This is a genomic window from Kordia aestuariivivens (assembly GCF_014397005.1).
Classification (GTDB): domain Bacteria; phylum Bacteroidota; class Bacteroidia; order Flavobacteriales; family Flavobacteriaceae; genus Kordia; species Kordia aestuariivivens.
The window spans coordinates 230,687-288,357 of record NZ_JACGWS010000002.1 but is presented as its reverse complement, the minus strand read 5'-3'; the positions used below and the strand labels follow the sequence as shown (position 1 = coordinate 288,357).

The 57,671-nt window shown below is 32.7% G+C and carries 47 protein-coding genes and 1 CRISPR repeat array (2 of these 48 running past the window's edge); of the genes, 8 read left to right on the top strand and 39 right to left on the bottom strand.

The features are described 5' to 3' along the window. The 18 genes from H2O64_RS04605 to H2O64_RS04520 all read right to left on the bottom strand — a co-directional run. Positions 1-418, bottom strand: the 5' portion of a protein-coding gene (locus tag H2O64_RS04605; protein WP_187560973.1) for a TIGR04423 family type III CRISPR-associated protein. Its footprint begins 26 nt before the window's first position; the window shows 418 of its 444 coding nt (coding positions 1-418); its start codon is at positions 416-418; its stop codon lies off the left edge, out of view. Continuing rightward, positions 408-1,718 (bottom strand): RAMP superfamily CRISPR-associated protein, encoded by a 1,311-nt coding sequence (locus H2O64_RS04600; protein WP_187560972.1) that lies wholly within the window; start codon positions 1,716-1,718, stop codon positions 408-410. Before H2O64_RS04600 ends, H2O64_RS04605 begins: the two co-directional genes overlap by 11 nt. Then, complete coding sequence (locus H2O64_RS04595; protein WP_187560971.1) at positions 1,715-3,118, bottom strand: hypothetical protein; 1,404 nt, start codon at positions 3,116-3,118, stop codon at positions 1,715-1,717. The genes H2O64_RS04600 and H2O64_RS04595 overlap by 4 nt, the downstream gene beginning before the upstream one ends. After that, on the bottom strand, positions 3,115-3,666 hold the full coding sequence (locus H2O64_RS04590) for an RAMP superfamily CRISPR-associated protein (RefSeq protein WP_187560970.1): 552 nt from the start codon (positions 3,664-3,666) through the stop codon (positions 3,115-3,117). The genes H2O64_RS04595 and H2O64_RS04590 overlap by 4 nt, the downstream gene beginning before the upstream one ends. Next, positions 3,663-5,057: a Cas10/Cmr2 second palm domain-containing protein gene (locus H2O64_RS04585; RefSeq protein WP_187560969.1), complete on the bottom strand. Its 1,395-nt coding sequence runs from the start codon at positions 5,055-5,057 to the stop codon at positions 3,663-3,665. Before H2O64_RS04585 ends, H2O64_RS04590 begins: the two co-directional genes overlap by 4 nt. A gap of 872 nt (positions 5,058-5,929) precedes the next feature. Beyond that, entirely contained in the window at positions 5,930-6,919 is a 990-nt protein-coding gene (locus H2O64_RS04580; protein WP_187560968.1) for an SMODS domain-containing nucleotidyltransferase, read from the bottom strand. After that, entirely contained in the window at positions 6,906-7,856 is a 951-nt protein-coding gene (locus H2O64_RS04575; RefSeq protein ID WP_187560967.1) for an AAA family ATPase, read from the bottom strand. Before H2O64_RS04575 ends, H2O64_RS04580 begins: the two co-directional genes overlap by 14 nt. A gap of 2 nt (positions 7,857-7,858) precedes the next feature. Then, a complete protein-coding gene (locus H2O64_RS04570) occupies positions 7,859-8,371 on the bottom strand; it encodes an HORMA-1 domain-containing protein (RefSeq protein ID WP_187560966.1) in 513 nt (170 codons plus the stop codon). Between the two features lie 10 nt (positions 8,372-8,381). Continuing rightward, complete coding sequence (locus H2O64_RS04565) at positions 8,382-9,347, bottom strand: CBASS oligonucleotide cyclase (protein WP_187560965.1); 966 nt, start codon at positions 9,345-9,347, stop codon at positions 8,382-8,384. A 352-nt stretch (positions 9,348-9,699) separates the two neighbouring features. Continuing rightward, the gene (locus H2O64_RS04560; protein ID WP_187560964.1) at positions 9,700-10,596 is read right to left on the bottom strand and encodes a hypothetical protein; all 897 of its coding nucleotides are present in this window, start codon (positions 10,594-10,596) and stop codon (positions 9,700-9,702) included. Between the two features lie 23 nt (positions 10,597-10,619). After that, positions 10,620-11,768: a S1 family peptidase gene (locus tag H2O64_RS04555; protein ID WP_187560963.1), complete on the bottom strand. Its 1,149-nt coding sequence runs from the start codon at positions 11,766-11,768 to the stop codon at positions 10,620-10,622. Positions 11,769-11,952: 184 nt separating this feature from the next. Next, positions 11,953-12,479: direct repeats of the CRISPR family, unit length 36 nt; unit sequence GTTTTCACGGCGTCAAATGCCAAGTACTTTCAAAAC. Between the two features lie 176 nt (positions 12,480-12,655). Next, positions 12,656-13,288 carry a response regulator gene (locus H2O64_RS04550; RefSeq protein ID WP_187560962.1) on the bottom strand — a complete coding sequence of 211 codons (633 nt, stop codon included), beginning with the start codon at positions 13,286-13,288 and terminating at the stop codon, positions 12,656-12,658. After that, the gene (locus H2O64_RS04545; RefSeq protein ID WP_187560961.1) at positions 13,285-15,108 is read right to left on the bottom strand and encodes a sensor histidine kinase; all 1,824 of its coding nucleotides are present in this window, start codon (positions 15,106-15,108) and stop codon (positions 13,285-13,287) included. The genes H2O64_RS04550 and H2O64_RS04545 overlap by 4 nt, the downstream gene beginning before the upstream one ends. 23 nt (positions 15,109-15,131) lie before the next feature. After that, positions 15,132-15,656 (bottom strand): hypothetical protein, encoded by a 525-nt coding sequence (locus H2O64_RS04540; protein WP_187560960.1) that lies wholly within the window; start codon positions 15,654-15,656, stop codon positions 15,132-15,134. A gap of 965 nt (positions 15,657-16,621) precedes the next feature. After that, positions 16,622-17,449 carry a DUF1963 domain-containing protein gene (locus H2O64_RS04535; RefSeq protein WP_187560959.1) on the bottom strand — a complete coding sequence of 276 codons (828 nt, stop codon included), beginning with the start codon at positions 17,447-17,449 and terminating at the stop codon, positions 16,622-16,624. 125 nt (positions 17,450-17,574) lie between these two features. Continuing rightward, positions 17,575-18,273, bottom strand: a complete 699-nt coding sequence (locus H2O64_RS04530) for a hypothetical protein (protein ID WP_187560958.1) — start codon at positions 18,271-18,273, stop codon at positions 17,575-17,577. Positions 18,274-18,320: 47 nt separating this feature from the next. After that, positions 18,321-19,097: a PoNe immunity protein domain-containing protein gene (locus H2O64_RS04525; protein ID WP_187560957.1), complete on the bottom strand. Its 777-nt coding sequence runs from the start codon at positions 19,095-19,097 to the stop codon at positions 18,321-18,323. Between the two features lie 12 nt (positions 19,098-19,109). Further along, on the bottom strand, positions 19,110-21,149 hold the full coding sequence (locus tag H2O64_RS04520; protein WP_187560956.1) for a hypothetical protein: 2,040 nt from the start codon (positions 21,147-21,149) through the stop codon (positions 19,110-19,112). Between the two features lie 313 nt (positions 21,150-21,462). Here H2O64_RS04520 and H2O64_RS04515 point away from each other — a divergent pair, with 313 nt between their 5' ends. After that, positions 21,463-21,861 (top strand): hypothetical protein, encoded by a 399-nt coding sequence (locus H2O64_RS04515; protein ID WP_187560955.1) that lies wholly within the window; start codon positions 21,463-21,465, stop codon positions 21,859-21,861. On the opposite strand, the gene H2O64_RS04510 is transcribed toward H2O64_RS04515, so the two are convergent. The 16 genes from H2O64_RS04510 to H2O64_RS04435 all read right to left on the bottom strand — a co-directional run bounded on the left by H2O64_RS04510 (position 21,856) and on the right by H2O64_RS04435 (position 46,671). Then, entirely contained in the window at positions 21,856-22,101 is a 246-nt protein-coding gene (locus H2O64_RS04510) for a hypothetical protein (protein ID WP_187560954.1), read from the bottom strand. The two genes, H2O64_RS04515 and H2O64_RS04510, sit on opposite strands and share 6 nt — an antisense overlap. Then, positions 22,088-22,906 (bottom strand): hypothetical protein, encoded by an 819-nt coding sequence (locus tag H2O64_RS04505; protein WP_187560953.1) that lies wholly within the window; start codon positions 22,904-22,906, stop codon positions 22,088-22,090. Before H2O64_RS04505 ends, H2O64_RS04510 begins: the two co-directional genes overlap by 14 nt. Next, on the bottom strand, positions 22,875-23,042 hold the full coding sequence (locus H2O64_RS04500; protein ID WP_187560952.1) for a hypothetical protein: 168 nt from the start codon (positions 23,040-23,042) through the stop codon (positions 22,875-22,877). The genes H2O64_RS04505 and H2O64_RS04500 overlap by 32 nt, the downstream gene beginning before the upstream one ends. A 1,081-nt stretch (positions 23,043-24,123) precedes the next feature. Beyond that, entirely contained in the window at positions 24,124-24,663 is a 540-nt protein-coding gene (locus tag H2O64_RS04495) for a MauE/DoxX family redox-associated membrane protein (protein WP_187560951.1), read from the bottom strand. 142 nt (positions 24,664-24,805) lie between these two features. Beyond that, positions 24,806-25,243 carry a hypothetical protein gene (locus tag H2O64_RS04490; protein WP_187560950.1) on the bottom strand — a complete coding sequence of 146 codons (438 nt, stop codon included), beginning with the start codon at positions 25,241-25,243 and terminating at the stop codon, positions 24,806-24,808. A 155-nt stretch (positions 25,244-25,398) separates the two neighbouring features. Beyond that, complete coding sequence (locus tag H2O64_RS04485; RefSeq protein ID WP_187560949.1) at positions 25,399-27,681, bottom strand: T9SS type A sorting domain-containing protein; 2,283 nt, start codon at positions 27,679-27,681, stop codon at positions 25,399-25,401. 92 nt (positions 27,682-27,773) lie between these two features. Further along, complete coding sequence (locus H2O64_RS04480) at positions 27,774-28,886, bottom strand: T9SS type A sorting domain-containing protein (RefSeq protein WP_187560948.1); 1,113 nt, start codon at positions 28,884-28,886, stop codon at positions 27,774-27,776. A 287-nt stretch (positions 28,887-29,173) separates the two neighbouring features. Next, complete coding sequence (locus H2O64_RS04475; protein ID WP_187560947.1) at positions 29,174-30,160, bottom strand: hypothetical protein; 987 nt, start codon at positions 30,158-30,160, stop codon at positions 29,174-29,176. An 89-nt stretch (positions 30,161-30,249) separates the two neighbouring features. Beyond that, positions 30,250-31,008, bottom strand: coding sequence for a LytR/AlgR family response regulator transcription factor (locus tag H2O64_RS04470; RefSeq protein ID WP_187560946.1), 759 nt, complete (start codon positions 31,006-31,008; stop codon positions 30,250-30,252). A gap of 6 nt (positions 31,009-31,014) precedes the next feature. Continuing rightward, a complete protein-coding gene (locus H2O64_RS04465; RefSeq protein WP_187560945.1) occupies positions 31,015-33,918 on the bottom strand; it encodes a sensor histidine kinase in 2,904 nt (967 codons plus the stop codon). Between the two features lie 744 nt (positions 33,919-34,662). Then, entirely contained in the window at positions 34,663-38,385 is a 3,723-nt protein-coding gene (locus H2O64_RS04460; protein WP_187560944.1) for an amino acid adenylation domain-containing protein, read from the bottom strand. Between the two features lie 398 nt (positions 38,386-38,783). Continuing rightward, complete coding sequence (locus H2O64_RS04455; RefSeq protein ID WP_187560943.1) at positions 38,784-43,619, bottom strand: RecQ family ATP-dependent DNA helicase; 4,836 nt, start codon at positions 43,617-43,619, stop codon at positions 38,784-38,786. A 326-nt stretch (positions 43,620-43,945) separates the two neighbouring features. After that, a complete protein-coding gene (locus tag H2O64_RS04450; protein ID WP_187560942.1) occupies positions 43,946-45,328 on the bottom strand; it encodes a hypothetical protein in 1,383 nt (460 codons plus the stop codon). A gap of 2 nt (positions 45,329-45,330) precedes the next feature. Further along, positions 45,331-45,558, bottom strand: coding sequence for a hypothetical protein (locus H2O64_RS04445; protein ID WP_187560941.1), 228 nt, complete (start codon positions 45,556-45,558; stop codon positions 45,331-45,333). A gap of 163 nt (positions 45,559-45,721) precedes the next feature. Beyond that, on the bottom strand, positions 45,722-45,913 hold the full coding sequence (locus tag H2O64_RS04440; protein WP_187560940.1) for a hypothetical protein: 192 nt from the start codon (positions 45,911-45,913) through the stop codon (positions 45,722-45,724). 536 nt (positions 45,914-46,449) lie between these two features. Then, positions 46,450-46,671, bottom strand: a complete 222-nt coding sequence (locus H2O64_RS04435) for a class I lanthipeptide (protein WP_187560939.1) — start codon at positions 46,669-46,671, stop codon at positions 46,450-46,452. A 214-nt stretch (positions 46,672-46,885) separates the two neighbouring features. Between H2O64_RS04435 and H2O64_RS04430 the strand changes: the two genes are divergently transcribed. Beyond that, positions 46,886-47,278: a hypothetical protein gene (locus H2O64_RS04430; RefSeq protein ID WP_187560938.1), complete on the top strand. Its 393-nt coding sequence runs from the start codon at positions 46,886-46,888 to the stop codon at positions 47,276-47,278. A 343-nt stretch (positions 47,279-47,621) separates the two neighbouring features. Here the strand turns inward: H2O64_RS04430 and H2O64_RS04425 are convergent, their stop codons facing one another. Further along, complete coding sequence (locus H2O64_RS04425) at positions 47,622-49,259, bottom strand: ABC-F family ATP-binding cassette domain-containing protein (RefSeq protein ID WP_187560937.1); 1,638 nt, start codon at positions 49,257-49,259, stop codon at positions 47,622-47,624. A 194-nt stretch (positions 49,260-49,453) separates the two neighbouring features. Here H2O64_RS04425 and H2O64_RS04420 point away from each other — a divergent pair, with 194 nt between their 5' ends. Beyond that, positions 49,454-50,047, top strand: coding sequence for a Crp/Fnr family transcriptional regulator (locus H2O64_RS04420; protein WP_187560936.1), 594 nt, complete (start codon positions 49,454-49,456; stop codon positions 50,045-50,047). Positions 50,048-50,218: 171 nt separating this feature from the next. Further along, the gene (locus H2O64_RS04415) at positions 50,219-50,899 is read left to right on the top strand and encodes a type 1 glutamine amidotransferase domain-containing protein (protein WP_394368165.1); all 681 of its coding nucleotides are present in this window, start codon (positions 50,219-50,221) and stop codon (positions 50,897-50,899) included. An 80-nt stretch (positions 50,900-50,979) separates the two neighbouring features. On the opposite strand, the gene H2O64_RS04410 is transcribed toward H2O64_RS04415, so the two are convergent. Next, complete coding sequence (locus H2O64_RS04410) at positions 50,980-51,144, bottom strand: hypothetical protein (RefSeq protein ID WP_187560934.1); 165 nt, start codon at positions 51,142-51,144, stop codon at positions 50,980-50,982. A 105-nt stretch (positions 51,145-51,249) separates the two neighbouring features. Then, positions 51,250-52,284, bottom strand: coding sequence for a hypothetical protein (locus tag H2O64_RS04405; protein ID WP_187560933.1), 1,035 nt, complete (start codon positions 52,282-52,284; stop codon positions 51,250-51,252). 159 nt (positions 52,285-52,443) lie between these two features. Between H2O64_RS04405 and fumC the strand changes: the two genes are divergently transcribed. Then, complete coding sequence (fumC, locus tag H2O64_RS04400) at positions 52,444-53,841, top strand: class II fumarate hydratase (protein WP_187560932.1); 1,398 nt, start codon at positions 52,444-52,446, stop codon at positions 53,839-53,841. Positions 53,842-53,964: 123 nt separating this feature from the next. Here fumC and H2O64_RS04395 read toward each other — a convergent pair whose 3' ends face one another. Both H2O64_RS04395 and H2O64_RS04390 read right to left on the bottom strand, forming a co-directional pair. Beyond that, entirely contained in the window at positions 53,965-54,627 is a 663-nt protein-coding gene (locus H2O64_RS04395; RefSeq protein ID WP_235982767.1) for a carbonic anhydrase, read from the bottom strand. A 23-nt stretch (positions 54,628-54,650) separates the two neighbouring features. Further along, a complete protein-coding gene (locus H2O64_RS04390; protein ID WP_187560931.1) occupies positions 54,651-55,760 on the bottom strand; it encodes a bestrophin family protein in 1,110 nt (369 codons plus the stop codon). A 108-nt stretch (positions 55,761-55,868) separates the two neighbouring features. On the opposite strand from H2O64_RS04390, the gene H2O64_RS04385 reads away from it, so the two are divergent. The 3 genes from H2O64_RS04385 to purL all read left to right on the top strand — a co-directional run. Beyond that, the gene (locus tag H2O64_RS04385) at positions 55,869-56,411 is read left to right on the top strand and encodes a DUF4287 domain-containing protein (RefSeq protein WP_187560930.1); all 543 of its coding nucleotides are present in this window, start codon (positions 55,869-55,871) and stop codon (positions 56,409-56,411) included. Positions 56,412-56,518: 107 nt separating this feature from the next. Beyond that, a complete protein-coding gene (locus tag H2O64_RS04380; protein ID WP_187560929.1) occupies positions 56,519-56,923 on the top strand; it encodes a DUF1842 domain-containing protein in 405 nt (134 codons plus the stop codon). Between the two features lie 160 nt (positions 56,924-57,083). Further along, a protein-coding gene (purL, locus tag H2O64_RS04375; RefSeq protein WP_187560928.1) for a phosphoribosylformylglycinamidine synthase crosses the window boundary here: on the top strand, positions 57,084-57,671 show its 5' end (the start). It continues 3,156 nt past the right edge of the window; only the first 588 of its 3,744 coding nucleotides appear in the window; it begins with the start codon at positions 57,084-57,086; the stop codon falls past the right edge of the window.

The following is a 57,671-nucleotide window of genomic DNA, read 5'->3' as shown; positions in this document are numbered from 1 at the left end:
GATGACTATATACATATTCTGAAAAATCAGGCGAGCATGTATCTGCTACCTGCTTAAATACTGGAACGAAGTGAAGCGTTTTAATTCCTTTTCCTTCTTTACCTTCTAATGCTTTGACCGCAGGAACTGTTTCTGTGGCTTCCAATGCATTGAAGTTTTCACTTTTGTAACAATAATAGATTCCGTCAATATGTTTGATGGTCAGACTGATCGTTTCTTCAGTATTTACCAATAAACCTTCTATAATAAATGGAATGTTTGTGGTAAAATATTCTCTAAAAACAACTGCTTTTTTATTGAAAATAAAAGGCGCACTTTGATCGTCTTGCCATAGGTAACCGCTCCAAGACAATTCAGTATCATCAAGCAAGTCCCATAATTCTTCTGTTGTTATCTGTTGTGTACTATTAGTTTCCATGTGCTGTTACTTTTAAAAATCCGTTTCCGTTTGTGGTGTTTCCGCCTAATGCCAATTGACCGTATTTTAAATCTGCAATGGCTTTCTTGAATGCTTCCAAGGTTTCTGGTGCGATGTTTTCTTTTGGATGCAGCCAAATTTTTAGACAGACAAGTTCGTTGATGGCATATACTTTTTCAGAAAAGAGCATTTTATCGAGTGTTCCGCCTGTAAAGCGATCTATACTATTATGTTGAAAGATCGTTTCGGCAATAGCCGTTTCCGGAATGCACACATCTTCTATGATTACACTTCCAATATGTCCATCTTCGTTTTCAGAAGCACTTCCAAATAAGGTTTCTAATTGTGCTTGTGCGATTGTTTGCTGTTTTGCATAATCACTTAAACTAGCTGATTCAGTAGCCCAATTATACGCAGGACATAAATAATAGAAGGTTCGATGTCGTAAGACTCCTTTTATGGATGCACCAGGAATTATATACTGATCTTCCACTTTGACACCTTCATGATTGCTTTTCCAAAGGATTGCTTTTTCGATCACATTCGCCATATTTACCTCATCATCACCATAACCTGCGCCAGTGTGAATGGCATCCGTGGTAAACATAAATTCTTCATGTAGTGTAAAAGCAGTTTTTGTTGCTGTCGGAATAAATTCTTTTCCATGAATAGCCGCATAAGGTGTCAACTCAATGAAAGCTTTTAAATCTTCTGGTTGCTTTAAATTAAATTTATGCTGCATGACTGTTATGGGTTTCACGCGACCTAATCCGTTGGTGACCTGACTTCCTATTAAGAAATCAGCCGTATACAATAGGTTTAGCATTTCTTCCCAAACCGTATCAATTGCTTTTGAAGCTTCTAACTTTAGTTGCAATTGAAAACGACTTCCTGAATGTACAATCGCATTGGTAAACTTTCCTTTATCTACTGCAACTCCCAAATGATTGATGCGAACATGTTCTCTATTCGGAAGTATTTGATATTGTTTTAATAGATGATCTTCAAAAACCGAATTGTCTATCTGCGTATGTATCTTTCCTTGACTATTTACCAAAAGTGCATCACTTACAACTAAGGAAGAACCCAGATTTCCGTTATCAGCATCTTTTCCTAAATATTCTTTAGCTTCTTTGGAAGCCAACGATTTGATCAATCCTTTTAAAGAAGTTCCTGGAATAACAGGTAAATTATTAAAATCTCTGCGTACTTGTGTATCGCTGTAACTGCTTTCCAAACCACTCGCAATACAGAGCGGACTTTGCAATTCGAGGGTAATATGTGCTACGTATTTGATCATGTTTGTAAGGTTTTAGGAAGTTCAACAGTTATTTTTAGTAAGAGTTCCATACAATTTTCTTGTTCAAGAAGTTCTTCAATTAGCGCTACTTGTTTTACATTCCAATTGGCATTGGCTTTCTGTCGTAAGTATCCTGTTGTTGATTTTGAGTCTAACAACGCTTTCAATGTTGCTTTTGGTGTTTCTGAAGCAATGGCTTGTAAGATGTAATGTCGAATCGTTCCCCATTGACTTTGTGAAGTGTTTTTGAATACTGTTTTATGCTTATTGATAAAATCCAGCGTTTCGTCATACGTATCATGATCTTTTACAACGTTCTCGTGTTTTTTGGCTAGCAATTTTCCAAATTCAGTAACAACCGTTGAACTTAGATCGACAACTTTATAATCGCTTTCAACGATCGTTTCAGAGTTAAGAAATGAAGGATTTACTAATATCTGTCCAAAACCTTCCGTTTTGTGTACGCCTACTCCATCTTTTATGGTATGCGCCGTCATTTCTATTTCTTGACCTTCATTACTACTTTTAAAGACAAGAATACTTCCTTTGGCAACTGCCAAACGATCTGCATCGGGCGTTCTTCTTTTGGAATTGTAAGTGTTAAATTGTTTGAATCGTATGTGTGAAGCTTTTACATCCAATTGCGCATTTTCAATTCCAAACATTTTGGCTGTAAGCTTAGTTGTGTAGTTACCAACTTCATTTAAGAATATCAAATCGCTTACGGCATATACTTTTAATTGGAAATTTTTTTCTAAAACTAGGATCGGGTTTACAGTTGGCTCTGAAATTTTAATTTCTATCCGTCCAAATTCTCCTTTGGAAGTTCCGATATAGTGTTGTCCTTGTAATTTTAGAATCGCTTCTCTTATAGAACCAGTCGGTTCATTTACTGTAATGGTACTTTGGAATACAATTCCTCTTTCTAGGTAACTATAGAGATACATGCTTTCATCTTTTGATCTTCTTTTTTCCAAATCTGGATCTCTAGCCGATTTCAATCGTTCGCCCATTGGAAGCGTAAAAAGTGATACGTTACCATCTGAAATAGTGATGTATCCAGCTTTTTGTTGTTTCTTTTTATGTGTTACAGGAGAAAAAGTGAGTTTGGCTTTTTCGGTATCATTTTTTTCTTTGTATAGTGAAAAAGGAACAGGCATTCCAAGTGTGTTTTCATTTACAGGATAGGCATTTCCGTAACGGACATTTCCTGAATGAAATAATTGATATAAGGTATCTTGATCATCTGCTTTTAAGTCTTTGTAGCATTCTTTGGCTAATAATCCCAATAGTTTAGCACCAGAAATATAGTCCACTACATCCGAGCGCGTTTCTGAACCAGATTGCGTTCTTAGTACTAAAGGTTCTTTTGCTGTTATAGTTACGATGTATTGTTTCATTTGTCTGCTTTTATTTTAATTACACAACTTCCCAATCCTTTGTATCGATCTTTCCCTACTTCTTTTATCAATCCTGCCATCATTATTAGATCTTGTTCTAAGTCTTCTTTCGTAGTTGCTTCGGGAAGTGTATCAATGGTTATCGTTCCTTGTAATTCCATTGGAATAACTACTTTGGAAGTTCGCAATGAACGCTGCTTTGCTTGTTTCGTTTCTTCTTCAATCGCAGTATTGGTGATGGTATGATATAGCAAGTATTGATGTTCCTTTGGAATTGCTCCATTGAATCTTGCCGTATTGAATTTTATCTTTCCTTCCTTGGTTTCACTACCAAATAATCGATTCCAGATTTGATATGATGTTGTAAGTGCATTACAGCTATGTAATATTTCCAATTGTTCTCTAAAAAGTCCTTTCACTGCTGTTCCTCCAAATATGGGCAATCCACTTTCTTCTATCGGACTGTTGTTCACACCAATACTTTGTCCTTCTTTATCTTGATGAAGCCAATACGAATGAAACGTGATGTTGTATGCGAGTGTTCTCATGAGTCTATAAATTTTTGAAGGTTCGTCAATGCATATAAATAAGGTAAATCAAGCGGTTCGTTCTCCATATTTTTTATGAATGCTGATTCTGATTTGGGAAGTTTGGCGAGCATTCGCCTTTTCATGAATGCTGCTTGTGGATTTCCATTGATTCGTTGTGATAGATAGTTTTCAACATCAGCGCGTGGAAACTTGTCCGCTTTTGTTTCCGCTACATCTTTTTGGAATTGAATGAGTTCTTCAATTGAAAACGGTTTTTCATTGTAAAATGCTGATTCTCCGTTTAAAGAAAGTTCTGTTTCTATGATACGATCATAATCGCGTGCATAGGTATTTCGAACTCTGTGCATCCGAATAGCACTGTATTTTCGATTACTTCCTTCTTTCGCCGATTTGCATAAGTTTTCTACCAAATCTGCCGTGTAATGCAATGGAAACTTTTGTTTGGTAAATGCAATGCCTGCACAAGCCGTTAAGCCGATATCTTTGAGCTGCTTTATTTTTTCAGTTTCCGCTTCAAAAGTCGTTAGATATACTTCTGTAAATTTTAACGCTTTCTCTGCTTTGATGATGATGGTAATGTCATCGCCGCCAATAATCACAGGACGAAATGGAATACTTTTATTCTCCGCAGTTGCGGCGGTTTCGATCGGAAATGTTTCTTTGATCGCAGTTTTTAGAGCATTGATCGTTGCCGCTTCTAATGCCAATGAAAATGATTTCAGTACTGAACTTCCATTGTTTTCTTTTAGCATTGCATTGACAATGTTTCCAAGTCCGTTCGCATCTATGTGAATTAGTGCCATGTAACTTTGCTCGGAAGCAATGTCGTCAAGCTCTTTGGGAAAATCAACTTGGAGATCTTCCAACTTTTTCAGCAATAGCTTTCCATCTTTATAGCTATCCTTCTCAGTTGTGGCTAAGTCATAATGGGTATTAGTGTTAGATTGAATTTTTCCTGTGCGTTGATTTCGTTTCACGCCCATGAATGCCAATCGATTATAAAAAAAAGGCTGTTGTTTTTTGGAAACAATCGTTGCGTTTAGAGCAGTTACTTCTTTTTGTGTAATTTCTTTAGTTGGTAAACTATGTATGGCTTGACAGAATTTGAGTTCAGGATATGCAAGCGTGAGTTTTTTTGTAAACTTCGCATAGCATTCTTTGAATTCAGGAAGGTCATTATCTGTTATTGAGAAGATACAACGCACATTTCCTGCTGCTTGTAAGAGAATAACAGCATCTGTAAGATAGGCTTTGAAATGCTGTTGAAATTGTGTTTTGCACACCGTTTCTACGATTTCGCTTGCGCCTACGATTTCTCTAAGCTTGTTGGTTTCAAAAATAAATTCTTGAATGCTGTATATCGATATTCCGTAGTAGTAGTTATTCATGATTTTTGTATTGAGTGTTCATCGTTGTGTTGTTTGAATATTAGACAGTTACAAGAAACTGCTAATATCAAAACGATTCCATACCGTGAGGAAGGTATTTTTTTGGGAGGAGATTTTCAATATTCTCATTGTAAAGAAAATTAAACCGACCCCGACGAAGATACGGATGACTAGTTTTCACGGCGTCGAATGCCAATAGTTCACAAGAAACTTTTTTAATCCTAATTCCAACGCGCCAGCTGGCTACTTCGCTAAATAGGTCTACAAGACCTATTTTTTACGCTCGTCCCCAACGTCAAGTGCCAAGTACTTTCAAAACAGTCTTTAGCCAACGCTTCGCATTAATATCAAAGTTTTCACGGCGTCAAGTGCCAAGTACTTTCAAAACAATGACGATCTTCCTATCTTGTTCGGAAGTAAAGTTTTCACGGCGTCAAATGCCAATAATTCACAAGAAACTTCTTTACTCCAAACTCCAACGTGCCAGCTGGCTACTTCGCTAAATAGGTCTACAAGACCTATTCTTTACGCTCGTCCCTGACGTCAAATGCCACTTACTTTTAAAACGATGTTATTATTTTTGAAAATGATAATGGTACGAGTTTTCACGGCGTCAAGTGCCAAGTACTTTCAAAACTCGACGCTCAAAACAGTACAGAAAAAATTATAGAGTTTTCACGGCGTCAAGTGCCAAGTACTTTCAAAACAGGTCACGAAGAACATGCATTCACGTGTTTTCACGGCGTCAAGTGCCAAGTACTTTCAAAACCCGTAAATTTTCAACCTCAATAATAGCAAGGGTTTCAAAGCATTTTTTTATTTCTATTTTGCCCATATTATGCAAAGGGTTAAATTATCATAGATCGTTTTTATTACTTTTTCGGGAAATATTCAGTCCAAGCATTTCTGTCTTCTTTAAGGTTATGTAAAACATCTTCCAAGGTATTTTTAATTTGTTTTTTTTCTGAATTAGAAAGTTGGTCTGTTAAACAGAAATTATCATTATCTGAAGCATTGATTTTTATCTTTAAAATGTTATCTACCATAAATTTTAATACTTTAATCAAGTGTAGATTTAACTTTTTAGGCATTTTCGATTTTTGAAATGCTTTTTTGGTAAATTCATTAACCAGAATAGATTTTAAAGGTAATTCTTGTGTCTTTACCAATAATTTTATCAGTGTAATAACCTTTATTATTTCATACGGATAATCTCCAAAATCTCTTTGTATATGAGGATATATTTTTAGTTTCTCTCCATTCCTTGAAGGATTATAATTTTCATGTAAATAATATTCATTTTTCCCTTTTACATAATCAGTTCGTCTTGCAGGCACTATATCAATAGTTTCTTTTTTATCATTAATATTATAAATCAAACCAATAGAGACTCTTTGTTTTCTTACAATCACATTTGAGTTAGAATATTTATGTTTCAAATAATTATACACAGCATAGTACATGTCTTTTTCATTTTTATAACTATCTGTTTTAAATTGAATTAAAATATCTAAATCGGAATATCCATTTAGAGAAGTTCCATGATCAAAAGAGCCTTGATACCTTATATTTCCTAATATAGCATACCAAAACTTTTTACCCAAAAATTCCTTTATTCGTTTTCCTTTTTCTAGTACTTTGTCATATACATCATCAGGTTCATAATAATCTAATACAGATTCTAAATATTTATTTAAATCATCTTCATTTAATACTTTTTTACCTGTAAAAATGTAAGCTAAAAATTTGATGAGTTTATAAATAGCTGCCCCTACAATTGCTACTAAAAATAAAAATATCAGTAGTGCTTTAAGATCAATACTTCTTTTTGGAATTTCCTCTTGTTTTTTAGATTGCTGCATTGCTCGCGTTATCTTGAAATGGAGGTGTTGGAATTATTTCCCTAGCAATTTCTTTAGCATTCTTAGGATTTACAGCCTCATTTGGATATGCGTCTAAAACTAAAGAAGGTAATAGTCGTTGCGTTAAATCAGAGAATGTAAATCCATACGCTCTTTTATCAGTTTCGCCTGTGATTTCCACAATATCATTGATGTCATTATCAGTGAAACCAAGTTCAGTTAATGGTTCTTTTAATACAGATAGTCTTTGTTCTTTATTTGGTCTGCCAAATTTTAAGATATCAGCGGCTCTTCTTTTTATTGCAGGGTCTAAAGAGTTCAAGCGATTCGTACACATTATAACTGCTGCTGGTAATTTGCCATTAGCAATTCTATCAATTCCACGTATAAAAGCATTTACTCCAGCTTTATCTTCATGGTGCATTTGGTTACTTTCGCGCGATTGAGTCAAAGCATCTGCTTCGTCTACTAGAAAAATTACAGCACCCCTAGATTTACCCGATGGATTGTTAAGTTTTTTAGCTTTTTCAATGGCATGATCAAATGCCGTTGATATGAGTTTTGTCATTTCGCCAACATGACCTTGCCCTCTAGCTGATAAACTTAAAGGCAATAAAGTAATATCTATTTTCTCTTGTCTCGCAACAGCGTCACCAATACATGTTGCTAATTCTGATTTACCAGATCCAACATCTCCTTCTAAAATAACCAATGGTGGTCTTCTTAAAACAATATTGGATATACGTTTTGCATTAGGATGATATTTTTTTATCCAAGATTTAATTCCTTCAGGATTTATTAAAAGGCTTAGGATTTTAGTCATACGACTCTTATGATTATCTAATCCAACCAATGCGTTGAGTCTATCTTGAAATTCAAAATCTGGATATATAATTGCTTGTTCAAACAAGCTTTCTGTTGATGGTCTTGTACTCATATTTAATATTTTTTAATAGTGAAACGATTTAATGATTTACTTCCTGAAGTGTATGTTTTGTCTTGCGACATATAACCATCTACACCTGGTTCAGCGGCTCCCGTTCTTCTAAAGGGTAAATTATCCTGATAATTATTTATTTGATCTGAACTTAAATTATACCATGCTGATGATGGGACTAGATAACTGTGAAAAGATGCTCCATCTACATTGGCATTAGGAATTATTCTTCCTGGATCATCGTCATCACCTGATGAATTTGCTAAGTCTTGGGCTGTATATCTGATTGTTGGTTCAATCCAATCTCCATTTCTTTGAAATCCATAGGTGACAGTATCTAAATAACCATCTTTTAGAAGTTGTGTTATTTCTTCTTCTAAATCGGAAATATGACTATCTGATGGTTGACCACCGTGAAACCTTTGCATTCTTTTTAAATCTGTTGCTACTTTAGCTGCTAATTTTTTAGCATGGGTAATTGTGAAATTATTACTAAACGAATTACTAAAACTCATAATTTATTTGTTAAATGTGAAATGATGGACCAAATACTTTTTTCCAGTAGTAAATAGTATTTTCTTTTGTAGTAGCCGCTAATGCAGCATCGATAGCATCGCCTGCATCTATTGCAGCATCAACGACTAAATCTGCCTGAGCGTCTGTATACAATTTTGCTGCATTGTTTTCTTCATTGACTGGATCAATCATTTGAACTGGTTCTGAAAATGAGCCAATATCACTGTACGGATAGTAATCATTAAATGAAATTTGTTCTCTAAAGTCTTTGGTTGCTATATAGGTGAAAAAGCTTTGTAAGGCTTCTGGATAATCCGAAAAGTCTTGACCATTATCTGCAAGTTTTGCAAAAATGAGTTCAATCATAAATGACTTGAACTTGAAATCAGGGTTTTCACTTTTTATATTTTTCGCCCAGTATTTTGCAAGTCTTATCACCTGAGCAAAATGAGTGTTATTTTTTGATTTCCGCGCTCTAATAAACTTTATATGTAATGGTATATTAGTTTTTAAAAACGAACCATCATCTTGACTAACAAGATTTCCATACCAATCAGGATCATCATAATAAAGTATTGGAACTATATCTACATCTAACCCAGTTCCTCTAAAAGAAACTTGAACAGAATATGTTTGTGGAACTACTTGATCTGGACTAAAATTAGGAAATGCTTTTCGTAGCTTTTCTGCCAAAAAATCTAATAATTCTTCTATACTAGCTGGAGCATCATCTGCCTTGATATAACAACCAATATCAATATCACTAGTTGATTTTAAAGCAGTGCCTTTTGCAAGACTTCCAGAAATAAGCATTCTTTTTAAGACAAAATCTGGATGTTCATTTAAGTAATTCTTAAGCTTTTCTCTTAGTCCATTTGCCTGTGCCCGATATTTTTTGGCTTTTTCACTTGGTAAATTAATTGTATTTACCGCCCAATTTGCTATGTCTCTATGTGAAACGTGTTCTCTTCCCATAATTTTAATGTATTATTTTTATGAGGACAAGAACGTCACATTTGGAAGGGTTTTCAATACCTTGATGAAGGTATATTGAGTAGAAGACTTATTCCTGTGTAGGCAGGAATCTCTTAGGCATTTTTTATTTTGGAATCAGTTTCTTGTAAAGTTTTCAAGTTCAAGTTCAGCTTCAATTTCAATTTCAAAATCCAACGCGCCAACTGGCTACTTCGCTAAAAAGGTCTACTAGACCTTTTCTTTACGCTCGTTCCCAACGTCAAATGCCAAGTACTTTTAAAACCCGTACTTTTCGAAAACTCAATAAAATCAACACTTTCAAAAGATTTTAACATTAGATTCCTAACTATTTTTACAACGTTGTTACATCTTTATATAAATTTTGAAGTTTCAAAACAGTCATAGCATTGTTATATAAATTTGGAACAGCTTTGGCATACGTTAATAAGTGTTTGTTTGTTATACTTTTGAAATCAGACTGCCATGACGGAAAGTTCAAATCATTAGAATAATATAAAACAGCAATTCCTTTACTTACCAACTCTTTGGTTAATGGTATCAAATAATCTTCCAAATATGGCTGATCCCATTTTCTACCATCTGCACTTGAGTTATCAAATATGACAAGCTTAAATTTTGTAGGATGCAATCCGCCTTTATTTACCAATTCTTTTCTTATTTCCTCATACGTTAATTCCCTAACATTTACTTCCGTACAATTGAATTGTACTTTTGAGGAACCTTTCATAAAAATTCGTTCTAAATCTTCATTGACAGGTGTCGTAACTTCGTTGATTAACAATATTTGAGACTGACCTCTTAATTTTTTATTATCTTGTTCAGAGTTTTTGATATGCTGTATGGTTCTAATTTCTGCTTCTCTTACATTATCAATTGATTTTTGAAATTTCTTATTCAATGCTTTGGTTTTCTTGTCTATTTTTCTCTTTATGATTTGATCGATTCCGAAAATGCTTAAAAAAGTCAAAAGCAATGTTAGTAAAAATCCCTGTAATCCCACTTTAGTAATAAATAAATCATTAATTCTATTCTCATTATCCATTGTCCTTTTAGTATTCTCAAGAATGTCTTTATTTATAGAGTTTACTTCTTTGTCTATTCTTTGTTGCACTATAATTTCAGAAGTAGTATTGGTTTTTGGTAAAACTTCTTGAGTTTGGTTTGTGTCATGTTGCGCAGTTAGTAACATTACAAAACTTACAGTAATGATGAATATTGTTTTTTTCATTAGATGATATATTTGGGTGAAATTTATTTTTTGTCTGGATGAATTCTATAATTATACTTTTCCCCTAATTCTTCTAGTAGCTCAATAAGAAATAATACACTAACTGCGTAATTTTTTCTATATTCCGTGCGTTCTTCAGAAGTTCCTGCATAGTGAATTCCCAATACTTTTCCCGTTGTAAAGTCTAATAATGGGGAACCTGAATTTCCTCCCCAAGTCGTGCAATCATGGTAATAGATATATTTCGAAATACAAGTTCCAAAGAGAGCTCCTGGCGCAAATTGTTTTACCTCAGATACACCATTGAAAAATGTAGTTCTTAATTCTTCATTATCGCTACATGCTGGATAACCTACTACATAGATATTTTTTTTTATATTTTCTTTTTCCTCTTCAGACTCATCTTCTATGTCCTCTTTTAAAATTGATAAATCATAGGAAATTTCCAATCCTTCTGGCAACTTCTGTCCTTTATAATTTCGCTTTTGAACTCGTAATAAAGCGATATCCAATTCGGAATTTTTAGCAATGTGCAGTACTTTTTTAATATCAAACTCAAGAGCTTCTCCTGCATCTTGCTCTTCTTTGAAATCAATTTTAACGCCAACTGGACGTCTCATATAATTTTTTTTAAATTCAAATACACCTTCTGATTTCTTTTTAGCAAAATGTCTAGCAACATGCCTATTGGTCACAATAATGTCTGTGTCTTTTAATAACCATCCCGTTCCTGCCCATTTTCTTCTACTATCACCTGTGATTTCAATACGTCCAATTGCAGGAATTACTTTAGAAATTGTTTCTAAGTTTTCTTCTATATGTTTTTCCCACGAAGTAGTTATTCCAATATTAATTTGATCGTTATTGATTAAAAACACGGGACGATCTACTGTCTTAATAATACTTTGCTCAGCACGTTTGTATAAGTCCATTTCTTCGGCTAAACCGTCAATGGAAGAATTGAAAAGCATATCAATTATATGAGCATCTTCTTTGTCATTTAAAAATGTTTTAAGGCTTTCGAAAAATGTTTCTTCTGTTTTAAAGTTAACATTACGTTCTATACTCCCAATAATTTCTTTATTTTGATAGTATGCCTCTAAATTAGCCAAGACTTCTTTTGGAGATTTTGGTATGTTTTCGTTGTCTGAAGTTTGTTGTGTTGATTCCATACTACTTGTTTTTAGTTGATGACAAGTACGTCATGAATCGTAAAAATGACAATACCTTGATGAAGGTATATTTTGTTGATTTAAATTTTAGCCTCCTTTGTTGTTAGATGGAATGTTTTACTAGTGCTTATTTTTACAAGTAATTTAAATACTTAAAACCAATTAAGATGAGTAATTCAGTTTTGTTTTCACGGCGTCAAATGCCAAGTACTTTCAAAACAATAAACAAATTATAAATCTTTAAAACAACAAAAGTTTTCACGGCGTCAAATGCCAAGTACTTTCAAAACAAGTACTCACAAAAGAAGAACAATCTAAAATCGTTTTCACGGCGTCAAATGCCAAGTACTTTCAAAACTTTGTGGTTATGGAAAGTAGTAAGCAATACTTCTTGTTTTCACGGCGTCAAATGCCAAGTACTTTCAAAACACGAGCTCCAAGCTGGTAACATTAACAGGTTAAAAAGTTTTCACGGCGTCAAATGCCAAGTACTTTCAAAACCATGGAAGCATTCGAGTATTATGACTTGCGCGAAGGTTTTCACGGCGTCAAATGCCAAGTACTTTCAAAACTATCAACAAAGTTGGAGAAATCGTAAACATTGAGGTTTTCACGGCGTCAAATGCCAAGTACTTTCAAAACCTGAATGACAACATTAGTGAGTACTCCATTCTTGTTTTCACGGCGTCAAATGCCAAGTACTTTCAAAACCCGTAAATTTTCAATTTCAACAATAGCAAGGATTTCAAAGCATTTTTTCATTTCTATTTTACCCTTATTATGCATTGGTTCAATTTTCGTGAGTATTTAAAAGAGTATTTTTTAAGTCTCATTAAAGTTAACATTTTCTATATAATTTTTAAATTTATAAAGGTTTTCAGTTTGTTTTAATCAAAATCATAACCTCTATTCAATACATATTTTAGTAAAGCATCACGACCTTCTAAATTTAGTTTCACTATCATATTTTTACGATGTGTAGTAACTGTATGTTCACTAATGATCAACTTTTCAGCGATTTGTTTATTACTTAGACTTTGACCGATGAGCTCTAAGATTTGATTTTGCCGTTTGGTTAGCTTATCCTCTTTTTTTATGTTGGCAGTAGAATTTTCATCTTCAAATGGTAAATCAGAATCATAATATGTTTTCCCATCATGTACTTCTCTGATTGCTTGTAAAAGTATCGGTAATTTTGCATTTTTAAGTAAATAGCCTTTTGCGCCAGCAGCAATCATTTTATTATAAAGTTCACGCTTTCTAAACATGGTAAACGCAATGACTTTAATATGTGGATATTTTACTGTGATTTGTTTGGTAGCTTCTATTCCATCTAAGATTGGCATGCGAATGTCTACAATGACAACATGAACATGTCTGTTTTTCTGTTCTAACAGCTCTAAAAGCGCTTTTCCATCATTTACTTTTCCAATGATTTTAATGTCATCTTCAAATCCAAAAAAGAGATCAATTCCATCAATAAGACTATTATGATCTTCTGCAATTACAATATTAATCATAGTGGTATTTCAATTATAAATGTGGTTCCTTTATTTTCAGTTGAATCAATCGTGAACTTACCTTTTAATTCTTCTGTTTTTTTCTCTATGCTGTTTAAGCCTAATCCTTTTTGTTTTTTTAATTTAGTTTTATCTAATCCAATACCATCATCTTCCACAATAATTGTGATTGACTTTTCACCTGCGGTAATATCTACCGAAACTTCAGAAGCTTTTGAATGTTTTACTGCATTGGTTATAAGCTCCGTTGTCATTCGACGCAAGTCATTTTCAATAGATATGTTGACAATATTAGCCGTTCCATGACTTTGAACTTCGACTGATAATTGATTACTTTCGTTCATAATAGCGGCATATTCTTTTATAACATCTACCCAATACCCAGAATTTTGAGACGCTGAATCTTCTAAATGTGACATGTTTCTGACTTTTAGATAGGCTTCATTTATTAATTCTTGTGTTTTAGACATGAGTTTGTCTTCTTCTTGTTGAAAACGATCTTTACTTACTTTTAGATTGTCAAAACATTGCTGAATGGCAATAATCAAATGTCCTAAATTATCATGTAATTCTCCTGCAATGCGCTGTCGTTGCTTGTCTTTTTCATCATTTCGAGCGTCGATGGCTTTGATCTCTTTTTCTTTCTCAGCAAGTTGTTTTTCTTTTTCTGCTAATAATTTTTTACTTCGATAATACAATATCCAAATAATACTTATGATAATTACCGCAATAAGTACGATCAATACAATTATAAAATTCTCTCGTTGTTTGATTCGCTCTGCATCCAAAAGCAAATTTTTTTCAGACAGTTCTACCGTTTCCAATAAGGTCAACATGGTATTTTGTTTGGAAATATTCACGTGATCTCTATAGGCAACCATTTTTTCATAATACACAAAAGCAGAGTCTATATTCCCTAAACTTTTATGATTTAATGACAAATAATGGTAGAGTCCTATTTTTCTGTTAAAAACATTTTCTTTGATTGGTAATTTTTCAGCTTCTTTTAATACTTCAATTGCTTCGTTATATTTTTCTTGTAGTGTATAATTAAACGCCTTCGTTCTTAGAGAAGAATCCAAGCGATCGGGCGAATTCATGAGTTTTGCAAAGTGCATCATACTATCTAAATAAACTTCCGAAGTTTTAAAATCTTCTCTATCTCTATAATATATTGACTTGTAATTGTAGAATCTATATTTAGCTGAAATCGTTCCAAGTGCATCGACATAGTTTTTTGCTTTATCCAAATGAAATTCCATTTCTTCATTTGTCATTACGGTATCCTCTAATCTACTGAATACCAAGTGTGCTATTGATAATTGTAACGTATCTTGAAGTTTCTCTGCATTTTTAAAATATTCTTTGGCATAATATATTCCATTGTATTGTAAATGATTCTGAGAACTTAATGTGTAATACAAATCATAGTTGACTTCATTTGCCATTTTTTCATTTCCTGTAGCATGAAACAACTTTTGTGCTTTCAGTTTCAGTTCGTATGCTTTTTCTTCTTGATTACTGTAGCGATACGCATCACCAAGCACATAATAATACCATGCTTTGTATTGCTGTTTGAGTGCTGTCGTATCTACTTTTTTTAGTGCACCAAATGCTTCCTGTAAGTTTCGTTGATGCGTCTGTAATTTTCCAGCATAATACCAATACGCATTGCTGTCTTTATTAAATGTGAGTAGTTCGCTTAATTCGCCTTCGACACGATTGAATTGCTGATTCGTCAATAGAGAATCTAATCGAGTAACTTGTGTAAATGCCTTTATAGACAAGAATAAAAAAGATAGCGTAAGTAGGTATTTCATGATTTTCATTTTAATGTAGTAATTTACGACATATTTATGGGATCTATCACACCACCACCTGCTGTTTTTGGTTCCTCGTTTACCTGTATATGTATCGATTTCCCTGCAATAAAATGTTGTAGGATTTCTAAATCATAGACGTATTTTTTTGTATCAGCATTAAATGAAACATGATGTTGCGTATAAAAACGATAGATATCTGTGTGCCATTCATCAAAATCTTCATCGTGTAATGTGATGACGAAGATTTTTTCTTGTGGAAAATCGGTGTTTTCGAAAACTGAATCTAATGGTCGTGTATTTTCATCCCATATTGAGCTTTCTGCTACAAGTCTGTTGCGATCCGTAGGATGTCCATGACTGTAAACGATTAATATACATGGTGTATTTTCACTGGAGATATCATAACAATCTTTGAACTCTAAATTATAATCATTTCCAGATTCCGATAAAGTAATCTCTGGAATATCCGTTCTCATTTTAATTTCATTGTTTTGGGTGCAATACGTTCCTCTTGTGTAAAATGTTTGTTTGTGTTCTGAAGCCATTTTTTCTAAATTTAAGTTTTAAATGAATACTAAATTTTATAATGCTTCAAAACTAGCTGATACGAGCGATCGAAAACATACCTTGATGAAGGTAAATTTTGAATACAATTTTCTTTCAAAAAACATCTCTTTTTTGCGTCTTACTATAAATATTGATTACTTTTTTTCTTACTTTGATTAATACTAGTTTTCAGTTATTCAAAGTCTCTAAACTTTGAAATAAGATTTAATTAAGACGATACCCATGGTTCCTGCAACAGTTTGCAACAAGACACAACAACTTGCAACAAAACGCAACAAAACAAAAAACCTCAATCTTTACAATTGAGGTTTTCACTTCCAGAATAATTTTAGTTTTACGATTATTAGGGTTTCTAGGTAACTATTCTGTTTATTTTAGGTACAAAGAGAGCGATATAATTAGAAATAGTGTTTCAACAATCATGGCAGTAAGAAAACCTACTATAAACCATTTGAAACGTTCTAATTTTTTTATACTCATATATTCATTTCCCACAGAAGTGGGAATCCTTTAAATATTTCTTTACTTTTGTTTGGTAGCAAGACGGCTTTATTTGCCTTTTACAATATACCGCCTTGCCCTAAACAACAGAATTCGACTAAAATTCTGCAATCAATAACACGTCTTGAATGTCAGCACTTGTATTCGGAAAAGTGCTTTCTAGTATAATTTTGAAAAAATGATTCATTCTTGACGTGTTTTTCTTTTAGTTCTGCAACTCATTATCTAAATCAAAACGTGTTACGTATTTTTTAATCATTCTATATAATTTAAACAATACAATTAAGCCAACTACGGCTATACTAATTAATACTAATTGCCATATTAACAAACCAATTGAAATGTCTGTTATTTCTAGTGATAACGCATTTTTAAACATCATAAATTTTTACTTAAAGGTTCTTTTTAGTTTTTATGGCTACTAATTATTGTCCTTTATTTTTTAACTCGATTGATAAACTAAAACTACGTTATCAAAATTCTTATTTTTCAAATCATCTTTTAAGATCCCAAAATATAAAGCTCCTGTTTCTAAATTTGTAAACGATAAATTTGGGTCTTCAAGATCAATCTGTAAAAGCAAAATAAAATCTTCTTGTAGGTTTGAAATTTCTTGTTTTTGGCTGTTATTCAAACTTTCAAATTCAGCATATCCCAAAGATTGTAATGCCCACCAATATTTTACTGTTCCCTGTGTTGCTTGTGGCTCTCCTAAAATTTGATGTCCAATTTCTAAAGATTTTCCTGTAATCTCGCAGACTTCTTCATAAATTGATTCTATAATATCATCATCAATTTTATCTGATATTTTCAATCTTGATTTTTCTTGATAGCTAGGAAATGTATAATGTTCAAAGAAATTTATTTCACTTTCGTTATAAACTACCTCAGAAACACGTTCTTCTTTTATAAATTCAAAATCACCGTTACCTTCAATGAAAACTACTTTATAGTTATCTGATGTGAATTTTGTTAAGTTTGGATTAATGAAAAAGTATAATATGCCCTGATTAGGTAATTGATATTCTATATCTATTTTTTTTAATTCTATAATGTTTATTTGGCATAGCATACTATAATTAAAATCTAAAAAAGATAATAACGGATGGTTTTTGTTAACGATTGGAAATCCACCAAATTTTGAAAATTTATTAGATGAAATTTGCTTTTCGTTTGCTACAATACCTATACTTGGTTTGAGTATTTCCTCTACAAGTTCGAATTGTAGAGGAAATGAATTTATGATTGTTTTTTTTATTTTATTGTACATATACCTGTGGATATTCCTTATCAATAAAAAAACTAAATTATTAAAGTGAGTATTAGGATTATTAAGTATTATTTTTTCTTAATGGGTAGAAACAAAAATTTCAATTATTACACATAATGTAATACTTATTCATTTTTCAAATCAATGCTTTTTATTTTCCAAGTTGTAATTTCAGTCATGATTGCCTCTCTTGATTTCTTGATAATTTCAAGAGGATAATATTTTTCTAAAATATCTTTGTAATTCCAAACAGGATTATAATTAAGTTTTATTTCTTCCGTAACATACATTTCAAAATCATAAACAGGAAGGTGAGAGTTATTTATAGTTTTCCTTCTTAAGTTAACTTGGAAACAATGAAATCCTTCTATATTTTTAGTTTTATTACGGTTTTCAATTATTTCAAAGTCATTGGAAATGAATAGTTCTCTGTTTTTAAATTTTTGACCTATTTTATATTTATTTTTTTTAACATTTCTTATAACTTCATTTGCATCAAGTGTTTGTCTATTGATCTGTCGATACCTGAAAATATTAGAAGGTTTCGTGTAGTCACAACTCGCCGTTGATTCATAAAAATTAGCATAGATATCAAGGACATACAAACATTTTATATCATTTGTGTTATGTTCTAATTCAGATTTTGGCATAGAATTAATAAAATCTTCAGGGTTTTCGGAATTAATTTCTTTTTCTACAAATTGTCTTAATTTCCCTTTCTCTGCTTCAATTTCAGATTCTGAAGGTTTCAAATGTTTGTTTGCTACAAAGGTGTGTTTTTCAATGACCAAGTAACCCATCTTTTTTTGATCTTGGGCGTTCACGAAAAATATATTAATCAATAATATTAATAAGGTTAAATTTCTCATTATCAGATTATGTCTTTTGGAAAATATTGATTATCTCGATAACTACTATCATCTAATTTCATGATTTTAGTAATCGCAGCAGCTTGAAAACACCAATAACCCACATACGTATTATGTGGATTATTGTGTTGATTGAATAAAGGAGTTCCTTTAAAAGAAGAATACCATTTGTTCTCTAGGAAATACTTTAGCTTTTGTTCAGCCTTTACTTTATCTTGTTCTAAAATGATTTCTTTTAAAATTCCATAGCGTTCATTCACATTAAAAAATTCCGAATAACTTTCCTCTGTTATAATTTTTCTTTCTGGTATTAAATATCTTATGAAAAATTCAAGTAAATAATCTTTTACTTCGTCGCCATCAATAAACTTTATAAGCTTCAAAATATATTCTTTAGGAATATCTAGTAAAACACCAAATGATAACATTCTTGAAAAATCTAAAAAACCCGAAAAAGTATACTGCTGCAATGGAATAATCTCTTGTTTTGATTTATTAAACATCATATTCCATGCTTTAGGCGACCAGATTTTATCCATCAGTTCTATTGCATTTATATAATTAGAAATAACTTCTTGCGAGTTCATTTTGTCCCCTCTAGAATATCTAGCAATAAGGTTATTTTTATACAACCCAATTCTAAATTCTATTACAGAATTAATACGATCTTCTGCAACAGTATTTTGTTCAATACGATTAATGTTTTTTTGTATTAAATCTTCCCTCTTTTGAATTGATTCATCAAAATATTTCTTGTCTTTAATTATATCTCTTACCATTTGAAATAAATTTTATGGAAACCAAATTTCGATAATATTTCCTGCACTATCTAACAATTCAAAATAATTTGTTCCATCAGGCAGTATTCTACTAACAACTCTCTGATAACCTGATGCAATAATATCCTGTGCTAATTCTTCTCCCACTTCTGCTACTAACCTACTATTACCAGTTGTAGTCCCTTGAATCCAACCATCACTCATTTGTTTTCCATCTAACGTGTTACCTAATGTAGAAGTATTGTATTTACTTTCAACAATCAAATATTCTCCTGTTTTTGGATTTTTAAATACTCCATCAATTCCTTGATTAAGAGGTTGATCTATGTCAGTAACTCTAATATGTAACGGTTCATACCCAAGAGATGTTAATTCTACATCTGTGTACATTTCTCCATAGTTACCTTTTCTTATGGTATTGCCAAATTCATTTAAGTCAATTATATTATTTAAAACGTCTTCAACATACCTTTTTTGGGTTTTGAATATATCGTCCATATAACGATATACAGCTAGTGCCACATCTGCTACATCATCTACATATTTTATAGCTTTAATCAGTTTGTAAATTTTTGTAACGCCAACGACTTCTATAACTAGTAAGGTTCCAGATACTGCTCTGCTTGATTCAACCCCATAAAAGTCTTCCCCTGTTATTACTATTATTGCATCTTCAAAAGGAACTACATAGCGTCCCGCAAATACTAAACTGTTTTCTAACGCAGTTTGAAATAAATATTCAAGACCGCAATAGATGCAATCTGCATTATTTGTATTTGGAGGCATCTTATAATTGTACCATCTATCCTTAACTGTTTCATCATCATTATCACTAGCTCCTTCTGTATGTTTGATTTTAACATAATAGAAATTAGTTAGTGGATCATCCTGTGTCCCAATTGTGTTACCATCTTCAGGATTAATTTTTCTTCTTATTGTAGATTCACAAAGAATATGTCCATTTGCTAACTTATACATTGTATAGCTACCAGTATCAAAACCATCATAAGCAGCAACGTAAGTTAATGCCTGCTGCCCATTGAACATGCCTGTTCTAGTAAAATCCCAATCTGACTCTTTTATTGATTCTGCTTGAATGGTTAATTTAACCTCTTCTTTAGCTTCAGTTGACCAATTATTTTCCTCAAGAAAATTTTCTAGCTCTTGCTTGATTTCGGGGTTATTATTCAACCACTCCGTCATTTCTAACGTAAGTCCATCTATATTTAATCCTGTATGAGTTCTCGGCACAGTAGGAACAACTATTGGCGGATGCACAGTACTACCACTTGAAATACCACCTCCCGCAGTAGTATAGTCAATATAATCCGTTGCAGACGGATTACCGCTACCAGGAGACGGAATATCTGCCAAGCTAGGTTCATCATCATAACAAACAGTAGTGGTTACAAACCAATAATAACCCGGAGTACAATTATCACCTCCTAAATGTACAGTTCCGTGTCGCCCTTCTTCATAATCACAATATTTTGTGGTAACGATAACACAGTCAAGTGCATTGCTCTTATTATTTTTTAAAGTATCCAAACTGCCGTCGTAGTCAATTAATTCGGAACTGATGCTTCCCGCAAATGGTGTACGATCATCTAGGGCAACCGCATCTAAATACTCATTATTTGGATAATAATTTAAGATCAAAGCTTCCGTAGGTTCAGTATCACTAAAACGAACTACTAAATTGCTAAATGTTCCACCTAGTTGATTCTTTTTGTATATGGGAATGGAATAGGTAACAAAGGAATCTACTTCTTGAATAAACATATCTTGATCGTATAGAATATCAAAACCATTAGTATCTTCTAAAGAAGATTTCTCAACATCATTAGTAGAAGTACGTGGGTTTTTTAATTTTTCAACATAAGTAGACAGTTGTTCATAGTTCTCTAACTTTCCTTTCTTTAGAAAAGAGTTTTCTCCTTTTGGAGTATTGATAAGTTCATCTGTATTGTCAGTCTGACAATTGAATAGCAATACTGAAATTCCAAATACTAGGATTCCGAATCTCAAATAGTTCATAATTTTTTGCTTCATAATTTTATTTTGTTAAAATCAGTTATTAATAAAGCAATACTGTTTTAGGGAAACAGGGAAATTTCTATACATTAACTTAACCACAAATAACATGAAAAAAAGTAAAGTTTGTAAGAGGAAACTTCCCCTTATTTTAGGGAAAGTTCCTTTTTTTAACCTCATTACTATTTTACATCATGAAAAAAAATAAGGGTACAAAACTTATGAAGTGAAAATTAGGGGCGATTTCATTACATTTGTCTAAGACCAAAACAAATAAAAGGAATATTTTCCTTTTAAACAAAATAAAAAAAGAATATTTTCTGTTTTTTAAATGAGAGAACGACTCAAAATAGCATTAAAACAAGGTAAACTGTCCAATCAAATGATTGCGGAAAGACTTGGAATTAAGGTAGATACATTTAGAAAAGCGGTTCTGAAAGATACTTTAAATGATGGTTATTTAATTTTGATACAACAAGAGTTTGGAATTTCAAAAGAATGGCTTCGCAATGGAAAAGAACCTGTGTTTATTTCTAAAGAAGACGTTTTAAAAGAAAAAATAGAAGATGATGTTTTTGCAATTTTAGACCAAATTGATCCTGAAAAAATTGTTGCGTATCAATTACTAAAAGAAAATAAATTTACAGCACTGCCTTCATTTGTAAAACTTGTTGAAAAGGTAAAAATATCAAAACGAATTAGTGATATTGTGAATAAAGAAAAACTATAATTGCTTCTTATACTTTTTGGCAACGTAGTTGTAAAATATAGCTTCTAAATAGGTTAGTTCTTCATTGTTATCTTTTTTTTCTTCCAGCCTTAAAACCTCATTTAGTAATTCATATTCTTCATTTACCAATACTTCTAAAAAATCACTGTATACAAGTAGTAATTTTTCACCTTTTGATTTATCTATCTTGTAGCCATGTTCTATGAGCTTATTTAGGATGTCTTTATTACTTTTTTTCATCGGTAATAGAGTCTAAGGTTGAAAATATTTTTTTATCTAATACTTCAGCATCTTTGTTGATTTCGGCTTCATTTTCTTCCGTAGAAGCCTTGACAGCCATTTTGAAATAGTGGTCAACTTTTATATCAGCAATTAATTCGATGAGTCTTACAATGGAAGCTTTATAACTTTCTAGTGTATGCGTTTTTCTATGGATTAGATATTTGATAAAAAAGAAGATAGAAATACTTATCAGCAGGCAAACACAAAGCATAATACTAGCATATACAAAAGTTGGTAAATCCGCTGATTTTACAAATACGGAGTGTATTACCCAAAATAAAGAAACCGCCATCCATGCGGATGCTTCAAAAAAGAGTGACTTTTTTAGATGCGTATTTTTATGGTCATAAATAATTCTGTATGTATATCGAATAGCTAAAAAGAAAAATGAAAAGGATAATCCAAATATAAACAACCAATAATGGAAACTTTTCCTTCCATTAAATTTAAAACTATTAATGATTGCTCTTTTTTCTTTATTACAAGCCTTTATCTTATTACTATATAGTTCAGACTTAATATTAGATTTTTCTATATATTGTTCTTTGTTTATGATACTGTTACTTAATTGAAGTAATAGTATGTTTTGAACACTATCCCGCTCCTGAATAATAGATTTATATTCTAAATAATTTTCTCTAGTTCCGTCTGGTTTATTACCAAAATACACATGAATTAAAGACATGATAATTATTAAGAATATTATCATGCCTTTAATTATTGATATTGTGCTAATCGCCTGTTTCTCTATGGTCTTCTTCATCTACTTGTCCATCATCAACAGGATCAACCACTGTAATTTCTGTTTCATCCTCGTTAGTTAAAGATTCAGGTGTACAACTAGTATACATCACTGAACATAAAATTGCTACTACTACTGTTCCGAATACTTTTTTCATAATACTTTAGGTTTAAATTAGAATTTACTAGACTGTAAATTACTAATAAAACATAATGTATTGTAATGAATATGGTATAAAATACTGACTTTTAGTGTGGTTTAATCTAATGGTTTAGATAAAGGGGAAAATATCAATAACAAAGATAAAACTTAGGTATACAGTCACTTACGGAAATACCGTAAAATAAATACTGTTTTACACTATTGAAACTTTCACCGTACAATTATAATACTAGCAATCCTTACGGGTTTCCGTAATTGAATTAATTTTTCAAAAATATTTTTTTTAGAAGAAAACAGTTCTGAATAAAATACTATATTTGATTTTATTAATCATCAAATGATAAAAATCTAAACGCATATACAAACGCATATAGATTGTCTATTATAAGCGAGGTTAAAAAAAGTTAATTACCTGATAATCAGTAGTTAATTTTCAACTCATTGAGTTCATAACCCGGAGGTCGCGGGATCGTGCCCCGCTCTCGCTACATTATAACCCACTCAATATGAGTGGGTTATTTCATTTTTAACAACTTCATTTTCAGTACTCCAGTATCGTTAGGAGTACCTTTTTTCTTTTTTCACATATTCTATCAATCACTTAATCAGTTATTTATAATAGGTGATCTTTAGGATATAAGCTTAGGATTAGCGTTTTTATTGAAGGTTTCTACATTTTTTATAGCTTTCAACACTACATTTTCATCAATGTAATGTCTTCTTAATACCTCTTTTAAAGTGTGAGAGGACAAAAAGCCTGTATCTTCTTTCATCGTCATTACTAAATATGTTTGTCGCAAATGTTTAAACTGTAATTCTTTTCCTGTGTTTAGTAACTTATAAAAATGACTTAAAGCATATTAGAACTAGCCTTTGGAACGCTAAAGGAATATATGGGACTCCAAAAAATCAATAGATTAGGAATCAAGCAAATAAAGAAAGTAATACACTTATGTGAAGAAATACCAAAAATTCGTTACGGAAACAGCAAAAAGCTTCATAGGAACCATTTTGAACCGTGTAACTTATTCAAATGACAACTGCAAAAAAACTTAAAAAAGCCCTTAAAAGACTTTTTACCACTTTATAGTGATGTAATATTCCAAAATTCTTAACATCACAAAGATTCCGAAAGCTATTAGAAGTTTTACAAAAAAAATAGTTTTGGTTTGCTGTATTTTTTCAGAAGTCAACAACGTTTTTATACTTGCAATCATTTTTTCTTTATTTAGCCATAGAATGGTTAATATTAATAATTGATATAGAATTGCGGCTTTTAAAGCTCCCAAATGAACTCCGAAATAGATATCTTGTAAAATAACATTGGCTAATATAGCAGATGTAAATAAGCATCCGATTATTCGCGTCTTTTTAATCAGAATTAAAATTCCACCAATCACTTCAAGTACTCCTAATATAATTACAAATGACTTTGAATAACTGTAAAAAGCCCACATTAACTCCATTCCAGTCATTTCAGCTACAGTTTTATCAATATCAACCGCATCTTCAAACTGAACTATTTTCCCTATACCATAAATAAACATAGCTAAAACAATAATCCAACTAATTGCATTTTCAAATATTTCTAATGTATCTTTTTTGTCAAAATTCATGTTATAGAGTTTGTATGTTAGAACTTGTTGCCTATGTTAATGTCTCACTTTTTTTAGTTTATTTAATCAACAGTTTCAGAGGCTGAACCTTACGTGTTTTCGTGATCATATTTTGAACCTACAATTAAAAAATCGAAATTACTTAACTTGATATTTTAATAATAAATGCTTTAATTTTTTCTTTGCTCATAACAACAACTTTAGATTTGTTTTTACTGTAGAAATTCGAAAAATAAAAGTCTGTCCAACTTTCTGCTTTTGGATGTATCATAATCATAACAAAACTCTCCTCGTCGTACTGAAAAACATATAAGCCAGTAGCGTTATAAAAAACGGCTATACCTAGTTCTTCACTAGCTTCTTTTTGATACTTATACGAACCAGGCACGCATTGCTTACATGCAGCAATTAGTAACAGCTTAACAGCATTATGTTCGCCAAACTCAAAGTATTTAGTATTAACACCTCTTTCGGCCTCTAATAAGTGATAAGTACCATTTATAGATTCTGTTGGATTAGAACTTTGTGCTGATAATTGAATTGAGAATAGAAATAAAATGATGTTGATTGTTAATTTCATAGTTATAGTGTTTTACAAAAAAAATCCCTGAAATTGTATAAAATAAACGTATGGAGCGTTCAAGTTTGTCTGTTTTAGATAGTTTCATGCTTTTGAAGCATCAAGCTATTGACATTACAGTAAATAGCTTGATTTAATTTTAAATAGATTCTTTACTAGTTTTTTATAAATCGTTTTGTTGATTCTAACTGATTAGAGCCGTAAATTTTCAAGAAATAAATACCACTTTTTAGGTTAGATAAATTGATTGTAGCGGTTTCTTTTATGCTCATTACTTTCTCCCCAAACATAGAATAGACTTCAATCTTTTGTATAGCTATGTTTGATTTCACTTGCAATATATCTGAAACAGGATTTGGATATATTTTTAAAGACAAATCATTATTAAATTGTGTTGTAGATAAATTAGTATCAAATTCATATGCGCCAATATCTACAGTATTACTAACAATTCTATTGTTATTATTTAAATCTACGACACCGATAACTAAAGAATTATTTCCAGCGTCGATAGCAGAAGATGTGTTTTGTAATGTAAAATCATTGTTTGCTACATTTACAAATAAAGGCGACGAATTTAAAGAGTTCGTTTGTTGTGCCATTGGGATGTTACTAAAGTTATCTTCCCCCAAACAATTTACTAATGTTATATTTGATGTGAAACCAGAACCGCCTCCTATAGAACTTGCAACCGCATTACCAGATGTCGTGTTATCCCAAAAAATATTATTAGTAACACTTACGGTTTGATAGCTCGCTAGCGGGCTTTCTAAAACAACAACATATCTTTCACTTGCTGGTAAAATAGTACCTAATTCTTTGTTTTTTGCAAATGTATTGTTGGTAATGTCAATTGTAAAAAGACTTTGCGAATCCTGTTGAAATATGCGCATGGCACTACCAAAAACACCCTGACCCATTAAGGAATTATCGGTAACAGTATTGTTACTAAACAAGGAATTAGATATAGTGATATCTGCAGTTACAAATCTTGTAAAGTTATCATCTTGGTTCGCTAGACTAATCCCAGCACCAATACGTGCAACATTATTATCGAAAATACACTGATTGATTTCTATACCTAAACCAGTACTAGACTGACTTACAAAACCTACTAAGTAATTAGAATATATAGCAGCACCAGTATCTTGTAAATTCAAAGTAAAACTACAGTTTGTTATTGTAATATTTGGATAGTTATCTCCGCTAAAAAGTAAAGCGCCTGCTCCATTATCTTGAAAGGCTCTGGTAAATATTATACCATCTAATACTGTTTTCTCCGAGTTAGAGAACTCAGAAATTCGCATTAATGTCCCAATATTGTCCGATGTGGTAGATGTATTTTGTGTAAATGAAGGTGTGCCTGTATCATTGCCATTAACATCACCAGAAATTATGGTTTGGTTTGAGCCAAAAACTCTTTCTGAAATTTGTGTTTCATTACCTGCAAAACTTCCATAAATTTTAAGTCCAGTTGCAGTTATGTTAATACCAAGAGCGCCATTACCTGTTGCATTAGGTATATATTCGCCACCCTTAATCCATATTTCAGAATTATCTTGAGCATTTTCTAATGTACTCGTAATATCTGTAAAGGCGTCTTGCCAACTAGTACCATCATTGTTTCCAGTAGCATCTTTATCTATGTAAGTGACATTGGAAGTATTGGCAAATTCATTATATAATTGCCCTATTTCTACAGGAGTTAATAACCGTGTATATTCTCTATAATTATCTAGGTCACCTGTGTAAATAGCATTAGCCTGACCACTATTATTTTGCGGATTAAATTTTAGGGCTGCACCATTATTAAAAATTTCTACAGGTGTACCTACAAATATTTCATTAGTCTGACTTTGAGCAGATAAAACTCCATCAACATAAATAGTATATACCTGTTTGTTTAAAATCTGACCTGAAGTTGTTGTTCTCGCTACTAATTCTGCTGTTATAGCTATATGGTGCCAATTACCATCATTGACACTAACATTAGTGGTTGTTATTGCTGGACTAGAATAGGTATTTACATATTTAAATACGCCAAGAATATTTAGAGCACCCGCAGCATCTAAAAACATAACATACCCTGCAAATGAAGATGAGTTTCCCCGTTGTTCCATAATTTGCCCACCTTGTGCATCAGTAGTTTTAAGCCAAAAACTCAATGTATAATTACCCTGATTTGAGGGATGCGTATTACCATTAAAGGTTTCACCATTAATAGTAATAGCATTATTTGGGGAGTTTAAAGGATCGTTTACTGTACTTAAAGTGTACTGAGAACCAATACTAATATCATAAGTGATACCAGTTGATGCAGTATTTGAAAGGTTACCATTAGTAAATAAATATTCTTTAGATAAATCTAACGTCGGAGTTTGACCTACTGCTAAAATAGTATATAGGAGTAATAAAAATTGTGGTACTATTGATTTCATAATATAGAATTTATTTTAAAGCAAAAATGCCCCGAGATTGAAGTATTTTATTTGCTTTTCTTCTGAAAGTGTTCTTTTTTTTTCTGAAGACTTTATTGTTTAATAAAGCGTTTGGTTACACTTCCATTTTCAGTGTTAATTTTAATAAAATAAATGCCCGCTTTGAGTTGAGAAACATCAAGTGATGCATTAAACTTACCCGTAATTATTTCTTTTCCTACTACAGAAAAAATTGTATAATCTTTTGGTCTTGAATTGGTTTGGATATGCAATTGATCTTGAACAGGGTTTGGATAGATTTTTGTACTCGAGATATCAATATCAAAATCATTTGTATTTAATAAGTTATCTGTTATAACGTATAATTCAGATGTAATTGCTGCATAAAAAACTTGGTTTCCAATTATTTCTATTGAGCGTGGATAATCTACGGATGGGTTTCCGGAAGACGGTACAGTAGCCAATGTATTTACAGTATTGGTATTTCTGTTTAGGCGTTTTATTTTTGCACCTTGATAAGTACCATAATAAATGTAATTTGTTGTAATTTCTATAGAAACAATTTCATCTACATCTGTATGTATTATCTGAGGTATTGCTGTAGCACTTGTTAAATCAACCGCATATAAATTAGTGTTATCACTTGAAGTATAATATAGATTGTTACCAAGCACTTCTGCATCCCATAAAACACTGTTTAAACTAAGCGTTTGCAAAGGTAGAATAAGATCTATAGCGTTTGAAGTACTCGCTTGTGGAGCAGTACCGTAGATAAAATCATTTTGATAGAATACGTGATTTTGTAAACTAGACACTGCTATACCAGACACAAGCGTAGGTGTCGTTGGTAGCGTTTGATTCAAATCTAAATCATAAAAATTTATACTCGAAAATCCGCCATTGAACCTTAACGTATTCTGATTAATAGAAAGATTCGCAGCACCTGTAGTACCTATATAAACTTCTTGAGCGCTTGGAGAAGCTTGATTTGTGTCTAATGATAAAGCAGCTTGACGAATAGGAAAAGAACCTGTAGTTGAATAACCTCCAACTGCCAAATAAATATTAGAACCAGATTTTATAATATCCCTAATTTGTCCTGTACTATTACCATTTGCACCTGGTACTGAATAATAAACTTGTTGCGATTGTGCCCAAAAGGTTATAAAAAGTAAGAATTTGAAAAAAAGTATTTTTGTTTTCATAATAAATTATATTTTAAATTTGTTACAACAAAAATGCCTCGATATCGAGGCATTTTATTTGCTTTTTTTCTGAAACAAGCATCTTTTTTTCTGAAATTTTGATTCGGTTAATCGTTTTCTAAAAGTAACTTTACTTTTGCATCATACTCATTGGATGTTATCTTTAGCAACTTTTCTATTACAATTAAAAAACACTATTGAGGCTGTCTTAAAAAACACCTTTTTTTAGTATGTTCACTTTTAATGACTGTTTAGACAACCACAAACAGCCTAACTAAAAAACGAATCTAATTTATCGTTGCAGATGATCCGCAAGCACTATTTGCTGAATAAAACTTAACGCCTTTTGCTCCCTTTTTATCACTGAAAAAATAATATAAATCACTTCTACAATCCATTGCGCCTTCCCTTCCTGAATCTATTTTTGTATTACTAAAATTGTTGCTAGAAGAACTAATCCAAATGGTAGTTGACTTATTATTTTTTACAATTAGTCTGGTACCTGCATTAATTTTAGTCCATTTTCGTCTATTTTCAACTTCTTTTGGTGAATTGTAAATAGAATCGTTATATCGCTTTACAAAGTCTTTTCCTTCTTTTCTAAATTTTTCAATTTTAGCTCTATCAGATTTATCTTTTGAAGTTAACTGATACGCTTTTTGCTTGGCACTCATTTTAGTTTCGTAAGTATTTACAATAGACACTATATCCAAACTTCTAAGGTATTTTTTTTCTGAATTAGAACCACCTTTACCAACATTTTTGAATCTGCTAAATAAACCTTTCTTTTTCTTCTTTTTTGTTACTTTCTTTTCTTCAGTATCTTGTTTCATAGCTTTTGGACGCTTTAAAACATATACTTCCCATAAGCTTACAGGTTTTAATATCCCATCTTTATCCACTTGAAATTTATACATAGACCCATCAATCATCGCATAGGTTTCGCTATCGTATTTATGTTTCATCATTTTAGTTATTGGGTAATGGTCTACCCTACCATAATTTTGTACCTCATCAAAACCGAAAACATATTTTCCAGTTTTAACACTGTAGGCTTTAAATCCAATCGGAATGCCTTTTACCTCCAATAGCTTTATATTAATCTCTTCACCTTGTTCACCTGGCGTATAATATTCTGATGTTGCATTATACCTGTAAAAAGTCGTGTATACAGCATCATTACCATTGGCTTTTAATTGTTCGTAAAATGTTTGCTGTGCATTAGCGCTAATCGTACATAGAATAGCTAACAAAATAATTTTAATTGTTTTCATTGTTTTAATTTTATACAGCAAAAATGCCTCAATAAAGAGGCATCGTTTAAAAATTATTTCTGAAAACACTATTTTTTTTTCTGAATCTACTAGGTGTTAAACACCTCGCTTAAAACTAGCATAAATTCGTCTCTTTTATCTTTGGAGATTGGTATTGTTTTATTGTTAGTCATTACCAAATGATGGCCGTCTCTTTTAGATAATTCTTTAATGTGTTTTAAATTAATTAAATAGGATCGATGTGGTTTATAAAAAATTGGAAGACTCTTCAATTGTTCCACAAAGTGCTTTAAGGGTTTGCAAATAAGTTGTGTGTCGCCATTATCTAAATACGTTTTTGTATACATGCCGTCTGCTTCAAACAGAACAATATCATCATGAGAAATGAAAATGACACCTTTTGGAATTTCTAGTGCAATTTTATTTAATGCTAATTGATTAAATGCCTTTTTTAAATCTTGTAATTGATTGTTTATACTTTTTTCCTTAAGCATGCTAATAGCTTTGTTTGTAGCAGATTTAAGTTCCTCTCTATCAATTGGCTTGAGCAGATAATCTATTGCAGACAATTTAAAAGCATCTACAGCATACTGATTGTAAGCTGTGGTGAAAATAATTTGAAAATCGATAACAGTATCTTCTAGTAATTCTAAAATTTGAAGCCCAGAATATTTAGGCATTTCAATATCTAGATACACAATATCTGGTTTTTGAGATTTAATAATTTCGACACCAGACTCTAAATCGGAAGCTTGCATTATTGTTTCAATTTCTGGACATTGCTCATCTAATAACCGTTCTAATAAACGCCTTGCTTTGTTTTCATCATCAATTATAAGTGCTTTCATTCTACTTTATATTGGTAAGGTAATTACAACTTTAGTTCCTGTTTTAGTTTCAGGATTTAAAGGTGTTGTACTTACAGTTATTTTTAAATCTCTATTTGTATTAAGCAAAGCAACTCGCCTTTCATTAGCGCTTGTAGCAAATGACCTGTGCAATGGTTGCCTATTTTTATTTAATTCTTTTGAAGCTTCTACACCAATACCATTATCTGTAACTTCACAAAACAAAACATCTTTAGTTTCATTCATGTAGAAGTCTATTTTAAGCATTCTATCCTTTTTCTTATGCAACAAACCATGCTTTAAAGCATTTTCTACATAAGGCTGAATAAATAAAGACGGTATTTTTATTTCATTACTATTTATGTTTTTAGAAACTTGTATAGAATAGTCTAACAAATCTTCAAATCTATTTTTCTCTAATTCTAAATAAATATTGAGCGCATTTAGTTCTTGACTTAATGTTACCTCACTTTCTCTGCTATGCTCTAAATAAATACGGATTAAACGCGAGAATTTAATAAGAAATGAACTTGCCAATTCTTTTTCATTTAAAACAATATATTCTTGAATAGAATTCAGCGCATTAAAAATAAAATGTGGATTCATTTGCGAACGTAAATTCTCCAATTGAGAGAGCACCAGCTGTTTGTTAACAATCTCTTTTTGTAAAATTTCGTTTTGCTTTATTTTTAGTTTTCTGATTTTTGATGTAAAAATAGAATAGATAATAATACCTACTACAGATATAACTAAAAGGAAAAACCACCAACGTTTCCAAATTGGTGTTGCAATTGAAAACGCTATAGATTCTAATGTATCCGCTTGATCAACAATTTTAACTTGAAATGTGTAGTTACCACTAGGCAAACTGCTATAATTAACGTAATTAATTTGTTCTTTTAAATTACGCCAAGTTGAATCTAAACCCAAAAGCCGATACTCATATCGAGTATTTATAGCACTTTGAAAACCATTAACATTAAAATTAAATCGAATTTTATTTTCGTTATAATTGAGCGTGTAAGATGGTTTTATCGGTTGCGAAATTTCATTAACTATAATGTCTGTGAAATAAATATATTCTCTTTGAGGCGCTTTGAATACCTTATCTTTATAGAGTCCAAATATGCCAAAATTTGAACTAAAAAGTACACTATTCTCTAAAATCTCAATATCTGATATGCGGTACGATGGTATTCCATTTTTTCGTGTCAAATTCTGAAAAACTCTAGTATCCATATTTAACAGTTGAATACCTTTTTCAGTTGTGATCCATAATTGATGCCCATCACACTGCAATACTCCTGTATTGTTAGACAATAAACCGTTTGATGTATTATAATTCGTAACCACTTTAGTGTCCTTAATTTCAAAAATTCCATTTTTAAATGTAGAAACCCAAAGTGTATTATCTTTGGATTGTGTAATTGAAATTACTGCAATAGAATCACCGTTATATGTTATTTCAGATTGTTGTAATTGCTCATCAAACACAAAAAAACCTTCTACAGTACCAATATATAGTTGCTTTGTAGTTTCTGAATAATAATTGGTGTAAGAGCGTTTATTTACTAGTTTGGAAATAATTTCAAAATTATCATCTAACAAAACAGCTGCTTTATAGGAAGATAAAACATAACCCAAACCCGCTACTTTAGATAGACTTTTAGCCCCAAACACTATGAGCGCATCTATCTTTTTTAATTCCTTACTATTTATATTATAACGAAAAGCCGCATCTTCTTTAACTATTATAAATTCACTATCATTTTTATTTTCTGTAATCTCAGAAATTCTATAAGCTGAACTTGAGTCTAGTACTTTAAAGTCACTGTTATCTAAATTAAATGTTGCAATGATCCCTTTTTTTGTTCCATATAAAATAGTTGAGTTACCTAAGTTTTTCAACTTATTAATATTGATAGCATTGTTTGGTAGCTTATATTTAAAAACACCAATACTTGGTATCACAAAAATACCGTCGCCTTTAGTTGTCACCCAGTAATTTTCGTTACTATCAATCATGATTTTTGTAACAAAGAAATCATCTAAAAAATGTTGTTTAAGTACTAATTTATTTTCTTGTAACCTAAATATTGAAATTCCGAAATCTGTAGCTACCCAAATAGCATCATCTTTAAAAAAAACTTGATTAATGATACGCCGTTTTAGCGCTAGTGGGACTTCTATTTTTTGTATTTTTTTTTTCTCAATATCAAATTGATAAAATATATTTTCAGAATTTCTAATAAAATGACAGAACGACACACTACCATTTGAAACAATACTTGGCAATTTAGCAATACTTTCTATGGGGTAATTATCATAGATATCTATATATAAACTATCTATTTTCTGAAATGCATCATTTGTCTTTACAATCTGATTACCTTCTGTATACAAATAATGATCACCAGCTTTAAAAGCTAAACCAACTCGAGATACATTTTCATTAAAAAGCTCTTTAGTTTTCTTATCCTTTAAGTTTATGATTACTATTTTTTTTCCAGTAAACACAAGCAATTGTGTTGCTGTTACTTTAAATTGAGATAGCTCTCCGTTAAGAATTTGGCTTAAGTCTATAAATAAATATAATTTATCGTCTTTAACATAAAAAAACTGTCCTGTTATATTATTACACCAAATACGACCTTGATGATCTTCTAATGTTCCAAAAACAGCATTCCCTCTTTGCTTGGGATGCGAAAAGTGTTTATACTCTCTACCATCATAGCGATACAAACCTTTATCTGCCGCTAACCATATAAATTTTTTAGCATCTTCCACGATATTGTAAAATTCAATATCTGGTAGCCCATCTTTTTCATTTAAATGTATTGTAGCTGGTTGCTGTGCGTTTAAAACCAATGCACAAAAAAGAAACCACACTAAAAAAAAACGGGTAAACATAGTCTGCTAAATTTTAAATCAAATATACAGTTTAGATCTAGTATTGATTTTTTTTCTTTCTGGAAATCGGTAAAAGCTTTCTGAAATAACAAATCTCGTACATTTTACACCAGCGAGATTTAGAATTATAATATGTAGAAATACTGAATCGGCATTGCTACAGTAAGCTCTACATCAAGCTAAGAGAAAAAATAATTAACTAAACTTTGAAAGATGTCAAAAAAGCGAAATAATCATAAGAATTACATAGACTCTAAATATTGAGACTTTCATAATTCATTACTTCGGATTTTGATGCAGTAAAAAATAAAAGTCAATATGTTGTATAAGGATATTCTTCATGTACAAAACCTAAAATAAATCCTTTGTTTAACTTTTTTAATACTGGTGATAAAACAAAGTGTCAAGAAACAAATCGATGTTTCAATAGCGTTTGAAGACGAAAGCTTGCTGTAGATTCGCAAGAACAATTCCCTAGCGGGGGGAAGCTTGCCGCACCTCTGCGAGAACGATTCCTCAGCTGTTGGAAGCTATTTGTAGTGTTACAAATTCAATCCAACAATCACTTTTTAATAATTATTCAATGAAACCATCAAAATAATACAAAAAACAGAAGCGAATTTGAAACGCTTTCACAGAATCGTATTCAATACCTATGAATATTCTTGATGCTCTTCCGCAACTGAATCTGCGGAAGAGTAAACTTTTAAGCTAATTAACAAATACTTCTGATCATATTTTCTATTAAACAGCAGTAACAAGCTGTCGCTGATTTACCATTCGTGCAATAAACCAAATAAATGGCTCCACTTGCCCTTTTAACACACAAGTTCCGTTACAAATACTATGAAGTAATGCTTGTACATCCGATGACTGCAAAGCGGAAACTGCTGCCCTATCAGCAAGAAGTAACGAACAAGAAGGTAAATTATACTTCTTATCAGCATTCAACGTCACGTCTCCATCTTTAACTAAAATTGTGACTGGCTCAGACTGTTCAGAAACGCTAACAGAAATCACAAGGTTTGGAGTTGGAATAGAAACTTCTGTTATCCATTTTTTTAGATACACAGCAAATGTATTTGCCCAAACCTCAATATCCGATTGCGTGATGTTTGCATCTCTAGTTTCATGAAGTATTGCTGCGAGTTGCGCATCTACTTCACGTTCTGCTTCGATGAGCGCTTCTATGGTTTTGTCTACATCTTCGCGTGTATGAGCGGCTGAGCAAATGAGTCGTAAGCGACCGCGTCCAGTTTCCACAATTGGATACGTTACTGCCGAAGTTTGAATACCACGCTTATATAAGCTCTGTACTATTGCGTACAATTTATCCTTATCACTAAAATGAGGCGTAACAATTGGTCCATCTCCAGTACCTAAATCATATCCTGCGTCTTCGAATCGTTTACGCATGTAACGTGTTGTATCCCAAAGTCGCTCGCGTAATGCATCATCAGAACGAAGACGACGTAATGCAGTCAGTGCTGCTGCCATATCCGCTGGACTCACAGAAGCCTGAAAGATATAAGCTCTGGAAGATGACTTCATGAGGTCAACATGTTCTTGACTAGCCGCAACAACGCCACCAAGACTCCCTAAGGCTTTGCTTAGTGTTGTCATGATAAAATCTACTTCTTCAGTCACGCCTTGAGCTGCACAAATTCCAGCGCCACCTTTACCGTAAAAACCAAAAGAATGCGCTTCGTCCACTAGAACAAGTGCATTATATTTTTTTGCCATGCGTACAATTTCTGCAACTGGCGCAGCACCTTCGCCCATACTATATACACCTTCTAGAACTACTAGAATACTACGATAAGGTGAAACTTCCGACTTAAGAACAGCTTCCAAATCAGATGGATTATTATGCTGAAACGTTCGAATCGTTGCACCGCATAAACGAGCACCGTCAACAATGGATGCATGACAGAGTTGATCAATAACAACAACATCGTTTTTTCCTAAAATCCCAGCAATTGCTCCAACATTGGCTGTGTATCCTGTCGGAAATAGACAAGCGCTAGGCTTTCCCACTAAATCGGCAAACTCTGTTTCAAATTCTAAGTGTTGATTGGTCATACCTGACGCTGCCGCAGAAGTTCCCATTCCTGTTCCAAAACGCGCTAAAGCGCTAGAAGCTTCTTCCATGACTTTTGGATCACGGTTCAAGCCCAGATACAGATTGGTCGTCCATATAACCGCTTCTTGTTCTTCATCATTGTAAGCATCGCCAACAGTTCCTCTGGTTCCACTTCCAGTAAGCAATACTTTACTGTAAGGATTTCTGCGATTGTCGTTTACCATGCGTAAGACTTCTTGAACTAGCTTGCTCTTATCAGTAACACTCCATGAAGGTACTTTTGCTGCCTGAAATGTCGGATGGCTCGACTGAATATGTGTTTGAAAACTAGCCAGCGTATCCATCAAATTAGATCGGTTTTGAGTGGATTGATCATCAGAATTACTTTTATCGCTATTAAGTATATAATTCACCAATGCATTTGGAGTGGAATGTTCAAAAATAACTCGAGCTGGCAAGTCTAGACCCAATAATTTGCTGAGTCGACTACTAAATTCCAATGTGCTTAGGGAATCGAGACCAAAACTGTCGAATGAATCGTCTGGCAATACTTCTGCTGGATCACCTAAGTTAAGTAACGAAGCCACCTGATTTTGAATGATCGACAGTATCGCTGCTTGCTGTTCATTATTTGAACCTACCAAACGTTGTATAAGAATGTTGGTACTATCAACTGCCTCAGCACTTGGGCTTGATACAACAGCATCTTCTAGGTTCATAAGTTTCTTACGATCGAGTTTGTCATTGGGTAAAAAAGGAAGTGTTTCTAGATGTTTCACAACTTGAGGAACCATATATTTTGGGAGTCGTTCTGATAAATAGGATTTGACTTTCGCCTGTGTTACCGCTTTATCACGACTTACAACATAGACTACTAGTATTTTCTGACCAGTGCTACCATCTACGGCAGCCGCAGCTGCAGCATCAACACCTTCCATAGACTCTAATGTTGATTCAATTTCTTCAAGTTCAATTCGGAAACCTCTGATCTTTACTTGTTGGTCAACTCGTCCCAAAAATTCGATTTCTCCATTTTCCGTCCAGCGACACAAATCGCCCGTTTTATACAACCGATTATCTGGAATCAACTCACTAGGTTCCATCTCAATGAAACGCTCCTTGGTCTTCTCTTCATCGTATAAGTATCCTCGCGCAAGTTTACTTCCTGCTAGGTATAATTCTCCTGCAATTCCAGCAGAAACAGGTTGCAAAGTATCATCTAAAATATACGCTCGTGAGTTAGGCACCGACATACCGATCGTAACTACTTGCGTACCCAAAGGAACTTCGGCAATAGTCGAATAAACCGTATCTTCTGTAGGTCCATACGCGTTTAGTACGCGTAGTTTTGGATTTTGTGCATACACTTGTTCTACTAATGAACGTTTGAGCGCTTCACCACCAAAAACTAAACATTGTATACTTTTGGGTAATTCTTCTGTAGAAAGTAACGCTTGCATTGCCGATGCAACCATTACGCATGTTCTTACTTGATTTATTGCTGGAAGTTGGGTCAATTCAAGTGCATTTTTTGCAAGTATTATGGTGCCGCCTAATGATAGCGTTCCCATAATTTCCAGTACCGAAGTATCGAAACAAACAGACGCAGCAGCAAGTACTCCTTTCAACTCTTCATCACTAAATTTCTCTCGCATAGCCTGACGCATTGCAATTACACTTTTGTGCTCAACAGCAACTCCTTTTGGTTTTCCAGTTGAACCCGAGGTATAGATGACATACGCCAAATCGTTTGCAGATGATCGTACTGAGCTATCGGAATGATCTCCTATTTTATTAATCCACAATAGTTCACGAACTCCATTGCATAGGTTGGCAGTGTTTTCATTGTCCACAATAGCTGCTACAGCACGAGAATGTTCTAACATATATCGAATCCGATCTTGTGGATATGCAGGATCTAAAGGTACATACGCACATCCAGCTTGCATGACACCAATTAGTGTAGCAACCAATTCCCAAGAACGGTCCATACACACTCCGACCAATGATCCTGGTTCTACACCACGATTCTGAAGTTCTCCGACAACTTCGCTAGCGCGTTTCATGAGGCGCTTATAGTCTATTTTAGTCTCGCCATCGATAATTGCCATCCGTTTTGGATGTGCTAGCATTTGCTTCACAATGTGTCCGCAAATGGTGGTTTCCAACTCATCGTTAGTTGCTAAACCAAGTTCTTTCTCCATTAATTTTTGCAAATCTTGGGAAGTCATCTTGATTATTTCTTCTGTATTCTTCACTCCTGCTGCATTCAACATGCTTTGTCGATTACTAGCAATTTCACCGTCGCTCGAGCCTGAATTAAAACGGTCTAATTTATCCGTATTCGTTGACAGCTCGCTAAAAAACTGAGTTAATTTGTCCATGTATTCCTTCTTTTTATAATTGATTAGTTTGATTTTAAAAAGCAAATGAATCGGGGAATCAGGAATTTGTTTAATTTTTTATGTATGAATACAGCAATGTTGTTACTCTAAAAAAAGTACTTGTTTGTACTTTATCAGTTTTGTTTTAATTAGTATTTGTTTGTATGTGTAATTTTTTCTGTTGAAAACATATCTATTCTGGTTAACAACACAAAAATGACATGCCTAAAAATACAATTTTTTCAAACAAAAATTTTAAACATTTGAAAACATCAGGTGTTTTTCTATGAGTTTAAGGATCTGTAAAGTAAGTACTATTTTAAAACGAGTCTGTTTTATAAAAAAATAGAAGTTAAAAGAAAGTGTTTTTTAAAATATTTAAAGAATATTGATGATGGTTAATTTTCAGTACTAGTTTTAGTGAATGACAATCTTGGTAACACAATTTTATATTCTTTTTCTTCGTCTTTGTCATACCAAAAAACCAGATATTCGACTGAACCACTTATCATTTGATAACCATCTTTTTCAAAAATAGCATGTGTCTTCTCCATAAATCCTTTAGAAAAAATAGAAATATTTCCATTATTCATTTTGGCCAATCCTAAAGCTTCGTTTGTTGAAAACTTGACAATATCTTTTTTTAATTTTTCTCCAGATACCAATGTAGAAATTCTATTTGGTACACCATAACCTTTTTGAGATTTTAAGTAGATATCTTTGTGTCCAAGTACAATTTCAAAATTGGAAGGTTGTTGCGTAACACCTGTAAAGTCAATAAATTTAAGTGCTTTACTTTTAAATTCATCAAAAAATGCAGCATTGCAATGCAGTTGTAAACTTTCCTTTGCACGAGAACAACCAACATATAATGCACGTTTTGATGCGATTTCAGCAAAATTAAAATCTTCTAATAACAAATATACATGATCAAATTCTTTTCCTTTTGATTTGTGCATGGTTGCGATAATAATAGCATTCACGTCCGCATTGATCGCGTCTTCCATGTTGATTTCACGAATATAATCGTACCAATCAACTAATAAACGGTACTTCGGATAGTTTACTTCAAACTTGGAAATTACAGCCAAACAAGTTTCTAAATGAATGCTCGTTTCATGTTGAATGGAAAAAATACGTTTTGCTTTATTCCATAAGCTTTCTAATATAAATCCGCCATCATTTTTATTTTTCTGAAGTTGTGCCGTAAATGATCTCAATTCATATAAGTCTGCTAGCCTAAAACCTTGTAATCCCGTAATTAATTTTGTTTTTTGACCTGCACTTTTTAAGAATGTTTGCACCATCAATGCTTGTTTGTTAGTGCGAACCAGTACCGCGCGTGTTCCTGGATAATCATCTGCAATGAGCTGATCTACTAACGATTTCTCTAAATACTTAGACGTATATCGAATTAATTTAATTTTTGAAGACGATGGATCTTTAACAGATACTAATGTTTGATCTTTCAATCGCATTGGAATGCTTTGCAATAATTCGTTATTAAACTCTACAATTTCAGCACTACTTCTATAATTTTTAATTAATTTATAAGTAACAGTCTTTGGTTTTCTTTGAAAACTTAACATATGTTTATTCGATGAACCTCTAAATTCATAAATATTTTGGTCGTCATCACCAACAGCAATTACTTTAATTTTTTCAGATTTTTCTATAATTAATTGTATCAATTCCCATTCCTCAGCGTTTATATCTTGAAACTCATCCAATAGTAACACACTTTTATTTTCTATGGAAGTAATATCTATTTCGTCATCTTTGATCGCTTGTATACAATCTTTAATGATATTCTGAGATTTTTCTAAATCGCCCAATTGTCCTAGTAACTGAAAGCAAAACCCGTGAAACGTCGTTATTTTAATGAATCCTGCATATTCAGGCACTAATTCATAAGCTCTTGATCTAAATTCTAGCGACGCTGCTTTTGAAAAGGTAAGCATTAAAAATTGTTCAGGTTTAATGTCTTCTAACAATAATAAACTAGCAATTTTGTGTACCAATACTTTTGTTTTTCCACTTCCAGGGCCCGCTAAAACTAAGATGTTATCTGAATTCCCATCATTGACAATTTTTATTTGATCGACATCTAATTTACCCAAAATTTCTTCGAATCGTTTGGGGCTGACAGGTCTGCTAATTTCTGTTTTTCTTCTCGGAAAATAAGTTCTTATGAATTCATCATACGATTGACTGAAATAATTATTCACAAAAGTGATGGCAGATTCATAATTTTGCAATCTTCTTTTTGCATATTCGCCCACAATATGAATTTGCTCCGTTCGCTGGCGATAATGTGTGTCCATCTTTTCAAAATTATCTTTTGTAAATCGTGGAATAGAATCATCAATATCTTCAATATTAAACCGATTGTAAAACACCATAAAACCGCCTTCTAATTGTATAGATTTTATTTGATTCAAAAATAACAATGCTCGTTCGTATTGTTTGATGGTTGCGTTTTTAGTTTCGCCAAAAAAACCAGAAGATTCATTTTGTTTTTTCAATCCTAACATGGAAAAACCAACAGGCAAATCGCGCTTGTCTTGATTAGTAATTTGATTTTGTTGTGCTGTGTATAATTTAATTAAAATCTCAAGTGAATCTACTGCCAGTTCATGTCGCAATTGAATATCTTTTGCAATTGCTTCATTATTTTTCACTTTAATTTGATACGTTTCGGTATCTCTATCAATACGTCTTTTATCGATAAAACGTCGGATTTCCCAATAGTTAAGAATGTTTTTAATACTTGTTATTGAAGTTTTCTCAACACCTTTGTCTAATAGATTTTGATTCAACGCACGCATTGATATTTTAAGATCTTTTGTTAAGAATTGTTGTAGCGCGACTTCTAGTTTTAGATAACGTTGTAAAATATTTTTAGAACCGTTAGCCGACTGAACCAAACTTATAAAAGCCGTTAAGTCTCTCGCATCTCCTAAAATTTGTAATTCTCTCAAAATATCAATGACATTCCGAATTTCTTTTAATGTTAATCCTGTTCTGTCAGACAAATAGTCAACTCTACATTCATCATCTTTAATAATTCGTTGTAAAACTCTTGAACATTGATCAATTTGCGTTTCTGTTACTGTAGTATTTTCATGAAGTTTATTTAGTGCCTTCTTCAAATTAGGAACCAATAAACTATTTGCAAAAACACGTGACGAATTCTGTTTTCGTTTCAAAAAACCTCGATCTTCCAATGCTGCAATAGACGTTTTTACTTTGGTTTCTAAATCTTTAATTTCCGTGTCCCAACCTGCTTTTTGTGCAATTTCTAAGGCAGAATTACTGATCTTTTTACTAATTCTATATTTTGACAAATATTTTAGTGCTTGCCAAACTTGTTGAATTTCTTTTTGATTGATTTTCGTTTGTTGCAGCAGACTAAAATGTTTGTTTAAATCATCTTCATTGAATAAAATATAACACTTTGCTTCTATTTTTTCATCTCTTCCAGCACGACCTGCTTCTTGGACATAATTTTCTAAAGAATCTGAAATATTGTAATGAATTACAGATTTTATATCGTCTTTGTCAACGCCCATTCCAAATGCGGAAGTAGCAACGATGATATCTTTTGAACCATTCATAAAAGCATCCATGTGAAGCGTTTTCACGTCTTTATTCAGTTTTCCGTGAAAATAAGTCGCTTCAAAATTTGCTTCCGTGATTAAACGATGAATTTCTTCTACTCTTTTGGTTCGTGATGCATAAATAATGGCTGGTTTTTCACAACGATCTAATACTGAAAATAGTGATGCCATTTTCTGATTCGGATCTTTGATGTCAATGACTTCGTATTTTAGATTAACACGACTCGCTCTAGTTACATATTCTTTGAGTTGAATGTTTAATTTTGATTGAAAGTACGCTTTGATGTCTTCAATTACTTGTGGTTTTGCCGTTGCCGTAAAACAAGAAACTGGAATTCTGGTATACAATCTTTCTGCTTCTAGACTTTTGATGAAATTGCCTATATATAAATAATCGACTCTAAAATCTTGACCCCACGAAGAAAAACAATGTGCTTCATCAATCACAAATCGAGCAATGGAGCGTTCTCTTAAAATTCGTAAAATGGTTGGCGAACGCAAAGATTCTGGAGAAATATATAATAATTGTATATCGCCATTTTCAACACGTTCAATAGCATCTTGTCGCTCCAAAGGCGATAATAATCCATTGATTGCAATTGCTTTTGTAATGCCAAATTTTCTTTCCAAATTATCAACCTGATCTTTCATCAAAGATACCAATGGAGAAATGACAACGGTAAGTTGTCGTACAGAATCTCCTTTCATTAATGCGGGCAACTGAAATGTTAACGATTTTCCGCCGCCAGTTGGAAAAACCGCCACGAATGAGGCAGGTCCAAGTCCGGCACTGACTGTTTTTTCCTGTAAACTAATGGCTTCATTAGGATCAAAACTTCTAAAGTTATCGTATCCGAAATATGTTTCTAATGCTTTTCTTGGGTTTAAATTAGTATTACAATAGTTGCAGTTTGTCTTTCCACAAAAATTGAATCGCATTACATCCAAAACCCGTTGTGTTTCAGGAAACGTTTTTTGAACCCAATTGGGTAATATGGAACTTTCTTTCGCCCGAATTAAAGAAAAAGCATACGCTAATTCTATTGGTTTTTTTTGTGCAATTTCAGTAATGTTGGTCGTATTGCAAATGGTATCTTTAAAAAGTTCTTTTAAAGGAATTTGATCAAATATATTATTTGAACGAAAAGAAGTCAACTCTAAAAAACCAGCATAATTTTTCGATTTGGACAGTAAAACACTGTATAGCATTTTTTCAACATCTTTTAATGTATTAAAAGCATTCAATTCTTCGCTTAGTAATATTTTAGTCAATTTACAATCTGAAAGTGGATTGTTATAATCACTGTCGTTAACAATTTTATAGCCTTTGACCAATTTATGATATGGATTCTCATTGAATATGATCGGTGACCATAATAGCGTATCTACCAATTTTTTGTGATGAAAAATTTCGACTCCTAGCTTCTTTTTCAAAATAGGAATATCGTGTGCTACAATATTGTGTCCACAAATATAATCGGCTTCTTGAATCCAAGTCGTGAGTTTTGCAAAATCATTACCGTGTAATTCTTGCCTGTTGAATAGCGCACCAACATCTTTAATTTTTCCTTGGAGCGTAGTCTCAAGGTCTATGTAGAGGATTTTAGTATTCATAGGGTTATTATCCTTCAACAGTTTTTCAACTGTTGTACTATCATGTCGTTGTAGTGACATTGGGGAATTGATAGTTTCTTTTTTAGCTTTTTTACAAGTTCGGCTATAACGTGTAAGCTAAGGTAGCAAAAAGAAGCGAATATCTTTTTATAAAGAAGGGTTTTTCAATCAAGCTCTTTTGAGAGGCATATCTAAACAATCATATACAGAATAGTATAGTTAAGTTACTCATGAAAGTTTCAACTTAAAAAAGGCTTTCAGAATTTCTGAAAGCCTTTTGTTTAATTGATTAGGTTGTTTATATAATTGTAAAATTTCATCAAAAGTTAATCTGCAGGAATCATATTGCATCCGCCTAACGAAGTAATTTTAGTTTCCATTCGTTGCCATAAATTCAAAGCTTCTAGTTGCGCAACGGTGTAGTTTCGTTGAAAAATTTCAAATACTTCACTGTTTGCATGACTTCTATTCGCGGCTTTGTCTGCACAATGCTTATTTAATACATAATTAGGAAGATATTGTAAAGCTAATTCTCTTACTTGTCTCCCAACATTATCAGCATGATCTGCTACTCCGCCAAACCAATTATTCCATGCAGTTTGATTAATTAATAGTGCCGATGCAGGAATCGTACTTTCATTTTTAAACATTCTGTTATACGGATCATCTCCATGAGTCAAATAACGTTGTATCGACATAAAGTTAGGAAGTGCATGCCCTGCTTTTACTTCTAATTTTACAGGAATATTGATCGTTCTTAAACACATTCTAAAAAATCCTGTGGTTCCCCAACAACCACCAGTTCGTTTTTTGATACCATCACCTGGACTACTCGTTTTTAACGTTCCGTTGATGACTCTTTCTATGGGAGGAAATCCTCTATATTGCCATTGATCAAATACATTGTCGGAATCCCAACCACCTGAGAAATGAGATAATCTTCGAGACCAATCGACCAAACGAGTTACCGTTTGTAAATGGCTGCTTCCAATTAGATTATTAGATGTTAAGAATTGGTAAATTTTAAATGGATCTCCTGGCGAAACAACTCCCAAATCAAATGGAATTGCATACGCGTTTTTACTGTTGTCCCATTTGAATAAATTTCTACTGTCAAAAATTAATTCTTTTTCAGAATTACTTAAGTTTCTAACAGACCAATTCACTCTTTTATCTGCTTCTACAACTAGTGATTGTGCAATGAAAGCTAAATAATAGTTCCAAGCTGTACTTCTACTCATGTTAGTTGAAGCACGTTCGTCTCCTGCAGATACCGAGGATAGTTGTGGTGTAGCTGATACGCCTGTATTTCTATTTCTGAGTATTTTATAGTAGTACGTTTTTAGCTCATTTTTCTCCGTAGCTGTCCAATTTCGGTAGTTGTGAATTCCACCATTTGGCAATTGAAAGTTTATAAAGTCACGTATGTAAGTATGACGATTCAACCAATCATTCAGATTAAAAAGAGGTTCTAAATAACCGCCTTCAGCTTCTCCAACTGGTTCAACACTCCAAGTAGAGAGTCTTTTGCGTGTGTGATCATAAGACATTGGCTTTTCATTCCGTAATAAACCCGTAATAAAATTACTTTCTTTTAAGGATAAATTTGAAATTGTATTGGCGCCACCAGATTCGTAGTAGACATTTATCGAAGTAGTTTCGTCAGTATTTCTGAATACTGCATATCTATTTATTTTTTTTCGTGCCATAACTATTCATTTTCTCCAACTGGTTCAACACTCCAAGTAGAGAGTCTTTTGCGTGTGTGATCATAAGACATTGGTTTTTCATTTCGCAATAAGTCTATTACAAATGAAGCTTCATCTATGGAAAGATTTGTTATTGTATTTGCGCCACCACCTTGATAGTAGACATTTACGGATGCCGTTTCACCTACATTGTAAAATACTGCATAATGAGTTACTTTTTTTCGTGCCATAATTTTTTTGGTTTTTTGGTTATAAACACAAAGTTGTAACTAATATCAAATTCTTGAAAGAAGAAAAACACCTTAAAGACAAGGGATTATGCTCCTTTTTCTTTAAGAAATGAGAAGATATAGATTGAAGAAGAAGAAAAGCGAGCCGAAGCTCGCTTATTTTTTACCAGCCAACATTGCACAATAATGATCCTGTACAACTGTCATCACCAATTGTTTCAACGCAATTGCCTTCCGTGAAAACTAAAATTGGAGTTAAAGCAGTAAATGAATATCCACCTTTGATAGATTTATCATTTAGCTTAGAAATAGATTTTTTGTTGAGGTTCAACGACTTAAGATTCTTTTTTTTCATAATATTAAGTTTTTAAATTTATATTACTTAGTACTTGTAAATAAAAAATGTTACCCCAATTATGAAAGACAGCATCAAAAACATAGTGTAAAACTAACATTCCCAAAGCAGGATAAAACCGCTCGTTTCATTTTATATCTATTTGACTATAAAGAAAAAAAGCGAACCGAAGTTCGCTTAAAGTTTATAGTTGTTATCTTGCTATACACCAATCGTTATCTTACTGTTTATGACTACAGTCAGTTACAGTAATATTGCACCAACAAGAACCAAATAATCCAGTACACAGTATAGAATTACCTAAAGAATCACCTCCTTTTATAGCTTCCTCGTTTAGATTAGAAACTGATTTTTTGTTCAAACTCAACGATTTTAAATTCTTTTTTTTCATAATAATGTGGTTTTAAAATGTTAATTATGATTGAATTTAAAAAGAATACCCGAAGAAAAAAACTACATTAGCTCATGATTTATAAATCTTACACATAAAAAAAGCGAGCCGAAGCTCGCTTTGTAATAAATTTATTTTACTATTATTAACAAGTACAAGACCAATTAGCACAGGTCATTGTTTCGTCTGGAGTACCAGTACAACCGTCCGCTGAATCATCGCAATCACCTATTGCAGATACAATAGTTCCTATGATCCATCTTGTTAATGCAGGACATCCAGATGAGCCACCTACTAAAGTTTGTTCATGAAGATTGGAAATTGATTTCTTGTTTAGCGATAACGATTTTAAACTCTTTTTTTTCATAATGATATATTTTGTAGTTAATTAATCCATTCAATGTATAACCTATCTTTCTAAATACTAAATAGACCTACTCGTGATTCATGAATTGTAAGTACTAAAAAGCGAATATGTATGCGCATAATTAGTATCTTTCAGCACGAATTAAAATTATTCTAAGATGAAATCAATCTATTATATGCTGCTGCTATGCTTGTTATGTTTTTCATGTTCAAAAATGAAAGAAAAGACGAAAAGCGTACTTAAAGAAGGTGGGAAAGTAGTGGGTGAATCTGTAGGTGAGTTTAGCAAAGGATTGTCTGAAGGCGTTGAGAATACATTCAAAATCAATATTAATACAAGCGAAAACATTACAAAACAAGGTATTTCTTTTGGGAAAATTACGCTCAGTAGTGCATCTGGTGGTTCGGATAATGTATTGAATGTCTACATGATTTTTGATCGCGATTTTAATGATACACTTTCATTGAAAGTATTTGATAATAACGACCTAGAAATGGGCAGAAGTTCCAAAGTGATTGAAGCAACAAAAGGCGAAGCCGATTTCTATGAGTTTCAATTTAGCCAGAAAACAAATATTGATAGTGATAGTAGTATTTTTATGGAGTAATTTAAAACCTCATAAAAAAAGCGAACCGAAGTTCGCTTAAAGATTAAAGACCACACTAGCAGGTCGCACAAGTTGCTCCAGCAATGGGACAAATTGTATAAATACATTGTCTTTCACACACATCGTATGTCGATGTACAATCGCCACCACTCGAAGCAATCATTTCCATCTTTGATATTGTTTTTTTGTTAAGTGATAATGATTTTAAAGTTCTTTTTTTCATGACTTTTAATTTTTTAATTAAACATACATTAATATACAAAAGTCATAAATTTTAGTAATACGGTATTACCGTATTTAAGAATAAATTAACATATTTACCTACATATTTTTTAAGAATAAACTACATCTTCAAATCAATTTCTTTGATGCTTTTAATGCGATTTCGCTCTAAGAAAGCATCAATAGTTTCAAAATGTTCAATGACACGTTGTTCTTTGAATTCGAATACTTTTTGAGATAAACCTTGCAAGAAATCACGATCATGCGACACGAGAATTAATGTTCCGTCAAATGCTTTTAAAGCATCTTTTAATACATCTTTTGAACGTAAGTCTAAATGGTTTGTTGGTTCATCCAGAATCAACAAATTTACAGGTTCTAACAGCAGTTTCACCATTGCCAAACGCGTTTTTTCTCCACCAGAAAGTACACTTACTTTTTTGTCAATATCATCACCTTTGAACATGAATTGACCGAGAATATTTTTTATTTGTGTTCGAACATCACCTTTGGCAACATCATCAACCGTTTGAAAAATTGTCAAACTCTGATCTAATAAAGAAGCTTGATTTTGCGCAAAGTATCCAACTTTTACATTGTGACCGAGCGTACACGTTCCTTCGTGTTCAATTTCGCCCAAAATAGATTTTATCATTGTTGATTTTCCTTCTCCATTTCGTCCAACAAACGATACTTTTTCGCCACGAGCAATAGAAAAACTGGCATTTTTAAATACAACATGTTCGTCGTATTTCTTTGTCAAATCTTCTACAATGATTGGATAATCTCCCGAACGTGGTGCAGGTGGAAATTTTAGTTTTAATGCCGAATTATCAACCTCATCTATTTCAATGATTTGTAATTTTTCCAACATCCGAACACGCGAAGCCACTTGATTCGTTTTGGAGAATGTTCCTTTAAAACGATCAATAAATGCCTGATTATCCGCTATAATTCGTTGTTGTTCTTGGTATGCTTTTATTTGATGTGTTCTGCGATCGGCGCGCAATTCTAAATAGTGAGAATAGTTGGCTTTGTAATCGTAAATACGTCCCATCGTGACTTCAATTGTACGATTTGTGATGTTGTCAATAAACGCTCTATCATGCGAAATTACCATCACAGCATTTGCTTTGTTTACTAAGAAATCTTCCAACCAAATTACAGATTCAATGTCAATGTGATTCGTTGGCTCATCAAGCAAAATTAAATCAGGTTTTTGAAGTAAAATCTTAGCTAATTCAATTCGCATACGCCATCCACCACTAAATTCGCTGGTCATTCGTTGAAAATCATCTTGCTTAAAACCCAATCCTTTTAGTGCTTTTTCAACTTCTGCATCGTAATTTATTTCTTCTAGTGCATAAAATTGTTCGCCCAATTCCGAAACTTGCTCAATGATTTTCATGTACGCATCACTTTCATAATCGGTGCGTGCTTCCAATTCTTTATTGAACACGTCCATTTGATCGCGCATTTTAAAAATATGTGCAAATGCTTTCGAAGCTTCTTCAAATACCGTACAATTATCTTCTGTGAGTAAGTGTTGCGGCAAATACGCAATTACAGTATCTTTTGGAGTACTTATTTTTCCTCGTGTTGCATTTTGCACGCCAGCCACAATTTTCATCATGGTAGATTTTCCTGCTCCATTTTTCCCCATCAAGGCAATTTTATCATTTTCATTGATGACAAAATTTACATCGCTAAACAAGGTTGTTCCACTAAATTCTACGGCAATATTATCTACTGTAATCATGTATGCTGTTTTCAGATTGCGAAATTAAGAAAAAGCAAAGAGCAATACACATAACTTTTATTTTTTTAAAGATTTTATAAAAGGTGTTGTTTAATTCAATCTAATTAGAACACGTATCTCTTGAATGAAAATAATTACATAAAAATACTACAAAGACATTAAATTATGTAAATTTATAGTTCATTACCTATTATATGCAACACCCATACTCTATTGTTAAAGAGATTTACCACGATGATCTTTCCTTCACTGAGGATGAAATTGCTTTGATTGGAAGTAAATACAAGAAAGTTACTTTTGACAAAGGAGAAATAGTTTTACGTGCTGATGAAAAAGTAGATCATCAATTTTTTGTGTTTGATGGTTGTTTGCGAACGTATCTGGTTTCAAAATCTGGAAAAGAACATACGATTCAATTTGCAATTAAAGGTTGGTGGATTAGCGATTATATTGGTTATTTTTCTGAAACAAAATCTGTGTTATTTATTGAATGTATTGAAGATGCGACTTTATATAAAATTTCTAGAGATGATGTGGAAGAAATTTATACTAAAATTCCAAAAATAGAACACTTCATTCGCAAAAAGCTTGAACGCTCGTTTATGAGTTTCCAAAAGAGAATTCTAGCCAATTTATCACAATCTGCCAAAGAACGCTACCTCAACTTCACACACGATTATCCCAATATTGAGCAACACGTAAAAAACTATCATATTGCTTCTTATTTAGGCATTACGACCGAAAGTCTAAGTCGGATTCGCAAAGAAATTTCGAAAAGTAATTCTTAACATACATCAATTTTTTTTTGCCCATCATTACCTATATTTGTATTATAAAACACCTCCCCTATGAAATATATAATGAGTGTACTCGCTGTAATTATCTTAATTACTGCCTGTACGATGAAATCAGAAAAAGTCCCCATAGATAATCATAAAACTAAAAATGTAGAAAAGCATATGAAAAAAGTATTATTCGTATTAACGAGTCATGACCAATTAGGAAATACAGGAGAAAAAACTGGCTTCTGGATTGAAGAGTTTGCGGCTCCATATTACGCATTAAAAGATAAAAATGTTATTATTACGCTTGCGTCTCCAAAAGGCGGACAGCCACCAATTGATCCAAAAAGTGAAGGTGAAGATTTTCAAACAGCCGCAACAAAACGTTTTAACGAAGATACAGAAACACAAACGCTTTTAGCAAACACCATAAAATTAGAAACGGTAAACGAAGCTGATTATGATGCTGTTTTTTATCCAGGTGGACATGGTCCTCTATGGGATTTAGCGGAAGATCCAAATTCTATTAAATTGATTGAATCATTCTACAATAATAACAAACCTGTAGCAGCCGTTTGTCATGCGCCTGCCGTATTTAAAAGTGTAAAAAATACAGATGGAACACCTTTGGTGAAAAATAAAAATGTAACTGGATTTACCAATAGTGAGGAAGCAGCTGTTCAATTGACAGATGTTGTGCCGTTTTTAGTAGAAGATATGTTGAAAGAAAATGGTGGAATTTATTCTAAAGTTGCCGATTGGAATCCGCATGCCGTAAAAGATGGTTTGTTGATTACAGGTCAAAATCCTGCATCTTCTGAGAAAGTCGCTGAATTATTATTTGCAGCATTGAAATAAACGAATCATTTCAATTTACCATATAAAAAAAGGGAACTCAAATTAATGAGTTCCCTTTTTATTTTTGTCCTTTAAATTATTTAGGAATCTTTTTTAGCAGCTCTCCACTCGTCAAAACGCTCTTTTAACGCTCCTGTAACCCAATAAGGGACAATAAACGTTAATAAAAGAATCATTAACCAAAATCCTATAGTTAGGATTGTAAGGAAAGCTAAGAAGCCTAAATATTGATCAAATTCAAACATATTTTCCGGAATTTATCGAATTCAGCTACAAAGATATTGTATTAAATTAAATTTTCATACCCAATCGTCCATAATTATTAACAATTTCTAGTATTAAAATTTATGTTATTTCTTAACTGCGCTGCGTATGCTTCCCTTTCTTATGACTGCGGTATATCGTTTTGGTTCTAATTCGCAAACGATAAAATCTTTTGGATCATTTGTTCTCGTTTCCAAAGCATCGATATCTACGGTTCGGATGCATACAGGATAAGGTCCATCAATAACAGTAGTTGTTAAGCTTTTTGGATTCCATTTGAGTAAAATCATAGCATGTTCAAATTTACCATTTCCTCTTCTTAACAATGGATCGCCCGCCTTTGGTACATATTCCACTCCAGTAACTTCATTGATAAATTTCTTTTTTCCACTATGGTAATAATAGGTTTTAGAAGCAGCTTTAAATATAGTGTGTAACTCCCCAGTAAAAGTAATATCTCTAAAAACAGTATTTGGTTGATGATTTAAATCTTTCCAGCAATCGGTTTCATGCAAATACCAAGATACAAATTCGCTGCACTCATAACTAATCCAACCTCTATACTTTGGATTGTCACCATACTCATCATAACCTTTATCACTAGTCCCGCTTTTGCCTATATCTTTAACCGCTAACTTTGCTACTTGATGATGAAATCCTCTGTGAAGCCCAGCATGCTTGAGTAAATGCTTTTCAATATATGGCGTTAAAAGTAGCTCTCCACTATTAGCTGGTAGCTTTTTATTAATGCGTGTTTTAGATAACATCGCTATATCTTTAACTGCTCCCGAAACTACACGATGATAATGTATGGTGAAGCACATTTTTTTAATATCAATTTCACTAGTTCCACTATTATTTCGCAAATAAATCTTATCCCAATACGAACGATGATTCAGACTTCCCAATACTTGTAAACTATGTGTTGTATCAGTAAATTCTGAAATTTCAAGTGTGTTAGAAGCTGTTTTTCTAAGTTTAAAACCTAACTCAATTCGTCTTCCTTCGTAATTTTCAAAAATTAAACTTCTAGATAATTTATCACTAGGTTCTGTATTCGTTTCTATCTTTAGTGATAAGGATTGGGGAAGCTTAATAGACGATTTTGTTTTAGATTGCATACGATTTATTTTTATGGTTAATTATTTACGCGAGTGAAAATGATAAATAGTTAGCGAAAATTCCCCCGTGAAAAACCCCAAATTAATGCGTGTTTTTACCTTTTTTAATCTTCATTCACACAAAAAATCGTAATTTTGCAAGGCTAAAAACTAATCCAGATGGAATATAGAATAGAGAAAGATACCATGGGCGAAGTGAAAGTTCCCGCAGATAAACTTTGGGGAGCACAAACTGAACGTTCAAGAAATAATTTTAAAATTGGCGCGCCCGCAAGCATGCCGCTAGAAGTTGTATACGGATTTGCTTATTTAAAGAAAGCTGCAGCTTTTACAAACTGTGAATTAGGTGTGTTACCAATTGAAAAAAGAGATATGATCGCTGAAGTATGCGATGAAATCTTAGCAGGAAAACACGATGATCAGTTTCCTTTAGTAATATGGCAAACAGGTTCTGGAACGCAATCAAACATGAATGTGAACGAAGTGATTGCAAACAGAGCACATCAATTAGCTGGAAAAGTGATTGGAGAAGGTGAAAAAACAATTCAGCCAAATGATGATGTCAACAAATCACAATCTTCAAACGATACATTTCCAACAGGAATGCACATTGCTGCATATAAAAAGATTGTTGAAAATACCATTCCAGGTGTTTCGCAACTTAGAGATACCTTAAAAAAGAAATCAGAAGAATTCAAAAATGTTGTAAAAATCGGAAGAACGCACTTAATGGACGCTACGCCGTTAACATTAGGACAAGAATTCTCTGGATATGTTTCACAATTAAATCACGGTTTAAAATCTTTAGAACACACGCTAGCACACTTAAGCGAATTGGCTTTAGGCGGAACAGCTGTTGGAACAGGATTAAACACACCAAAAGGATACGCAAAACGAGTTTCTGAATTCATCGCACGTTTTACAGACTTACCTTTTGTAACTGCTGAAAACAAATTTGAAGCCTTAGCTGCACATGATGCAATTGTGGAAACACATAATGCATTAAAACTATTAGCAGTTTCTTTAAATAAAATTGCGAATGATATTCGTATGATGGCTTCCGGACCACGTTCAGGAATTGGCGAATTGATCATTCCGGCTAACGAACCAGGAAGTTCTATCATGCCAGGAAAAGTAAATCCAACACAATGTGAAGCAATTACAATGGTATGCGCGCAAGTTATTGGAAACGATGTTGCCGTAACCGTTGGTGGAACACAAGGTCATTACGAACTCAATGTTTTCAAACCAATGATGATTGCCAACTTATTACAATCTGCACAACTAATTGGTGATGCATGTGTAAGTTTTGATGTGAATTGTGCTGCTGGAATTGAGCCAAATCATGCAAGAATCAACGAATTGGTAAACAATTCATTAATGTTAGTTACTGCATTAAATACAAAAATTGGGTATTACAAAGCTGCCGAAATAGCAAACACAGCACATCAAAACGGAACTACGTTGCGTGAAGAAGCTGTCAATTTAGGCTACGTTACTCCAGAAGAATATGACGCATGGGTAAAACCAGAAGATATGGTAGGCGCGATGAAATAATCGGTTCTTACAACTAAATAAAACCAAAAACGCACTGAAATTTCAGTGCGTTTTTTTATATATTCAATGATTGAAAGATTTACAAAAGTCTAAAATCTAGAAATCTAACAAGTCTAAACATGTCTATTTATCTTTCTTCTCTCTACAAGGAGACTTTTTATTAAATTCTACTTTCCCACTTTCTAAGTGATAATACCCTGTATGGATTTTTAATCTTGAACCTTTCACAGCATCGCTGATAATTTCAGAACGATCCGTCAATTCATTAGCTGCATGCAATGCATTTTCAACAATTACATTGTCTTTAGGAGCACCACATCCGCAAGCTTTCACAGCTGGTAAAATATTCACCAATAAATGATTCAAATTATAACCCATATCGTTTCCGTCCATTGCTGCGCCAACGGCTCCACAACCTTCGTGACCTAATACTACAATCACTTCACATTTTAAGACAGCTACTGCATATTCGATACTTGCGATAGAATCCGTATTTGCTACATTTCCTGCAACACGTACTACGAATAATTCTCCTAAACCTGTATCAAAAGTAAGTTCTGGCACTACTCTACTATCTGCACAACTTAACACAATTGCAAACGGTTTTTGTGTTTCGTTCCATTTCTTACGTTGTGCGCTATCTTGATTTTCATTTTTTAATTTATCATGTACAAAACGATAGTTTCCTTTTTTTAAACGTTTCAAAACTTTCTTTTGCCATTTAGCTCTTGCTTTAGCTTTCATTGCTTCTTTAGTTTCTTTGACTTCTTTTACTTTTCCACTCATAATATGGTGTTTTTGGTTAATAATTACATGACAATATGATTTTTCCATTCGTACGGTGCAGGAATATCTGTATCATCAATCAATTGTCTAATATCGATTTCGATTCCTCTACTCATATCCGTAATCGGTATATCGTTTGGTCCGCCTTCAAAAGGGTTTTCGGTATTTTCTCCAATAGCTTCCATTGTATGAAAAACCCATGATAACAAAGCGCTAAAAGGAATAGAGAACCAAACAAAGTGTTTCGTTATAAAATGTTGAATATTATGTATTACAGATTCTGCATGTTGATGAGATTCTGCGTTTAATTCATTTAAAATTTTTGAACCAATTTCTTCAAATCCACCCATAATTCCAAAAGGTAATAGAATTACAAATATCCAAACAAAAATATAGTTCAAAGTAGCAAACTGCCTTGGATACGGAAAGTTTTTAATTCGCTCACTTTTTCCTTGCAATGTGTAAAATTCTACCAAAACATTGGTCATTTCCATGTGGCGAAAATCATCAATGAGTCCTTTTTGTTTCAACTCTTTCAAGCGTTTGGATTGAATTCCAAGTAATTGCGAGGCTTGATTGCCTTTGGCGAAAATTTCATCATGTTCTTTTTGAGAAATATATGGTTTGATGATTTCTGAAATCGGTTCCTCATCTTCACACACTTTAAATGTTCTAGAACGAAACTCTTTATTCGATCGCTTGTTCTTCAAATGCATTTCCCATGGTCTGTCTTTTCGCAATTGATAACGCAACGCCGTCAACCAAGCCACATGCCTGTGGACCAATTCGCGTTTAATAGCGTACAATTCTTTTTCTCCAATAGAAATCTCGGCAAAATCATTCGTGATATAATCTTTCACCATAATGGTCCATGAACGTGATGTATTTACGATTCCGCCCCAAATTTTTCGGGCTTCCCATAAACGATCATACGAAGCATTATTCTTAAAACTGACAATAAAAGCAACGGCTGTACCTAAAACACCTAAAGGCAACCAAGGTACATACAACCATTTTAATCCAACCACATCAAATAAAATCACAGGAATTGTGGCTAAAATTAGAAATAAAAAAATATGGCGACGCGTCCATTTTAAAACGCCTGCCACAGGAAATATTCTTCTTGTATACATAGGTTCATTAAAATTATGTTAGTAATATACAAAAACCTATCTAATATTTTTTTTGATTTTCATCAGAATGTATATCTTAACATTTCAAACCACTTGAAACTTCTCATTATGGACAAAGCTCTCGAAACAATGATCGCAAACATGCCTGAAAAAACAGGAAAATCGCTTGATGCTTGGCTCGAAATTCTAAAAAAGCAACCATTTACAAAACATTCTGAAGCTGTCAACTTTCTTAAAAAGGAACACGGCGTTACGCATGGTTTTGCCAATACCATTGTGCATCTATCCAAAGAAGATAAGACACAAACTGTTGATTTAGTAGCTTCGCAATACGAGAAAAAAGAAGCATTAAAACCTATTTATGATACGCTAAAATCATACATCGAAACATTAGGGAATGATATTGAGTTCGCACCAAAAAAAGCGTACGTAAGTGTGCGAAGAAAAAAACAATTCGTCATCATTCAACCATCAACAAAAACGCGTGTTGATCTTGGTTTAAACCTAAAAGGCAAAGAAGCAGAAGGTATCTTAGAAAACTCTGGAAGTTTCAGTGCGATGTGCACACACAGAATTCGCCTAGCAACTATTGATGACATTACAGAAGATGTGAAAAACTGGATTAAGGAAGCCTATAATAGAGGAATTTGAGAAAGTAAGCATTTATACCTATTTTTTAAAAATAGGTAGTTTTTATCTTACTAAATATAGTTTTTTTTACTAACTTAATGGTATTATTAATCATAAAAAACTATATCATGAAAACAGGACTATTTATTGTTTCTTACGAGATTACAACAGGACTAATGGGCGCGCCAAGATTTGAAGTACACTTAACTGTTTCTACTCCAAATCAAAGAGTAAATGGACAAGGGAACATTACAGACACATCAAACCCTCCATTAGATTTGATGACAACTTTACACGGTGATTATACGTACATGACAGTAATGCCAAAGAATACAAAAATATTGGTAGTTACCGAAGGATATCCTACTATAAAATGGCCGCCAAATGCTGGAATTGGACCCGTTTTATTACCAAACACAAAATTACGAATGGTACTAGAAGAAGACTGGTCAGGTGGAACAGCTAACTTTTCATACTTAAATCCAAATGGAAGATGGGTTGATATTGAAGATGCTAAAGTCTCTAAAATATAAGTATCCATTCCAAATACAATTTAAAAAGTAGCCTTGTGCTACTTTTTTTTGTTTAAAACCTCGTGAATAACTCCTAAATTATACGATCAATTTTGAGTCGAATTATCGCTAAATAGATTAAATTTGCACTTTTAAAAACAACAACGCAAACAACTACATAATGATTCATTTCTTTGGAAACGTACACAGTAAAATATTTGCTGTACAAACAGTAAAAGAATTATCAACAGAAAACGTTGCAAAACTCAACTGGCTTTTTGGCAACGCACCTAAAATTGAACAAGCATCTTTGGATGCTTTTTTTGTTGGTCCTAGAGCAGCAATGATAACTCCTTGGAGTACAAATGCCGTGGAAATCACCCAAAATATGGGCATTGAAGGTATTATCCGAATTGAAGAATTTAAAGCGGTCGCTGAAGAATTCACAGATTTTGACCCGATGATTTCTCAAAAATTCAATGGATTACATCAAGATACTTTTACGATTGATGTTGAACCAGAAGCAATCCTAGACATTGACAATATTGCCGCCTATAATGAACAAGAAGGTTTGGCTTTAAATATTGAAGAAATTGAATACTTAGAACAACTTGCTGAAAAACTAGGTCGAAAACTAACGGATTCCGAAGTATTTGGATTCTCACAAGTCAATTCAGAACACTGTAGACACAAAATATTCAACGGAACATTTATCATTGATGGCGAAGAAAAACCAACATCATTATTCAAACTGATTAAAGAAACATCA

Bases quoted from the DNA above. Each gene is read 5' to 3' on its own strand.
- H2O64_RS04480 (WP_187560948.1), bottom strand. From the start codon at position 28,886: ATGAAAACAAAAATACTTTTTTTCAAATTCTTACTTTTTATAACCTTT.
- H2O64_RS04525 (WP_187560957.1), bottom strand. From the start codon at position 19,097: ATGGTAAGAGATATAATTAAAGACAAGAAATATTTTGATGAATCAATT.
- H2O64_RS04560 (WP_187560964.1), bottom strand. From the start codon at position 10,596: ATGAAAAAAACAATATTCATCATTACTGTAAGTTTTGTAATGTTACTA.
- H2O64_RS04390 (WP_187560931.1), bottom strand. From the start codon at position 55,760: ATGTATACAAGAAGAATATTTCCTGTGGCAGGCGTTTTAAAATGGACG.
- H2O64_RS04600 (WP_187560972.1), bottom strand. From the start codon at position 1,718: ATGATCAAATACGTAGCACATATTACCCTCGAATTGCAAAGTCCGCTC.
- H2O64_RS04410 (WP_187560934.1), bottom strand. From the start codon at position 51,144: ATGTTTGAATTTGATCAATATTTAGGCTTCTTAGCTTTCCTTACAATC.
- H2O64_RS04505 (WP_187560953.1), bottom strand. From the start codon at position 22,906: ATGAAGAAGACCATAGAGAAACAGGCGATTAGCACAATATCAATAATT.
- H2O64_RS04380 (WP_187560929.1), top strand. From the start codon at position 56,519: ATGAAAACAGGACTATTTATTGTTTCTTACGAGATTACAACAGGACTA.
- H2O64_RS04485 (WP_187560949.1), bottom strand. From the start codon at position 27,681: ATGAAATCAATAGTACCACAATTTTTATTACTCCTATATACTATTTTA.
- H2O64_RS04445 (WP_187560941.1), bottom strand. From the start codon at position 45,558: ATGGCACGAAAAAAAGTAACTCATTATGCAGTATTTTACAATGTAGGT.
- H2O64_RS04585 (WP_187560969.1), bottom strand. From the start codon at position 5,057: ATGAATAACTACTACTACGGAATATCGATATACAGCATTCAAGAATTT.
- H2O64_RS04405 (WP_187560933.1), bottom strand. From the start codon at position 52,284: ATGCAATCTAAAACAAAATCGTCTATTAAGCTTCCCCAATCCTTATCA.
- H2O64_RS04470 (WP_187560946.1), bottom strand. From the start codon at position 31,008: ATGAAAGCACTTATAATTGATGATGAAAACAAAGCAAGGCGTTTATTA.
- H2O64_RS04455 (WP_187560943.1), bottom strand. From the start codon at position 43,619: ATGAATACTAAAATCCTCTACATAGACCTTGAGACTACGCTCCAAGGA.
- H2O64_RS04555 (WP_187560963.1), bottom strand. From the start codon at position 11,768: ATGGAATCAACACAACAAACTTCAGACAACGAAAACATACCAAAATCT.
- H2O64_RS04465 (WP_187560945.1), bottom strand. From the start codon at position 33,918: ATGTTTACCCGTTTTTTTTTAGTGTGGTTTCTTTTTTGTGCATTGGTT.
- H2O64_RS04425 (WP_187560937.1), bottom strand. From the start codon at position 49,259: ATGATTACAGTAGATAATATTGCCGTAGAATTTAGTGGAACAACCTTG.
- H2O64_RS04385 (WP_187560930.1), top strand. From the start codon at position 55,869: ATGGACAAAGCTCTCGAAACAATGATCGCAAACATGCCTGAAAAAACA.
- H2O64_RS04495 (WP_187560951.1), bottom strand. From the start codon at position 24,663: ATGAATTTTGACAAAAAAGATACATTAGAAATATTTGAAAATGCAATT.
- H2O64_RS04590 (WP_187560970.1), bottom strand. From the start codon at position 3,666: ATGAGAACACTCGCATACAACATCACGTTTCATTCGTATTGGCTTCAT.
- H2O64_RS04520 (WP_187560956.1), bottom strand. From the start codon at position 21,149: ATGAAGCAAAAAATTATGAACTATTTGAGATTCGGAATCCTAGTATTT.
- H2O64_RS04575 (WP_187560967.1), bottom strand. From the start codon at position 7,856: ATGAGTACAAGACCATCAACAGAAAGCTTGTTTGAACAAGCAATTATA.
- H2O64_RS04450 (WP_187560942.1), bottom strand. From the start codon at position 45,328: ATGGCACGAAAAAAAATAAATAGATATGCAGTATTCAGAAATACTGAC.
- H2O64_RS04550 (WP_187560962.1), bottom strand. From the start codon at position 13,288: ATGATTAATATTGTAATTGCAGAAGATCATAATAGTCTTATTGATGGA.
- H2O64_RS04430 (WP_187560938.1), top strand. From the start codon at position 46,886: ATGAAAGAAAAGACGAAAAGCGTACTTAAAGAAGGTGGGAAAGTAGTG.
- H2O64_RS04570 (WP_187560966.1), bottom strand. From the start codon at position 8,371: ATGAGTTTTAGTAATTCGTTTAGTAATAATTTCACAATTACCCATGCT.
- H2O64_RS04415 (WP_394368165.1), top strand. From the start codon at position 50,219: ATGAAAAAAGTATTATTCGTATTAACGAGTCATGACCAATTAGGAAAT.
- H2O64_RS04500 (WP_187560952.1), bottom strand. From the start codon at position 23,042: ATGAAAAAAGTATTCGGAACAGTAGTAGTAGCAATTTTATGTTCAGTG.
- H2O64_RS04540 (WP_187560960.1), bottom strand. From the start codon at position 15,656: ATGGCTTCAGAACACAAACAAACATTTTACACAAGAGGAACGTATTGC.
- H2O64_RS04435 (WP_187560939.1), bottom strand. From the start codon at position 46,671: ATGAAAAAAAAGAGTTTAAAATCGTTATCGCTAAACAAGAAATCAATT.
- H2O64_RS04535 (WP_187560959.1), bottom strand. From the start codon at position 17,449: ATGTACAATAAAATAAAAAAAACAATCATAAATTCATTTCCTCTACAA.
- H2O64_RS04545 (WP_187560961.1), bottom strand. From the start codon at position 15,108: ATGAAATACCTACTTACGCTATCTTTTTTATTCTTGTCTATAAAGGCA.
- H2O64_RS04460 (WP_187560944.1), bottom strand. From the start codon at position 38,385: ATGGACAAATTAACTCAGTTTTTTAGCGAGCTGTCAACGAATACGGAT.
- H2O64_RS04475 (WP_187560947.1), bottom strand. From the start codon at position 30,160: ATGAAAACAATTAAAATTATTTTGTTAGCTATTCTATGTACGATTAGC.
- H2O64_RS04440 (WP_187560940.1), bottom strand. From the start codon at position 45,913: ATGAAAAAAAAGAATCTTAAGTCGTTGAACCTCAACAAAAAATCTATT.
- H2O64_RS04565 (WP_187560965.1), bottom strand. From the start codon at position 9,347: ATGGGAAGAGAACACGTTTCACATAGAGACATAGCAAATTGGGCGGTA.
- H2O64_RS04395 (WP_235982767.1), bottom strand. From the start codon at position 54,627: ATGAGTGGAAAAGTAAAAGAAGTCAAAGAAACTAAAGAAGCAATGAAA.
- H2O64_RS04595 (WP_187560971.1), bottom strand. From the start codon at position 3,118: ATGAAACAATACATCGTAACTATAACAGCAAAAGAACCTTTAGTACTA.
- H2O64_RS04510 (WP_187560954.1), bottom strand. From the start codon at position 22,101: ATGAAAAAAAGTAATAAAGACATCCTAAATAAGCTCATAGAACATGGC.
- H2O64_RS04580 (WP_187560968.1), bottom strand. From the start codon at position 6,919: ATGCAGCAATCTAAAAAACAAGAGGAAATTCCAAAAAGAAGTATTGAT.
- H2O64_RS04490 (WP_187560950.1), bottom strand. From the start codon at position 25,243: ATGAAATTAACAATCAACATCATTTTATTTCTATTCTCAATTCAATTA.
- H2O64_RS04515 (WP_187560955.1), top strand. From the start codon at position 21,463: ATGAGAGAACGACTCAAAATAGCATTAAAACAAGGTAAACTGTCCAAT.
- H2O64_RS04420 (WP_187560936.1), top strand. From the start codon at position 49,454: ATGCAACACCCATACTCTATTGTTAAAGAGATTTACCACGATGATCTT.
- fumC (WP_187560932.1), top strand. From the start codon at position 52,444: ATGGAATATAGAATAGAGAAAGATACCATGGGCGAAGTGAAAGTTCCC.